Annotated in this window: 41 protein-coding genes and 1 tRNA gene (2 of these 42 running past the window's edge); 19 read left to right on the forward strand and 23 right to left on the reverse strand. The window is 67.3% G+C overall.

Going from position 1 to position 57,671, the window contains the following annotated elements:
- Positions 1 to 1,158, reverse strand: partial view of a TolC family protein gene (locus RH90_RS11845; protein WP_010185885.1) — the 5' portion only. The gene continues 99 nt to the left of window position 1, outside the view; only the first 1,158 of its 1,257 coding nucleotides appear in the window; its start codon is at positions 1,156 to 1,158; the stop codon falls past the left edge of the window.
- Between the two features lie 131 nt (positions 1,159 to 1,289).
- A complete protein-coding gene (locus RH90_RS11850) occupies positions 1,290 to 1,565 on the reverse strand; it encodes a hypothetical protein (RefSeq protein ID WP_029625265.1) in 276 nt (91 codons plus the stop codon).
- Between the two features lie 165 nt (positions 1,566 to 1,730).
- Between RH90_RS11850 and RH90_RS11855 the strand changes: the two genes are divergently transcribed.
- Together RH90_RS11855 and RH90_RS11860 are read left to right on the forward strand one after the other, a co-directional pair.
- Entirely contained in the window at positions 1,731 to 2,615 is an 885-nt protein-coding gene (locus RH90_RS11855) for an alpha/beta hydrolase (protein WP_029625266.1), read from the forward strand.
- 111 nt (positions 2,616 to 2,726) lie between these two features.
- Complete coding sequence (locus RH90_RS11860; RefSeq protein ID WP_010185887.1) at positions 2,727 to 4,262, forward strand: glycosyl hydrolase family 8; 1,536 nt, start codon at positions 2,727 to 2,729, stop codon at positions 4,260 to 4,262.
- Between the two features lie 13 nt (positions 4,263 to 4,275).
- On the opposite strand, the gene RH90_RS11865 is transcribed toward RH90_RS11860, so the two are convergent.
- Positions 4,276 to 6,168 (reverse strand): sialate O-acetylesterase, encoded by a 1,893-nt coding sequence (locus RH90_RS11865; protein ID WP_010185888.1) that lies wholly within the window; start codon positions 6,166 to 6,168, stop codon positions 4,276 to 4,278.
- Positions 6,169 to 6,580: 412 nt separating this feature from the next.
- Here RH90_RS11865 and RH90_RS11870 point away from each other — a divergent pair, with 412 nt between their 5' ends.
- Entirely contained in the window at positions 6,581 to 8,233 is a 1,653-nt protein-coding gene (locus RH90_RS11870) for a GH39 family glycosyl hydrolase (protein ID WP_029625268.1), read from the forward strand.
- A 42-nt stretch (positions 8,234 to 8,275) separates the two neighbouring features.
- On the opposite strand, the gene RH90_RS11875 is transcribed toward RH90_RS11870, so the two are convergent.
- Both RH90_RS11875 and RH90_RS11880 read right to left on the reverse strand, forming a co-directional pair.
- A complete protein-coding gene (locus tag RH90_RS11875) occupies positions 8,276 to 9,817 on the reverse strand; it encodes a tryptophan halogenase family protein (protein ID WP_010185890.1) in 1,542 nt (513 codons plus the stop codon).
- Positions 9,818 to 9,875: 58 nt separating this feature from the next.
- Entirely contained in the window at positions 9,876 to 12,935 is a 3,060-nt protein-coding gene (locus RH90_RS11880; protein ID WP_010185891.1) for a TonB-dependent receptor, read from the reverse strand.
- Between the two features lie 256 nt (positions 12,936 to 13,191).
- On the opposite strand from RH90_RS11880, the gene RH90_RS11885 reads away from it, so the two are divergent.
- The 4 genes from RH90_RS11885 (at position 13,192) to RH90_RS11900 (ending at position 17,991) form a co-directional block, all read left to right on the forward strand.
- Positions 13,192 to 13,875, forward strand: coding sequence for a SapC family protein (locus RH90_RS11885; RefSeq protein WP_010185892.1), 684 nt, complete (start codon positions 13,192 to 13,194; stop codon positions 13,873 to 13,875).
- Entirely contained in the window at positions 13,875 to 14,891 is a 1,017-nt protein-coding gene (locus RH90_RS11890) for a cupin-like domain-containing protein (protein ID WP_010185893.1), read from the forward strand. The genes RH90_RS11885 and RH90_RS11890 overlap by 1 nt, the downstream gene beginning before the upstream one ends.
- 98 nt (positions 14,892 to 14,989) lie before the next feature.
- Positions 14,990 to 16,093 (forward strand): alpha/beta hydrolase, encoded by a 1,104-nt coding sequence (locus RH90_RS11895; RefSeq protein WP_010185894.1) that lies wholly within the window; start codon positions 14,990 to 14,992, stop codon positions 16,091 to 16,093.
- Positions 16,093 to 17,991 carry an NPCBM/NEW2 domain-containing protein gene (locus RH90_RS11900; protein ID WP_010185895.1) on the forward strand — a complete coding sequence of 633 codons (1,899 nt, stop codon included), beginning with the start codon at positions 16,093 to 16,095 and terminating at the stop codon, positions 17,989 to 17,991. The genes RH90_RS11895 and RH90_RS11900 overlap by 1 nt, the downstream gene beginning before the upstream one ends.
- 24 nt (positions 17,992 to 18,015) lie before the next feature.
- Here RH90_RS11900 and RH90_RS11905 read toward each other — a convergent pair whose 3' ends face one another.
- From RH90_RS11905 to RH90_RS11925, 5 genes are all read right to left on the reverse strand, one after another.
- Positions 18,016 to 20,511: a glycoside hydrolase family 9 protein gene (locus RH90_RS11905; RefSeq protein WP_010185896.1), complete on the reverse strand. Its 2,496-nt coding sequence runs from the start codon at positions 20,509 to 20,511 to the stop codon at positions 18,016 to 18,018.
- Positions 20,512 to 20,576: 65 nt separating this feature from the next.
- Complete coding sequence (locus tag RH90_RS11910; protein WP_010185897.1) at positions 20,577 to 22,004, reverse strand: family 43 glycosylhydrolase; 1,428 nt, start codon at positions 22,002 to 22,004, stop codon at positions 20,577 to 20,579.
- On the reverse strand, positions 22,001 to 22,729 hold the full coding sequence (locus tag RH90_RS11915; protein ID WP_010185898.1) for a hypothetical protein: 729 nt from the start codon (positions 22,727 to 22,729) through the stop codon (positions 22,001 to 22,003). Before RH90_RS11915 ends, RH90_RS11910 begins: the two co-directional genes overlap by 4 nt.
- Positions 22,729 to 23,679 carry an alpha/beta hydrolase gene (locus tag RH90_RS11920; RefSeq protein ID WP_010185899.1) on the reverse strand — a complete coding sequence of 317 codons (951 nt, stop codon included), beginning with the start codon at positions 23,677 to 23,679 and terminating at the stop codon, positions 22,729 to 22,731. Before RH90_RS11920 ends, RH90_RS11915 begins: the two co-directional genes overlap by 1 nt.
- Before the next feature lie 47 nt (positions 23,680 to 23,726).
- Positions 23,727 to 25,382 (reverse strand): carboxylesterase/lipase family protein, encoded by a 1,656-nt coding sequence (locus RH90_RS11925; protein WP_010185900.1) that lies wholly within the window; start codon positions 25,380 to 25,382, stop codon positions 23,727 to 23,729.
- Positions 25,383 to 26,394: 1,012 nt separating this feature from the next.
- Between RH90_RS11925 and RH90_RS11935 the strand changes: the two genes are divergently transcribed.
- The gene (locus RH90_RS11935; protein ID WP_010185901.1) at positions 26,395 to 30,006 is read left to right on the forward strand and encodes a beta strand repeat-containing protein; all 3,612 of its coding nucleotides are present in this window, start codon (positions 26,395 to 26,397) and stop codon (positions 30,004 to 30,006) included.
- Positions 30,007 to 30,167: 161 nt separating this feature from the next.
- On the opposite strand, the gene RH90_RS11940 is transcribed toward RH90_RS11935, so the two are convergent.
- From RH90_RS11940 to RH90_RS11955, 4 genes are read right to left on the reverse strand one after another with little or no spacing between them, the layout of a single operon-like run.
- On the reverse strand, positions 30,168 to 30,704 hold the full coding sequence (locus RH90_RS11940) for a hemerythrin domain-containing protein (RefSeq protein WP_081476937.1): 537 nt from the start codon (positions 30,702 to 30,704) through the stop codon (positions 30,168 to 30,170).
- The gene (locus tag RH90_RS11945; RefSeq protein ID WP_010185903.1) at positions 30,679 to 31,083 is read right to left on the reverse strand and encodes a response regulator; all 405 of its coding nucleotides are present in this window, start codon (positions 31,081 to 31,083) and stop codon (positions 30,679 to 30,681) included. The genes RH90_RS11940 and RH90_RS11945 overlap by 26 nt, the downstream gene beginning before the upstream one ends.
- Positions 31,080 to 33,593 (reverse strand): ATP-binding protein, encoded by a 2,514-nt coding sequence (locus tag RH90_RS11950; RefSeq protein WP_010185905.1) that lies wholly within the window; start codon positions 33,591 to 33,593, stop codon positions 31,080 to 31,082. Before RH90_RS11950 ends, RH90_RS11945 begins: the two co-directional genes overlap by 4 nt.
- Positions 33,590 to 34,234: a LuxR C-terminal-related transcriptional regulator gene (locus RH90_RS11955; RefSeq protein ID WP_010185907.1), complete on the reverse strand. Its 645-nt coding sequence runs from the start codon at positions 34,232 to 34,234 to the stop codon at positions 33,590 to 33,592. The genes RH90_RS11950 and RH90_RS11955 overlap by 4 nt, the downstream gene beginning before the upstream one ends.
- Before the next feature lie 109 nt (positions 34,235 to 34,343).
- On the opposite strand from RH90_RS11955, the gene RH90_RS11960 reads away from it, so the two are divergent.
- The 6 genes from RH90_RS11960 to RH90_RS11985 all read left to right on the forward strand — a co-directional run bounded on the left by RH90_RS11960 (position 34,344) and on the right by RH90_RS11985 (position 43,334).
- Positions 34,344 to 35,006: a response regulator gene (locus tag RH90_RS11960; protein ID WP_157134580.1), complete on the forward strand. Its 663-nt coding sequence runs from the start codon at positions 34,344 to 34,346 to the stop codon at positions 35,004 to 35,006.
- A 225-nt stretch (positions 35,007 to 35,231) separates the two neighbouring features.
- Positions 35,232 to 36,131, forward strand: coding sequence for a hypothetical protein (locus RH90_RS11965; protein WP_010185909.1), 900 nt, complete (start codon positions 35,232 to 35,234; stop codon positions 36,129 to 36,131).
- An 11-nt stretch (positions 36,132 to 36,142) separates the two neighbouring features.
- Entirely contained in the window at positions 36,143 to 36,616 is a 474-nt protein-coding gene (locus RH90_RS11970; protein ID WP_010185910.1) for a DUF11 domain-containing protein, read from the forward strand.
- Between the two features lie 40 nt (positions 36,617 to 36,656).
- Positions 36,657 to 37,745 (forward strand): DUF11 domain-containing protein, encoded by a 1,089-nt coding sequence (locus RH90_RS11975; RefSeq protein ID WP_037493403.1) that lies wholly within the window; start codon positions 36,657 to 36,659, stop codon positions 37,743 to 37,745.
- A gap of 79 nt (positions 37,746 to 37,824) precedes the next feature.
- Positions 37,825 to 42,807, forward strand: a complete 4,983-nt coding sequence (locus RH90_RS11980) for a DUF11 domain-containing protein (protein WP_010185912.1) — start codon at positions 37,825 to 37,827, stop codon at positions 42,805 to 42,807.
- Complete coding sequence (locus RH90_RS11985; protein WP_010185913.1) at positions 42,807 to 43,334, forward strand: hypothetical protein; 528 nt, start codon at positions 42,807 to 42,809, stop codon at positions 43,332 to 43,334. The genes RH90_RS11980 and RH90_RS11985 overlap by 1 nt, the downstream gene beginning before the upstream one ends.
- Positions 43,335 to 43,385: 51 nt before the next feature.
- Here the strand turns inward: RH90_RS11985 and RH90_RS11990 are convergent, their stop codons facing one another.
- Positions 43,386 to 44,636 (reverse strand): c-type cytochrome, encoded by a 1,251-nt coding sequence (locus tag RH90_RS11990; RefSeq protein ID WP_198283406.1) that lies wholly within the window; start codon positions 44,634 to 44,636, stop codon positions 43,386 to 43,388.
- 396 nt (positions 44,637 to 45,032) lie between these two features.
- A tRNA-Ser gene (locus RH90_RS11995) sits at positions 45,033 to 45,123 on the reverse strand.
- 109 nt (positions 45,124 to 45,232) lie between these two features.
- On the opposite strand from RH90_RS11995, the gene RH90_RS12000 reads away from it, so the two are divergent.
- A complete protein-coding gene (locus tag RH90_RS12000; RefSeq protein ID WP_010185915.1) occupies positions 45,233 to 46,126 on the forward strand; it encodes a peptidylprolyl isomerase in 894 nt (297 codons plus the stop codon).
- 28 nt (positions 46,127 to 46,154) lie between these two features.
- Here the strand turns inward: RH90_RS12000 and RH90_RS12005 are convergent, their stop codons facing one another.
- The 4 genes from RH90_RS12005 to RH90_RS12020 are packed head-to-tail and all read right to left on the reverse strand — an operon-like array spanning position 46,155 to position 49,649.
- Complete coding sequence (locus tag RH90_RS12005) at positions 46,155 to 46,751, reverse strand: ABC-type transport auxiliary lipoprotein family protein (RefSeq protein ID WP_010185916.1); 597 nt, start codon at positions 46,749 to 46,751, stop codon at positions 46,155 to 46,157.
- A complete protein-coding gene (locus tag RH90_RS12010) occupies positions 46,748 to 47,719 on the reverse strand; it encodes an MlaD family protein (protein ID WP_010185917.1) in 972 nt (323 codons plus the stop codon). Before RH90_RS12010 ends, RH90_RS12005 begins: the two co-directional genes overlap by 4 nt.
- Positions 47,719 to 48,555, reverse strand: coding sequence for an ABC transporter ATP-binding protein (locus RH90_RS12015; RefSeq protein WP_010185918.1), 837 nt, complete (start codon positions 48,553 to 48,555; stop codon positions 47,719 to 47,721). Before RH90_RS12015 ends, RH90_RS12010 begins: the two co-directional genes overlap by 1 nt.
- Positions 48,552 to 49,649 (reverse strand): ABC transporter permease, encoded by a 1,098-nt coding sequence (locus RH90_RS12020; protein ID WP_010185919.1) that lies wholly within the window; start codon positions 49,647 to 49,649, stop codon positions 48,552 to 48,554. The genes RH90_RS12015 and RH90_RS12020 overlap by 4 nt, the downstream gene beginning before the upstream one ends.
- Positions 49,650 to 49,712: 63 nt before the next feature.
- Between RH90_RS12020 and RH90_RS12025 the strand changes: the two genes are divergently transcribed.
- Both RH90_RS12025 and RH90_RS23455 read left to right on the forward strand, forming a co-directional pair.
- Positions 49,713 to 50,384 (forward strand): HAD family hydrolase, encoded by a 672-nt coding sequence (locus RH90_RS12025; protein ID WP_010185920.1) that lies wholly within the window; start codon positions 49,713 to 49,715, stop codon positions 50,382 to 50,384.
- Between the two features lie 168 nt (positions 50,385 to 50,552).
- Complete coding sequence (locus tag RH90_RS23455) at positions 50,553 to 50,783, forward strand: hypothetical protein (RefSeq protein WP_010185922.1); 231 nt, start codon at positions 50,553 to 50,555, stop codon at positions 50,781 to 50,783.
- A gap of 95 nt (positions 50,784 to 50,878) precedes the next feature.
- Here the strand turns inward: RH90_RS23455 and RH90_RS12030 are convergent, their stop codons facing one another.
- Positions 50,879 to 52,144, reverse strand: a complete 1,266-nt coding sequence (locus tag RH90_RS12030; protein ID WP_010185923.1) for a DUF445 family protein — start codon at positions 52,142 to 52,144, stop codon at positions 50,879 to 50,881.
- Positions 52,145 to 52,270: 126 nt separating this feature from the next.
- Here RH90_RS12030 and RH90_RS23460 point away from each other — a divergent pair, with 126 nt between their 5' ends.
- On the forward strand, positions 52,271 to 52,423 hold the full coding sequence (locus RH90_RS23460) for a hypothetical protein (protein ID WP_157134581.1): 153 nt from the start codon (positions 52,271 to 52,273) through the stop codon (positions 52,421 to 52,423).
- A 56-nt stretch (positions 52,424 to 52,479) separates the two neighbouring features.
- Here the strand turns inward: RH90_RS23460 and RH90_RS12035 are convergent, their stop codons facing one another.
- Both RH90_RS12035 and RH90_RS12040 read right to left on the reverse strand, forming a co-directional pair.
- Positions 52,480 to 55,638 (reverse strand): efflux RND transporter permease subunit, encoded by a 3,159-nt coding sequence (locus tag RH90_RS12035; RefSeq protein WP_010185924.1) that lies wholly within the window; start codon positions 55,636 to 55,638, stop codon positions 52,480 to 52,482.
- A gap of 3 nt (positions 55,639 to 55,641) precedes the next feature.
- Positions 55,642 to 56,826, reverse strand: coding sequence for an efflux RND transporter periplasmic adaptor subunit (locus RH90_RS12040; protein ID WP_029625270.1), 1,185 nt, complete (start codon positions 56,824 to 56,826; stop codon positions 55,642 to 55,644).
- Positions 56,827 to 57,176: 350 nt separating this feature from the next.
- Here RH90_RS12040 and RH90_RS12045 point away from each other — a divergent pair, with 350 nt between their 5' ends.
- Positions 57,177 to 57,671: the 5' portion of an SIMPL domain-containing protein gene (locus RH90_RS12045; protein WP_010185926.1), read on the forward strand. 237 nt of this gene lie beyond the right edge of the window; the window shows 495 of its 732 coding nt (coding positions 1-495); the start codon lies at positions 57,177 to 57,179; its stop codon lies off the right edge, out of view.

The following is a 57,671-nucleotide window of genomic DNA, read 5'->3' on the forward strand; positions in this document are numbered from 1 at the left end:
ATAGGATTGCTGCATCTGCATGTAGATCGTCAGCGGGATCGCGCCGAGCCGGTAATTGCGATCGGCGTCGGCGGCGGCATCGGCAAAGCTCTGCGGCGTGCTGCCCGACCATTGACCGAGCGCCTTGCGCTTGGCCTCATATTGCGCCGCCTGGTCGAACACGTCGCGCTCGATCCGGCGTTCGGCGTTGATCAGCGTGGCGTTGGCCTGCGCCTGGCGGCCCTGCTCGGCGGCGACGTCGCCCGCCTGGCGGTTCCATACCGGCAGCGTGGTCGAAAGGCGCACGCCGTAATTGGTCTCGCGAATGTCCGAGCGCGCACGGTCGTAATAGGGACCGACGCCGACGACCGGAATCCGCGATTTGCGCGCGAGATCGACGCGCAGGCCCTGCTGCTCGAACTGCGCGCGCAGCGACTTCAGCTCGAAATTGTTCGCGGTCGCACTCGCCGCGAGCGATGCGCCCGAGGGCAGATCGGGCAGCCGCATGTCGGGGCGGATGACCCGGATCCGCGCCGCGAACGGCGCGCCGCGCAACTGGTTGAGCTCGTACAGCGCCGAATTCGCCTCGGCATCGGCCATCGCCGCAACGCGCTCGGCATTGATCGCGCCGGCCTGGAGCGACGCCGCTTCGAGCCGCGGGGCAGGGCCGGCGGGATCGCGCGCGACGAGGACGCGCGAAAGCTCGCGCATCCGCGTCGCGACGGTGCGCGCGACAGCGGCCTTCTCGTCGGCGGCGAACAGGCCGTAGCCGAGCGAGCGCGCCCGCGCGGCAAGCGTCGCGTCGAATTGCTGGAGGCCGATCCTGGCGAGGTCGATCTGCCGCTCGGCGATCGCGCGGCGCAGCGCGATGCGGCCGCCGAATTCGATCGGCTGGACGATCGACACGGCATAGGTCTGCCCGTCGCCGATCGGCGCGCCGGTAGTGCGATCGCTCGCGCTGCGCTGGCCGAATTCGACCACCGCCTCGGGATCGGCCCAGCGCCCCGCAGCGGTGCGCTCGACCCCGGCGGTCTCGATCTGGCGCTGATAGAATTGGCGTTCGGGGTTGTTCGCGATCACGTCCTGCGCGAGCCGGTCGAGCGACATCCCCGTCGCCTCCTGCGCCGCCGCCATCGTCGGCATGGCGGCGAGCACCATCGCCAAGGCAAGATTCCGCATGCTAGTTCCTTCAGTCCGAACCGCTCGCGTTAACGGCGCGCGCGCTCGCGTCGACTAAACACGAGTTCAGACAGAAGGGTCCGTATCGGTCGAACGCGTCAGGATCGCACATTGGGCTCCGCGCGCGATCCTCAAAGCGCCTGTAGACAGCCGCTGGATCGGACGTCCGATGCGATCGCCGAGCGCTTGCGGGGCATCTGCGTGTCGTCGGTTTGCCGTGCCAGCATGATCATCCGCACCAGCCGCATTGCCGAATTCCACGGCGGTCCGCGGGAAGAGACTCCCATGTCGACCAATCGCTCGCACAGCGCGACGGCATCGGCGCGCGTGTCCAGTTCGCGCGGGAAGAGAGGCGTCTCGAGATTGCGTGCCAGCCAGTCCTGACGCGCCGGTCCTGTGCGATCCACTGGCGACAGGCCGCGGTGAGCGGGAGAAGAATGCCTGCGCAGCGAATTTCGCCCGAGACGCGCGAAAGACGAGCAGTTTCCTCGGTTTATAGGGCGAAGTGTCTGGCGATGTCCCCGCGTTCGGCGTACCGCCGAGGATGTTCGATACCTCTGATGGGACCCAAAATGAAAGTTGCCGCGCTATTGACGCTCGTACTGCTCGCGCTGTCGGCGCCGAGCGTTGCACAGGATCCGCCCCCTGTGCAGGACACGCCGCCGGTCAGCGTTCCGCTCTGGCCGAACGGCGCGCCCGGGGTCGGCACGCGCGGGGCCGAGGGTGAAATCGGGCGCGACTATTGGGTGCGCAATATCCATCGCCCGTCGGTGAGCGTGTTTCCCGCCAAGCCGGCGCACAATAGCGGTACGGCCATCGTCATATTTCCGGGCGGCGGGCACAAGCTCCTCGTCTACACGAACGAGGGAACCAAGGTCGCGACCGCGCTCAATCGCATGGGTGTCTCGGCCTTCGTCGTGAAATACCGGCTCGCGAACGAACCCGGTTCGCGATATTCGGTCGAAGGCGACGCGGCGGACGACGCGCGTCGCGCGGTGCGGTGGGTCCGCTCCCATGCCGCGCAATACGGCGTCGATCCGCACCGTGTCGGGGTGATGGGCTTTTCGGCGGGTGGCGAGCTGGTCTCGCTGATCGCCGACAATCCCGCGCCGCCGGGGCGACCGTCGGTCGATACGATCGACCGCGAATCGGCACGCCCCGACTTCCAGGTCCAGGTGTTCCCGGGGCCGCGCGGCATTCCCGCAACCGACGTCGCGCACGCGCCGCCGGCCTTCATCGTGGCGGGGTCGATCGATCCGTGCTGCGCGACACCGTCGGTCGCGCTCTACGAGCAATTGCGCAAGGCGGGCGTTTCGGCCGAACTCCATATGTATGCCGAGAGCGGCCACGCCTTCAATCTCGACGAGTCCAACCGGATCTCGATCCTGCATTGGCCCGACCGGCTGCAGGATTGGCTCGCGGACGGCGGGTGGCTGGAGCCGCAGCGGGGCGGATGAATCGCATGGGGCGGTGATCCGACGGCGAAGCTGCTGGCTATTGCGATAGCGCTACCATATGACCCATAGTCGTTCGCCGGCGTGAGACCGGTAGGCACAAGGGAGAAGAAAATGCCGCTAGGTTCGCCGCTTCGCAGCCACCGTCGCGTTCGACGCGCGCTGGCGGGCACTGCGGGTTCGCTGGTGTTGCTGGCTTCGGGCCCGACCGGCGCCGCCGCCGCGCAAAGCGCCGCCTCGACACCGCCGCCGGGCACGATCGACACCGGCCACCGTGATGCCCCGCTCGGTCCGATCAAGCGCTTCCCGGGTGAGGGCAGCGGCGCGGTGCACACCGGGCACTATCGCAACCTGTTTGCCGAACAGCTCGGCGTCACCGACGCGCAGACCAAGGCGAAAGTCGCGGCGATCTTCCATCAGCTCTTCTACGGCGACGGGCAGGAGCAGCGCATCTATTTCGAAAGCGGCGCCAATGGCAACGGCCCGCTCGCCTATGTCACCGACTGGGCGAACAACGATGCCCGCACCGAAGGCATGAGCTACGGCATGATGATCGCCGTCCAGCTCGGCAAGAAGCGCGAGTTCGACGCGCTGTGGAACTGGTCGAAGACGCACATGCTGATCACCGATCCGCACAACCCTTCGGTCGGCTATTTCGCCTGGTCGATGGGCACCGACGGATCGCCGCGCTCGGTCGGCGCCGCGCCCGACGGCGAGGAATATTATGCCATGGCGCTGTACTTCGCGGCGCGGCGCTGGGGCAATGGCGCGGGCATTTACAATTATCAGGCCGAGGCCGACACGATCCTGCGCGGGATGCGGCATCATCCAGTGCTGAGCGGCACTTCGCCGTTCCGCATCCATCCGCAGGACCCGCCGTTCGTCGTGCCCGACGCGCCATGGCCGAGCATCAACAACCGCGCGATGGCGGCGCAGACAGCGAAGGACGGCACGCTCTGGCCGCCCTATCACCCCGACAATCGGCCGCGCGAGACGCGCGTCGGTCCGATGGTCGACGAGGCGCACCCGATGGTCCGCTTCGTCGCCGAAACCAATGTCGACGGCACCGATGCGTCCTACCATCTCCCGGCGTTTTACGAGCTATGGTCGCGCTGGGGGCCGGTCGAGGACCGTGCGTTCTGGGCGGCGGCGGCCGATGTCAGCCGTGACCTGTTCGTCCGGGTGACCGACCCGAAGACCGGTCTCGCGCCCGATCGCAGCCATTTCGACGGGTCGACGATGCTGACGCGCGCGGGTACGCCCGATCCGTTCGGCTATGACAGCTGGCGTACCGCGAGCAACTGGTCGGTCGACTATAGCTGGTGGGGCAAGGACCCGCGCCAGCGCGTGCTGAGCGACCGCATCCAGGCGTTCCTCGCGCGGCAGGGGATCGACCGCTTCGCCGATCGCTACACGCTCGACGGCACGGCGCTGTCGACGCGGCACTCGATGGGGATGGTCGCCGCCACCGCGGTCGGTGGCTTCGCCGCGACGCCGGGACCCAATTCGAAGGCGTTCCTGCGCGCCTTGTGGGACATGCCCGTTCCGACCGGCGAGCAGCGCTATTTCGACGGCATGCTGCAACTGCTAAGCGTGATGCATTGCAGCGGCCAGTTCCGCGTGATCGACCGACCCGACCCACCCCAGTGAGCCGGGTCGGCGGCTATCGGACCGCCAGCTCGAACGGTCCGGCGGGCAATTGCGCATCGTCGACCAGATTGACGACGGGGAAATCCGCCCAGGCATAGCGCACCCGTGCGACCGGGCGGCCGTCGCCGGCGAGCGTGACATGGTCGCCCGACGCGGTCGCAGCGGCGTAGCGACACGATCCCGCTTCCGCGCCGCACAGCTCGAAGCCGATCGCCTGCGCTGCGCTGCGGGGGTGGAGCGCTCCGGTCACGCCGGTGAAGCGCACCGTGACGCCGCCGCCGGTATCGCGCGCCGCAGCGACTCCTTGCGGGCCCGAGGCCGGCGCCGTCTGGCCGTAGACGAGCGCGCCCATCGCGCGCGCGAGCCGGCGTCCGATCTCATGCTTTTCGCCGGGATGGATATCGAGCGGGTCGCCGAGGTCGATCGCCAGCGCGAGCGCGCTATGCCCGTCGTCCTGCGCGACGCGGCGCTGGTCGTCGCGCACCCGCGCCCAGCCGCTTTCGCCCGGGCTGGTCGCCGGCGTGCCGAAGCCCGCGAGCGAAACCAGCGCGAAGGGCAAGTGCGGCACGGCGAACTGCCGCCGCCATTCGGCGATCAGCGCCTTCATGCGATCGGCATAGCCGGGGATGTCGGTGTCGGACTCGCCCTGATACCAGGCGACGCCGGCAAGACCGGTCTGGCCCAGCGGGGCGATCATCGCATTGTAGATCGTGCCCGCGCCCGTGATCTCGTCCCACGGCACGCGCGGCGCGGTGCCGCCCGTGCGCTTGGCGAGCGCATAGCGCCAGTCCGTGCCGAGCGGCACGACGCTGCCATCGGCGAAGGTCAGCTTCATCGCATCGGCCGGCCCCGGCATCCCGCCGGTCGAATAGGCATTCTCGACATTGACGGTGATGACATTGCGCCCGGCAACCAAGGTGCCGGCGGGGACGGTGTAGAGCCGCGCGTCCCAGCCGCCGCGCCCGCCGATGGGCTTGCCGTTGATCCAGGTGCGGTCGGCATCGTCGATCGCGCCGATCGCGATCGTCGCCATCTGCTGCGCCTGGGCGGCGCTGAGCGTCACGGTCTTCTGATACCAGAGCATGCCGAGATAGGTTTCGAGCTCGGGCACGCCCCAGTTTTCGTAGAAATCGATCTTCGGCACCGCGTGCCAGTCGAGCGCGGCATCGGGCTGCCACGGTTCGTGCCCCGGCGTGTCGCCGGTCTTGTCGCGCCACCAGCGCTCCCAGCCAAGGCTCGCGGCGCGCCCCGCGGCGGCCGGATCACGCGCGTAAAGCTTGAGCAGATCGACCTGCGCGCCGCGCCCGACCGCGCGCTGCGCATCCTCGCCCATCCACGCCGCGATTTGCGAGCCGCCCCAGCTCGAATGGATCGCCCCGATCGGGACGTGCGCGACCTTGCGCAACGCCTGCACCATATAGAAGCATGCCGCAGAGAAGCCGCCGACGGTCTTGGGGCCGGCCGCCGCCCAGGCCGGCGGCTGCGCGAAGCGGTCGAGCGGATTGGTCGCGGTCACTTTCGCGACGGTTACCAGACGCAGCTGGTCGTCGCCCGGCGCCATGATCGCACCCCCCGCATCCTGCGCCCGCTCGACCGGCAATTCCATGTTGCTTTGGCCCGAGCACAGGTAGACGTCGCCGATCAGCACATCGTGGATCGGCGTGGTGCCACTCGGCGCCATCACGATCAGGTCATAGGGGCCGCCGGCCGGCAGCGGCGGAAGCGTGACGCGAAATTTGCCGTCGCGCTGCGCGCGGGTCTGTGCGCCCTGGCCGGCAAGCACGACCGTCACCGGCTCGCCCGCGACCGCCTCGCCGCTCACCACGATCGGCTGGTTGCGCTGGACGACGGCATGGTCGGCGAGGAGCCCGTCGAGCTTCGGCGCGGCGAATGCGGGGCTGGCCATCGCCGGGATCAGCAGCGCCGCTGCGGCAAGCAGGGCAGGGCGGCGCGATCCCCGTGACGGCAGCGGAACTCGCTTTGCGACACAAGGCGTCGCCGTCGTTAAGCTGCGTCGCATTGAGATCTCTCCAGACCGATTACCCTGCCTTGCGCCGTCCATTGACGCCGCGGCTCGCGGATTATAGTCAGACAATAGAAAAGAAAGCGCAAGGCTTTCTGGTGTCCTGTGAAGACGCGGGGATACGCGCGATATGGTGGCGCCGAGCACAGCTCGCGGGTGCCCGGTATCGACCGCGCCGGCACATCCGTTGTCGGCCTTGTCGAGCGGTTGCGCGAGAATGACGACGGGCCACTGGGCGCTCCCTGCGGCCGAAGCGGCGTGCCGGGCGCCGCGCGCCGCGCCTGAGGAGGATTCGATGCGAGCATTGCTGTCGCTATTAGCTGGCGCGAGTCTGTTGGTCGGCGCGGCACCGCCGCCCGACACCGTGCCGTTGCCCGTGTCGGTGCGCGTCGCGGCAGATCGCCCCGTCGCGCCGCTGCCGCCGATCTGGCGCTTCTTTGGTGCCGACGAACCGAACTACGCGACCGCGCCCGATGGCGCCAAGCTGCTGCTCGAACTCGGTCAGTTGCGACCCGACTCGGTCTATTTCCGCGCGCACAATCTGCTGACGAGCGGCGATGGCACCGCCGATTTCAAATGGGGCAGCACCAACATCTATACCGAGCGGGACGGCAAACCGGTCTATGACTGGCACATCGTCGACCGAATCCTCGACACCTATCGCGCGCGCGGGCTGCATCCCTATCTCGAGCTCGGCTTCATGCCGCAGGCATTGTCCTCGGCGCCTGCCGACGTTCCGTATCGCCGGCCATGGGCCGCGGACGGGCCCAAGGGCAATGGCACGGGCGGCTGGAACTATCCGCCGCGCGACTACGCCAAATGGGGTGAACTGATCTATCAATTCACCCGCCACAGCGTCGCGCGCTACGGCCGCGCCGAGGTCGACCGCTGGTATTTCGAGGTATGGAACGAGCCCAATCTCGATTTCTACTGGTCGGGCGATCCGCAGCAATTCTACCGGCTGCACGACGTGGCGATCGCCGCCGTGCGCCGCGCCTTGCCGAGCGCGCGCGTCGGCGGCCCCGACGTCGCGGGATCGGGCGACGCGTTCATGGACGGCTTCCTGAAGCACGTCACCACGGGCACGAACTTCGCCACGGGCAAGACCGGTACGCCGACCGATTTCGTCTCGTTCCACGCCAAGGGCCAGCCGAGCGTGATCGACGGCCATGTCCGCATGGGAATCGCCAACCAGTTGCAGACCGCCGATGCGGGCTTCGCCAAGATCGCCGCGCTGCCCGCGCTCGCGCACACGCCGATCGTGATCGGCGAGAACGATCCGGAAGGGTGCGCGGCCTGTCCCGGGCCCGCCAATGCCTATCGCAACGGCCCGTTGTACGCGAGTTACACCGCGGCGAGCTATGCACGGCTGTGGACGCTCGCGCGGCGGCGCGACGTGTGGCTCGCGGGCGCACTGTCCTGGTCGTTCACCTTCGTCGGTCAGCCGTGGTTCGCCGGCTATCGTCAGCTTGCGAGCAACGGCGTCGATCTCGCGGTGCTCAACGTCTTCCGGCTGTTCGCGCGGCTCGGCGAGCAACAGATCGCCGCGACCAGCGATGGCGAGATCGCGCTCGACGCGATCGTGCGCGACGGCGTGCGCGGCCGCCCCGACATCGGCGTGCTCGCGACGCGCTCGGACGCGGGCAAAGTCGCGATGCTGTTGTGGAACTATCACGACGACGACGTGCCGGGTCCCGCCGCCGCGGTGCACCTGACGCTCGCCGGCAAGCACGGCGCGAGCGCCCGGCTGTGGCGGGTCGACGCAAGTCACGCCAATGCGTTCGGGGCGTGGCAGGCGATGGGCCGTCCGGCGCGTCCGAGCGTCGATCAGGTCGCCCACTTGCGCGCGGCCTCGCAGCTGGTGGCCGAACCGCTGGCGCTGACCGCCGGCGTGACCGACGTCACGATCCCGCGTCAGGGGGTCGCGCTGATCGAAGTGGAGCCGTAACCCCGCGACGGCTACGGTGACGGAAGCGATACCGGGGGCGGCTCAGATCGTCGGCAGGCCGTGTTCGACGATCTTGCGGATCAGGTCGCGGTGCCGCGGCAGGCCGCCGCGAAGCCGCTCGGTCTGGACCGCGGCCTCACGACGTGTTTGTTGCGCCAGGCGTGTTTCCCCCGATATCGCATCGCGCGCGATGTCGGTTTTGAAACCCATGCCGTACAGCACATATTGATAGCTCGCCGCGGGGAATACCTCCTCGACGCGGTCGAATTCGTCGTGGAACCAGGGCGGCTGGTATTTCCACAGCGTCAGCAGATCCTTCAGCCGATCGGGAATCGACGCTGCGCGGACATTGTCGCGCCAGAAGTCGCTGTCGGTGCGCTTGGTCAGCACATAATGCAGCTTGAGGAAATCGATGATGCGACCCCAGCGATAGTGCGTCGTCGCGTTGAAGCGCGCCGCCAATATGTCCATCACCGCGCGGTTGACCGGCATCTGTTCGGCGACCAGTTTCGCCGACATCTCGATCAGCACGATCGCGGAGGCTTCGAGCGGCTCGAGGAACCCCGCGGCGAGACCGATCGCGACGCAATTGTTCTTCCAGAAGGTCTCGCGGTGCCCGGCGCGGATCGCCAGCTTGCGCACCGGGAGGTCGCGGCCCGCCGGGCCGAGATAGGCGCGCAACTCGCGCTCGGCGGTCTCGTCGGAAATATGGCTGCTCGAATAGACATGGCCGACACCGCGGCGCGTTGGAAGGCCGATGTCCCACACCCAGCCGGCGGACTGCGCGGTCGAGATGGTGTGCGACGCGATCGGGTCTTCGGGATCGTCATAGGGGATCTGCACCGCAAGCGCGGTGTCGCAGAACAGCGTGTCGCTGCAACTCTTGAACGGCACGCCGAGCGTCTTGCCGATCAGCAATGCGGCAAAGCCGGTGCAATCGACGAACAGGTCGCCGGGGATCTCGCCCGCCTGTTCGGTCACGACGCTCAGGATATCGCCATTCTCGGCCTGCGTGGCATGCTGGACGTCGGCCAGCACATGGCGGACACCGAGCTTTTCACAGCAATGGCGTTGCAGGAATCCGGCGAATTTGCCTGCATCGAGATGATAGGCGTAATTGGCGACCGCCTCGAATTCGGGCGTCGTGATCGTCTTGGGCGCGAGCCCGTCGTCGCAGAGCAGACCCTGCGGGGTGACGGTGTCGCAAAAGGTCTGTCCGTTGCCCTCGGCGAGCCAATGCTCGGCAAGGTTGATGCGCGCGAAGCCCTGAGGCAGCATCAGCGGGTGGTAATAGCCGTCGTCGGGGGCCCCCGTCGTCCACCGCGCGAAGCGGGCGCCCTGCTTGAACGAGGCGTTGCACTCGCGGAAGAAGTCGCTTTCCGAGACGCCGATCTTGGACAAGGTCGATCGCAGCGTCGGCCAGGTGCCTTCGCCGACGCCGATGATCGGCGTGGTGGGGGATTCGACCAGCGTCACGGTGAAGCCGCCCGGCATCCGGCCTTTGTGCCGCGCGGCGATGATCCCGGCGGTGAGCCAGCCGGCGGTGCCACCGCCGACGATGACGATATTCTGTACGCTCTGCATCGCTCCGCACTACCAGAAAAAAGGGGGTGCCGGAACCGACACCCCCAGAGGGAGACCCTTAGAAGCGATAGTGCGCGCCGAACACGAAGCGCCGGCCATAGTCGTAGACGTCGAGCAGCTGATTGGCGAAGCGGCCGGTCGTGCTCTGCTGGTTGTCGTTGACGTTCTGGACTTCACCGAACACGCTGACGTGCTTGTTGATGTCGTAGCTGCTCGTCAGGTCGAGCTGGAGGCTCGAATTGACGAAGGTCGGCTCCGACCCGAACTGACCGGTATTCTGCGCCTGGCCGAACTGGAGCAGATACTTGTCGCGCCAGTTGACCGCGGCGCGGAACTGGAAGCCGTGCTTGTCGTAGAAGCCGACGAAGTTCGCCGAATTCGCCAGACCCGTCACGGCAAAGCCGGTCTGCGACAGGTTGGTCGGATCGTACGGCTTGTTGGTGTCGACGAAGGTGGCATTGGCCTGGAAGCCGAATCCGGTTTCGCCGAACACCTGCTGCCACGCGACCTCGACCCCGCGCACGGTGGCATCCGGTCCGTTGACCTGCTGCGTCACCGCGAAGCTGGCGAGCTGGCCGGTGGTCGGATCGACCACACCGTTGATGGCCTGACGCGTCACGCCGCCGACGATGAAGTTGCTGACGTTCTTGAGGAAGAAATCGACCGAGAGGTACGAGTTGCGCTTGTAATACCATTCGGCGGCGACATCGAAATTGTCGGCAAGATACGGCTTGAGGTTGGGGTTGCCGCCGGTTGCCGTCAGCGCCCCGATGCGCTGGCTGTTGCCGACATTGAGCACCGGTGTCAGCAGGCTGAGGCTCGGGCGGGTCAGCGTACGCGATGCATCGAAGCGCACCTGGAGCTTGTCGGTGACGCCAAGGCGCACGTCGAGCGATGGCAGCAGGTATGAATAGTTGCTCCGGTTCGTGACCGACTGCACCGCGGTGTAGCCCGTATCCGGGATCGAGAGCAGCGTCGGATCGGCGGCGCTGGTGTTGAGCACCAGCGGCAGGCGACCCTGGCCGGCCGATGTCAGATGCGTATTCTCGTTGCGGACGCCCGCCGCGAAATTGAGCGGCATCCCGGCGATCTCGGTCTTGAACGCGGCGCTGAAATACAGCGACCAGGTCTGTTCCTTGATGGTCTGGACGCTGCCCGGATCGACCGCCTGATCGAAGGCGCCCGTAAACGACGGGATGTTCGCGCCGGCGTTGAATCCCGGGATCGTCTTGGTCTGCGGGTTGCCGAGGCTGGTCAGGAAGTTCTGGAACGCAATCGGGCTGTAGACGAGCAGCGCCGGCGGAAGCGAACCCTTATAGCCCGGGATGAAGTTGCCGAGGCCGACCGTTCCCTGGAACAGGCTGGCCGGGAGCGGATTGATCCCGGTCGTGCTGCCCGACGGACCGCCATAGCCCGCATAGGCCTGCCAATAGTTGTTGGTGAAGGTGCTCTTGTTCGAAAGCTGGAACTGGTCCTCGATATATTGGCCGCCGACCTTGAGCGTGACGTCGTCCTGCTTCCACGTCGCGGTCAACCGCGCCTGCTTCAGTTCGTCGGTGTTGTTCTGGGTCTGATTGACCGCGACATGCGATCCGATCAGCGCGGTATTGGCGTAATTCGCCATGTTCCCGCTCGGACCGTAAGCGGTCAGCACCGGGAACGCCTTGGTGCTGTCGCCCAGGATCTGCAGCCCGGTCGTCAGGCCGAGCGCGCCGCCATAGCCGATGTCACCGCTCTGGCTGCCGATCGTATCCTTGTCCGGGTTGAGCCAGCTCTTCGAATAGGACAGATCGCCGTCGAGCGTGAAGTGTTCGCCCACGTCCCATTTGACGTTGCCGCCGATCTGGTTGGTCTGGAGCACCTGGGTGTTGATCTGCGCCCCGAAATCGGTCGGCGTTCCGGTCTGGGTGAAATTGGTCGGCTGGCCGTTCTTGTCGAGCACGACGTTGCGCAGCGCGCCCTGATTGAACCAGAAGCCGACGTTGTTGACGTCGGTGACGACGGTCTGGCGCGAGAAATTGTCGTCGATCGTGACCATCAGGTCTTCGGACGGGTGCCACTGCAGCGCGATGCGGCCGTCGTAGCGTTCGTCCTTGGTCGATTCCTTGTTGATCAGATATTGCTGCGGGAAGAAGCCGGCGATCGTCTGGCGGTTGCGCGAATCGGCATAGGCAGCGCTCGTCGCGTCGCTGGTCGGCGCGCAGTTCGTGCTGGTCGTGCCCTGCAACTGGCACGGCGCGTAAAAGCCACCCGGCCAGCCCTGCACCGAAACCCGGTTCGAATCGGTGTCGCGGCGCGTGTAGATGAAGTCGGCGAGCACACCCAGCGTGTTGTTCGCGAACGTGTCGCTCAACAGCAGACCGGCGGTGGGGACGACGTCGCCCGAGCGATCCTGGATCGAACCCGAGCCGCTGGCGGCCAGCCGGAAGCCGGGATGATCGAACGGCTTGGGAAATTCGATATTGACCGTCGCGCCGATCGAGCTCGCGGTGAGCGACACGTCGGGGGTCTTGAGCACGCTCAATTGTCCGATGAAATCGGATCCGACGGTCGAGAAGTCGATCTGGCGGCTGCCCGTGCCGGTCGAGATGCGGCGGCCGTCGTACAGCGTGGTGTTGAAATCGCCGCCGAAGCCACGGACGGTGATACCCGTCGCTTCGCCGCGCGTGCCGGCGCGCTGGATCGACACGCCCGGCAGGCGCTGGAGCGACGCCGCGACGTTCGAATCGGGGAACTTGCCGATATCCTCGGCCGAGATGGCATCGACGACGCCGGTCGCGTTGCGCTTGATGTCGAGGTTGCGCTGGAGCGAGCCGCGCAGACCGGTGACGATGATGTCCTGCGACGTGTCGTCGACGGTGTTGCTCTTGGCGGTGTCGGGCGCCGTCACGGCGTCCTGCGGCGTGCCGGCCTGGCTCGCGGAAATCGCGTTTGCGGTGGCAGGAACGGCGGGTTGCACCGGCCCGGCTTGGCCGGCTTGCGCATTCTGAGCGTCGGTCGATTGGGCGGACGCCGGGTCGGCCAAGACCAGCGCGAATAGGCTGGTGGCGCTTACCAGCACCCACTTGCGGCGCTGCGAGTTCGACGGTCGTCCAAGCCCTTGTACGGTTACGCGCATCGTAATCCCCTCCTGAAGTTTATCATTGTGTCGTCTCCTGCACATCGTTGATGCAGGAGGTCGTGCAGTGCCGCGCCAGATCAGTGAACTGGATCAAGCTTACGAATGTGGTATCGCTACCAAACGGCGGATGCAAGCAGATTTGTCCGTGTAAAGCATTTTGCATCCGCGCCCCTTGCGAGATCCCCTGTCGCCTCTATTCAGGGGGGCTCGCGGCCAAGCACCGCGGACAAAAGACGATGGGAGAGGTGGTAGGATGCCGGACCTGGAGCTACTCAGCTCGCAGCTTCACGCGGGGTTGCGCGTCGCCGCGCCGGCGGCGCGAGGTCGCCATTTCATTCCGATCGTGCTCGCCGAGTTCGAGCGGGTGGCGGCGCGATCCCCGATCTTCTTCTGCAAGAACGCCGAGACCGGCGAATTTTATGCCGGCACCGTGCTCGGCTTCAAGCCGGGCGAAACCGTGGCGCTGGACGCTTCCGATTCCGCCGACGCGGACCAGTTGTTCGACGTGGTGCGCGCCGGGTTCTATATCGTGCAGGACGATATCGCGATCGACCCGCAGCATGCGCGGTTCGGGTCGGGCGTCGGCGAGGCGCTGTTCGAGGACGGTGATCGACCGGCGACCGCGCTGCGTCGGGTCCAGCGCGCGCTCGGGCAGTTGCATGCCGGGCTCGGGCACACCGAGACCTTCCTCAAGCGGCTGCTCGCGCTCAAGCTGATCGAGCCGATCGACCTGTCGTTCCAGTTCGACGATGGCGACCGGCTGGTGCTCGACGGACTTTACACGATCAGCCGCGACGCGCTTGCCGATATCGACGATGCCGTCGCGGTGGAACTCTTCCGCGATGGGCATCTCGCGGCGATCTACGCGGTGATCGCCTCGCTGCACCACATGACGCGGCTCGCGCGGATTCGTAACGACAGCCTCTCCGCCGGATAATGGCGCAAGACTCGCCTCGGCTCGCCACGCTCGACGGCGCGTCGATCGACAGTGTGCGCTTCGATCGCCTGGCTGCGGCGTGCGAGCCCGTCGTCCTGCGCGGACTGTGCCGCGACTGGCCCGCCGTGGCGCAGGCGGCCGTGCCCGAAGCGCTCGGCGCCTATCTCGCGCGCTTCGACGCTGGGCGTTCGGCCGAGGCATTCGTCGCGGAGCCCGTTGTCGGGGGGCGCTACGCCTATTCCGACGATCTCGCCGGCTTTAACTTTTCGCGCGAAACGATGCGTTTCGCCGAGGCGCTCGAGCGCATCTTCGTCGCCGCGCGAACGCCGCAGAGCCCCTCCGTCTATGTCGGTTCGCTGCCGACCGACGCCTATCTGCCAGGGTTCGCCGAGGAAAATCGGTTGTCGGTGCTTGCCGGCAGCGTCGTCCCGCGGATCTGGATCGGCACGGCCTCCGCAGTGGCATGCCATTACGACACGTTCGACAATATCGCCTGCGTGGTGGCCGGGCAGCGGCGCTTCACGCTCTATCCGCCCGACGCGATCGCCAACCTCTATGTCGGGCCGATCGATCATACGATGGCCGGGCAGCCGATCAGCCTGGCCGCGAGCGCGGCGCCGGGGGATCCGCGCTACCCCGATTTCGCGGCGGCCCGGCCGCGCGCGCTGACCGTCGACTTGGCGCCGGGCGACGCGCTCTATCTGCCCAAACTGTGGTGGCATTCGGTCGAGGCGACGGCGCCGTTCAACGTGCTGGTCAATTATTGGTTCGACCGGTTCGCCAGCGGCCCCGACCAGCCCTATACCGCGATGCTGCTTGCGATGATCGCGATCGCCGAGCGTCCCGCGCCCGAGCGCGCGGCATGGCGCGCCTTCTTCGATCATTACGTCTTTCGTCCCGACGGGCATCCGCTCGCGCATCTTCCTGACGCACAGCACGGCATCCTCGGGCCGTTGCGCGAGGGCAATTACGGCCGGATCCGCGCGCTGGTGATGAAGTTGCTGCGCGGCGGGTGACACGCGCGGGCGAACGCCGGGGCCATTGACGCACTCCATCATTAGACGGACAAGACCCGAAAGCGCTGGGAGCGCGCGGTGGGCGAGGGGTGAGACGGATGCGGATCGGTAATAGCGGGCGGGCATCGGTGCGGGGCTGCGCGATGCTGGCATTGGCGAGCGCCGCCGCGCTGCTGCTCGGCGCGGCGCCGGGGATCGCGCAGGTGGCGACGCATGTCCCACCGCCCGTCGCCGGCGCAGCCGCGGTGACGGTCGCGCGGATCAAGGTCCATGCGCCGAGCATCGTCGGCAATCTCGAGGGCGAATCGGCCGAGCGCGACGTGCTCGTCGTGCTGCCGCCGAGCTACGCTGCCGATTCGCACCGTCGCTATCCCGTGCTCTACGCGCTGCACGGGTATTCGATCGGCGCCGAACAATGGATCGGCGAGATCCACGTGCCGCAAACGATCGAGGGCGCGTTCGCCAAGGGCGCGCCGGAGATGATCGTCGTGCTGCCCGATTCGAAGACGCTGCATAACGGCTCGATGTATTCGAGTTCGGTCACCACGGGCGATTTCGAGACCTTCATCGCGCGCGATCTCGTCGCCTATGTCGACGCGCATTATCGCACGATCCCCGACCGGCGCAGCCGCGGGCTCGCCGGCCATTCGATGGGCGGCTATGGCACCGCGCGGATCGGCATGCGTCATCCCGAGGTGTTCGGCGCGATCTATATGATGAGTCCGTGCTGCCTGTCGGCGCGCGACGCGACGCAATTCGATCCCAAGGCGGGCGCGACGCTGGAGGCGGTGCGCACGCGCGAGGCGGCGGCTGCGCTCCCGTTCCTGGCGCGTGCGCAGTTCGCCAGCGCCGCGGCCTGGTCGCCCGACCCGCAGAACCCGCCTTTCTATCTCGACCTGCCGACCCGGAACGGGGTCGTCCAGCCCGACGTCGTCGCCAAATGGGCCGCCAACGCGCCGCTCGCGTTCCTCGACCAATATGTCGGCAATCTGCGCCAGTATCGCGCGATCGCGATCGACGTCGGCGACCAGGACGGGCTCAAGGGCGATGCCACCAAGCTGCACGAAGCGCTCGATCGCTACGGCATCGCCAACAGCTTCACCGTCTATCCCGGCACGCACACCAGCGATGTCGCGGTGCGCTTCCAGGATTTCGTGCTGCCCTTTTTCGGCAAGGCGCTCATGACCAAGGCGACCCGCTGATGCGCCGTACGTCGTTGCGGCTCTGCGCCGGGGCCCTGCTGGCGGCCTCGGCGCCGGCACTCGCGCAGACCGATCCGCTCGTGCCGACCGGCCGCTGGAGCGCGTATCAGGACGGCGCGACCACGCTTCCGCCGATGGGCTGGAGCAGCTGGAACGCATTCTATGAAGACGTGAGCGAGGAGAAGGTGCTCGCCTCGGCGAAGATCATCGTCGATTCGGGGCTCGCGGCGAAGGGCTATCGCTATATCGATGTGGATGACGGCTGGTGGCTCAAGCGGCGCCAGCCCGACGGGCGCATGCTCATTCGCACCGCGACCTTCCCCTCGGCGGCGGGAACCGGGGGCGAGACGAGCTTCAAGCCGTTCACCGACCGGCTCCACGCCATGGGGCTCAAGGCCGGCATCTATTCCGACATCGGCCGCAACACCTGTGGCCAGGTGTTCACCTCGATTATGCCCAACATGCCGGAAGGCAGCGTGCTCGAGCGCGAGGTCGGCCTGTACGGCCATGTCGATCAGGACATCGCGCTGTATTTCCGCGATTGGGGCTTCGACCTGATCAAGGTCGACGGCTGCGGCGTGCGCGGCCTGCCGGCGAGCGAGCCGCGCGTCAGATCGGGTCAGTATCGCGCGTTTCCGCCGCTGGTCGATGTCGAGTCGGTCGGGCACAGCGATATCGCCGCGGTGCGCGGCCTGTACGAGGCGGTCGACACCGCGCTCAAACGCTACAATCCCGACAAGGATTTCGTCTATTCGATCTGCCTGTGGGGCGCCGCCGACGTGCGCGCCTGGGGCAAGGACGTCGGCAGCATCTCGCGCACCAGTGAGGATATCTCGCCGAGCTGGTCGCGGATGCTGCACAATTTCGACAGCGTCTCGCGCCGTGCGCTGTACGCGCATCCCGGATCGTGGAACGATCCCGACATGCTGTTCATCGGCACCGGCGATTTCGATCCGCAGCATCAGGCCGAGGCGCAGTCGCACTTCGCCTTATGGGCAATGGAGAACGCGCCGCTGTTCATCGGCTACGATCTGCGCAAGGCGCCGAAGGCGATGCTCGACCTGCTCGGCAATGCGCGGATCATCGCGCTCGACCAGGACCCGGCGGGCAATCAGGCGGTGCTGGCCTATGATTCCGACGACGTGCAGATCCTCGTCAAGACGCTGGCCAGCGGTGACAAAGCGGTGGCGATCTTCAACCGCACCGCTGCCGCTGCCGAGGCGGTGCTGACGGCGGATCATCTGAAATTCACCGGCGATGCCGACATCGCGCTCGACGATTTGTGGCAGGGCACGGGCATCCGCTTCCGTGGCGAGCGCAAGTTCGCGCTCGCGCCGCATCAGACGCTGCTCTTCACCGCGCACGGCACGCGCACGCTCGCGACCGGGATGTACCTTTCCGAGCAACCCGGCAGCGTCAATCCCGCAGTCGACGGCGTCACCGTGCCCGAGCACGAGCCGCTGATCCATCGCGGCATCCTGCCGTGGCGTGGTACGCGCGGCGACGGCGACCATCCCCGTTACGGCGGCTGGGGCGGGGCACAGCCCGATGGCACGCCCTATGGCGAGACGCTGCAAGTCGCCGGCCGGCGCTTCACCACGGGGATCGGCGCGCTTGCCAATTCGCGGATCGAGGTGCGCAACCACGGTTTTGCGACCTTCTCGGCGCTGGTCGGCGTCGATGATTCGGCGCGCGATCGCAGCCAGCCTGTCCGCTTCGCCGTCTATGCCGACGGCAGGCTGCGCGGCCAGTCGGCACCGATGCGTTTCGGCGATCCAGTCGTGCCGCTGCGCGTCGACGTGCGTGGCGCCAAGATCATCGAGCTGGTCGCGCGCACGCCGAGCGCGATGCGCTTCCCCGACCCGGTGAGCTGGTCGGAGGCGGCGCTGCTGCGCTGACCTTGCAGGGTGTGGCCCCGGCGATCAGCGCTTCGCCCGAGTCTGCTCACGCGTCAGGTCGATCGCGGCATTGGCGGCCAGGATGTACGCCGATGTCGTGCTCACCGTATATTCGTTCTCGAACCAGAGGAACGGCCAGTCGGTCTTCTGTTCGGGGAAATCGGGCTTGATGATGATCACCCCCGGCACCATCCCGCCCGGGATGAAGCTGTAATCGGCGCGATTGTGGCCGTATCCGATCAGCTTCGATTCGGTCCCGACCGTCGACACGAGCGAGAGGTTGGTCGCCGGGTGGCGCCCGAGGATATAGTCGAGCGCGTTGAGCGTATATTCGGGGCCGACGATTTCGGGGAAGGCCTTGTGCAGCAGATACATCGTGGTGCCGAAGGTGGCGACCTGGTTCGAGCCGGCCCATGATCCCTCGCTGACCGGCACGCCGAACGGATTGCTGGCGAGCCCGGCATCGACCTTGGTCTTCGCCTGGCGGACCAGCGGCGCGAGCTGTGCGCGATAGTCCGCATCCATATAGGGGATCGCGCGCACCGCCGCGCCGCCCGCCCAATCGAACCGCTCGCGGATCGTCGGCAGCAGCTGCTGCAGGCGCTTGGTGTAGCGCGGATTGCCCTTGGTGGTCAGGATCAGCTCGACCGTCGCCATGACGTTGGCGACATTGGGCGAGCGCGGCGCGAATGCGGTTTCGCGGCCCGTGCCGCTGTCGGTCTGGACGGTCTGCTGCTTCGCCCACATCGCCTTGGCGGTGGCCAGCGCCTCGGCGGCCATTGCCGGGTCGAGGTCGCGCAGCGCGCGGCTCGCCCCGGCGAGCGCGCCCGCGACATAGAGATCATTGGCGGGGAGATCGGTGGTGAACGCCCAGCGATCGTCGGGCACGCCCGAATATTGGCCATTGCTGTCGAGTGGCCCGAGCTTGGAATCGTAGATCATCCGGTCGGTCTGCGAGCCGGCGTCGCCGAGATGCGCATATTGGCGCAATTCGGGGTCGACGATCCCGACGATCGCATGGCCGAAGGTCTTGTACTGGGCGAGGAGCTGCAGCGTGCCGTGACGGATCTGTTGGAGCGAGTCCTGCACGCCGTCGGGCTTGCGGATCTCCACCGCGCGCGCGCGCTCGTCGATACTCGTCTCGTCCCAGTCGAGCCCGAACATCTCGCGGCCCCACACCAGATCGCGCACGACCCAGGCGTTGTCGGGCGTCTGGATGTCATAGTCGCCGGCATCCTGCCAGCCGCCCACGTTGAGCCCCGGAATGTGCTCGCCCGCCTTGAACGGCGAATCGAGGTTCGGGCCCATCTTGTAGCCGTCGAAATGGACGTGGTTGGCGGGCGCCTGGCGCGCATCGTCGAGATGCGACGGCGATTGCCACACGCGATACTGCTCGCGCACGCCGACATGGTCCATCTGTTCGGCGAGGAATGTGTCGAGCGAGGTCTGCCAGATATGGCCATAGGCGTCGTCGGCGATGCGGAACGGGTTGGTCGTCTGTCCGGCGAAGGCGATGGCGTAGATGCCGGGGGTGCGCACGCTCGAAAAGTCGAACGCGGCGTAGCGGTAGCGCATCCATTTGCCACGCGGCTCGAGCTTCGCGCGCAGCACCGACTGCCGGCTGCCGTCGGAGGCGAGCTTGACGAGCTCGGCATCGGCGGGCGCAGCGAAATTCGGATCGAGCTCGATCAGCGCGACCTTGTTACGCCCCGGCGTATACCCCGCCTGATTGAACGCCACGACAGGGGGACGCACCCAATCCTTGATGACGTTGGGGCGCACATGCCAGACGACCGCATTCTCCTTCGCGCCGGGTTGGATCAGCGAGCGCACGACGAACCAGCCGTTCTGCGCGCGGGCACGCGCGTCGTACAGCGCGAGCGGCGCGCCGTCCGAGGTGATCGTCACGCGCGTCGTCGGGTCTTCGGGCGACAGGGTGAGCGATTTGCCGCCCGATGCGAGCGGCAGCGGGTCGCCCGAGCCGTCCTTCGCCATCGGACCGACCGGGTGACGCGGGAAGAGGCCGGGGCCGCTGTCCATCAGATAGGTCTTGCCGAAATAGGCGGTCGGCAGGAAATCGAGGTTGAAGCCGGCCTTGCCCGCCATCGCCTGCGGCAGCGGCTGGTCGAGATCGACCGCGATGCGAAACCCCTGGCCCTCCGCGGTGACCTTCACCGTATAAGCGAGGTTCTGTTCCTTGAACGCGGAGCGCACCACTATCTGATTGGGCTCGGCGCCGAGCGTCCGGCTGACGAACAGCGGCACCGGGCTCCATTGCTCGGGGGTCGGGCTTAGGCGGACCGCGCCATCGGTCGCGATCCGGTTGCCGTGCAGGACGATCTGGATTCCCGCATTCTTCTCGTCGAAGAAGATCGGGCTGAATTCGTTCTGGTCGACGATCACGCTGAGACCCTGTGTCTCGAGCGTCTTGGCGGGGCTGACCGTAAGCGATTGCGCGTGGACGATAGAGGCGGAGGTGATGCTGGCGGTGGCGAGCAGTCCGATCAGGATCTTTTTCATCGTGTCTCTTTGCGATGCGAGGGGCGGGGCGGCGGGCGCTTGGCGCGTCACGGCGTCTTGAAGGTTCAGCGTCCGGACGGGCTGGCGGGATCGAAGCGTGCGAGGGCGGGGGTGCTGGCGCCGATCGCGACCAGCGCCAGGGGGGCCTTCGCGCCGATCATCGTGCGCGGCGTGATCCGGTAGCTTCCATCGGTGAGCTGGTCGATCCGCCACAATTGTTCGGGCGCGCCGGTAAAGACGGGTACGGTGACGACCTCGTCGCCCGAGACCGCGAGCGCACGCCCAGTGCCGTTGATCGTGATCCTGTAATAGGGCGCACCGAAATAGCCGCCGGCGCCGTCCGCGGGCGCGATGCTCCACTGCTGGTGGGGGCGGATCAGATAGTCGCCCATGTCGACCGCGATCGGGCCGGCCGGCCAGTGCGCCGCATCCTCTGCGAGCGTCTGGTTGGGGATCGGGCCGGTGGGCGCGCCGGGCACCGCGAAGAAGCTGCGGCGCGCATCGAATGCGATTCGCGTGTCGTCGACCGCCAGCTGCAGCGCGCCGCCGCTGCGTTCGGACTGGATCTCGTAGCTGCCGGGGCGAAGATTCTCGCCGCCGACCGGCCAGCCATCGCGCCATAGCAACGGCTGGATCGCGAGCACGCTGCGGCCGCCGCGGTCCATATCGGCTTCGTAATGCATCGAGAATTTCTGAAGCCCGTCACCCAGATCGATCAGCCCGAAATGGCCGGGGCCGTACGCGCGCCCGCGGCCTGCGACGACCAGTCTGCCGCCACCCTTGAGCAGCGGCACGCCGATATGGTCGACGAACGGCCCGGTCGGCGTGCGCGAGCGGCCGACGCGGATGTTGTACGAGGAGTTAGGGCCGTCGCAGCACGTGCCGTGCGTGCCGAGCAGATAATACCACCCATCGCGGTACAACAACGCGGTGGCTTCCATGTCGATCGCCACATCGACCGGCTGGTTGCCCGGCAGACGCGCGCCGGTCTCGGGATCGAGCTCGACCATGCGGATATAGCCGAAATAGGTGCCGTAGCTCAGCCAGAGCCGCCCCTCGGCGGAAAGGAAAGCAGGGTCGATCGCATCGGCGTCTTCGACCCCGTCGCTCGATGCCACGGTGCCGACGTCATGATAGCCGAAGGCGGGCGATTTGGGATCGAGCGAGTGGGTCCACATCACCTTGACGAGGCTCGCATGGCCGCCGTTCATCCCGCCGCCGCCGACCGCATAAGCGACGTAATAGCGATCGCCGAGCTTGATGATGTCGGGCGCGACGCCGCCGCCGGGGCGGATTCCGCCGCTGTGCCAGGTCCAGCCGTCGTCGGACACCAGCCCGCCGCGGCCGGTGCCGAAAGTATAGTATTTCCCGTCCGACAGCGCGATCGTCGATGGATCATGGATGAAGGGTTCGCCCGCGAGCTGCGCGCTCGCAGCGCCGGGCAGCGCGAGCAGGGCCAGGAGCGAGGCGGCGCGTAGCGCGGTCGAGGTCATGAACGGCTCCCGCGCGGATCAGCAAAGGTCGTGGTGAGGTCGCGGATCGGCTGTCCCTCGGCATCGAGCAAGCGGACGCAGAAATCGCTCAGCCCCGGGCCGTTGATCACCGCGCCGCGGATGACGTTGCGGCCCTTGTGCAGCGTCAGCGGCCTGGAGAGGACATCGTCCATCACCATCCGCCGATCGCCGAACAGGCCGGCGGCGGCGGTGCCGTTGACCCACCACATCGACGCCGAGTTCGAGCCCACCGCGAGGCGCACCCCGCGCATCTCGCGCGGCGCATCGACCACCGTCGTCGCCCAGAAGATCACGCCATAGACCGGCTTGCCGAGCCCCTGCGCGAAGTTGAACAGCTTGACGTCGAACAGGCTCGTGTCGAGCGCATGCCAGCGCAGCGGCGTACCCGCTTGCAGCGCGCCGTCGCGTGGAACGGCATCGACCTGTCCCGCGGGCAGCGATTGCGTCAGCGCGGTGCGGACATAGTCCGCGGTGAAGCCGGCGTTGCTGCGGTTGGGCTTGGCGATCGGCTCGAGCAGCAGCCAGCGTTGCACGAAGCCGTCCGCGTCGGTCGCCTTGGGCCGGGCGCCGGCCGGTGTGAAGAAGGGGGCCAGGCCGGTGGCGGCGGCCGGGGTATCGGGCGCGGCCCACGCCGGCTGCGACAGCGCGAGCGCCATTGCGACCAGCGGGAAATCGGCAACCAGCGCGGTCCGAAGCCTTGCCATCATCGCTGTCCTGCCGTGAGCGTTGATTGCGGGCGCGGTTCGGTGGAGATGCCGCTCATCTCGAGCCAGCGGAGAAAGGCGTCGAACCAGCCCAGACTGGTCGTGCCGGTCTTGCCCAGGCCGAAGCCGTGCCCGCCTTCCCCGTACAGATGGAACTCGACCGGCCGCCCCGCTTGCTGCCAGGAATCGATCAACCCGAGCCCTTTCCGCGCGAACAGCGGGTCGTCCGCGGCGAGCACCGCGAACAGCGGCGGCGCATCGGGGCGGACGGTGACCGCTTCCATCGATCCGTAGATCGGCGCGATGAACGCCGGCCGCAGTTCGGGCGCCGTCACCGCGACCGCCATTGTCGTCATCGCGCCCGCGGAGAACCCCATCATCCCGACACGCGCGGGGTCGATATGCCATTCGCGCGCATGGCCGCGCACCAGCGCGAAAGCCGCGCGCGCGTCGGCGATCGGATCGGCGAGACCCGCGGCCGCTTGATCGGGCCGCAACCGCGTATCGGAACGGCCCGCGCTGGCGAACATCGCGGTCACCGCTTGCTCGAACTGCGGCATCCCGGCGGGGGTCGGCTTGAGCCGGTATTTGAGGACGAAGGCGGCGATCCCATGGTCGGCGAGCGCGCGCGCGACGCGCCAGCCTTCATTCTCCATCGACAGCATCAGGAAGCCGCCGCCGGGCGCGACGATCACCGCCGCGCCGCTCGCCCGCGCGGGGTCGGGCAGGAACGGCGTCAGCGTCGCCGTGCTGACATTGCGCGTCATCGCGACACCGTATTGGCGGAACCACGCTTCGGGGGCGGCCGAGCCCTGCACGCCGCCGGTGTGCAGCGCGATCGCGCCCGGTTCAGGTGGCGCTGCCATCGGGAGCATCCGCGCGTCCTGCGCCTGCGCCGGCGGCGTCGCGAGCAGCGCCGCCACCAGCAGCGCGGTCAGTCGTATTTCCATGCCCATTCCCCTCAGCAGGTCTTTTCGGCGCCGTACGGACATCGCTCTCAGGCGAGCAGAATGCGGCGTGCTTCGCCTTCGGGATCGTCGACCATCCGGCAGTGATCGTCGAACACCATCGTCTGGCAGCGCACCGGATCGCTGGGTGTCCAGGCGAGGCCGGGCTGGCTAGGGTTGCCGGTTCGCGCGAACGTTGCCCAGGCCGTGCTCATCGTCCGGGCGAGCCGCTGCGCCGCGGGGGTGTTTCCCGTCGCCTGATCGCAGCGCGCGGCATTGTCGAAGCAGAAGGCGAGGTCGGCGGTGTGCCATGCCCCGGCCACGCCATCGAGCTGCGGCGACTGCCACTGGAACAGATATTGATAGACCGGCGCGCCGCCTTGGTCGTGCTTCAGCTTGACCATCTGCTGGACGCGGTTGCGCGCGGCGAGCCCCTGGACGCCATAGGATAAAGTGCGGATCGCCTTTTCCGGATGCGCACGCTTCATCGCCGCGATCAGAGCATCGGCCTTCGCACCGCCGAACTTCTTGGTCAGGTCAGCGCGCCATTCGGTCTCGCTCGGGTTCGAGCCGAAGCCCATGCCTTCCTCGCTGACATTGCCGATCATCACCGGCACGGCGCGGGATATTGGCGGCGCGACGTCGGAATAGGACCGCAGCTCGATCACCTTGCCGTCGAGTGTCGGCCCCCAGCCGACGCGTGGCGTGGCCGATGGTCCCGGCATCGCGCCCGCCGGGCCGTTGATCTGCGCCGCCACTTTCTGGCCGGCGGTGTACAGCGTGTTCCAGTCGGCCTTCTGCAACGCCGTGATGTCCTTCGCGCCAATGCCGAGCTCACGGATTAGCCGCCGCGCGAAGTCGCGTGACTGCTCGGCGGTCGGCAGTGCCCCGCCGCCGCCCGACTGGACCGCCGCACGGTGGATCATGCCCTTGCCGCCCGGCATGCCGAGCAGGGTCGTCACCTTCGAGCCGCCGCCGGACTGGCCGTAGATCATGACGCAATCGGGATCGCCCCCGAAGGCGGCGATATTGTCCCGCACCCAGCGCAACGCGGCCAGGCAGTCGGTCATGCTGACGTTGACCGACTCTTCATAGGCGGCGCCCCCGACCTCGGTGAGATCGAGGAAGCCGAGCACGTTGAGCCGGTGGTTGATCGAAACCTGCACCACGTCGTGATTGCGCGCCATCTGCGCGCCATCGTGCGAGGCGAGTTCGTAGGACGAGCCGAAACTGTACCCACCGCCGTGGAAATAGACCATGACCGGGTGCTTGCCGCTCAGCGCCGGTGTCCAGACGTTGAGCTTGAGCATGTCCTCGCCGAGGAACCCGTCGGTCCATTGCTGCAGGAAGGTGTGCTCGACCGCGCGGAACGGATGGAGCGTCTGCGGGCAATTGGCGCCGTATGCGAGCGTATTGAGCGGCTCGCTCCAGCGCGCCGGTGGCTTCGCGGCAAGCCAGCGGTTCTCGCCGCCGGTGTCGGCGCCATAAGGGATACCCTTGAAGGTGAACACCGCGTCGGCGACATAGCCGCGCACTGGCCCGTATTGCGTCCGCGCGACTGCGTCGGGCGGCGTCGTGCAGCTTCCAGCGCGCTGCGCCGTCATGGCGCCGGCGGCGGGTGCGAAGCCAAGGGGGATGCCGAGACCGGCCACGGCCGAGCCGAACAGCGCATCACGCCGGCGAACGAGGGGCCCGGTTTCAGACATCCAATCTCCTGTCGATCGTCGTTTCCGTGCCGACGTTTCTCTTATGTGCCGATGCGCCGATCGCGCTTTGTTAGCGTTACCGGTGATTCGAGACGCTAGGCTCGGGGCTGCTTACGCGTCAATAGTCGGACAACAAAAGACGTGTCGACGGGCGTCCCGGCCGTCATTTCATCAATACGTCGGCTCGTCGGATCGGGGCGCGCGATGCGGCGAGTCCGCTCTGCCGGGAATCGGTCATTGGCATCCCTCACGAGCGAACGGGTTCGTCGGAAGCTTTAATCGTCGCTTGCCCGACGCGTATTCGATCGAGCAATGTGGTGTCATCGCCGGCTGCGAGCGGGCAGGCGGAGCCAACCGCCCGTGCGGTCCGCAGATGGGACGATATGGGAACGGCAGAGCCGCCATACTTTCGTTGCAGATCCATTCGACTTTGGTCGAAGCGAACGCAGATAGAAATCGCTCGCTTCCCGTCACTATCGCATACTCGACCGGCAGATCGGCGCGGTGTTGGTCTGCGAAACGTCGGCCGAACGCGCGGACATAGCGACAGTCCGGCAAGAGCGTCGGGTTCAGGTGGAGAAGCATATGCACGTTAGTATTTGACAAAAAACGATATTAAGACGCGGCGAGCAGCGTCTCATCAGGAATCGAAAACTCCTTTTCCGGGATAACGGAAAACGGAGGCGGAGTTGTTTTATGTTCACGAGAAGTATTGGCGTCAAATCATGATTAAAATAGCCAATAAAACCTGTTAAGAATTTGGTATTGATGGCTTCTCATGCTGCCGACTCCCACGAGGAGAGTCAGTATGTTAGAACAGTACAGGAAAGTCACTGATCGGGCGGCCACCAGCTCTTGTCCTGCCAGTTGTGATGATGTCGTACGGTCGAAGCTTTTAGAGCGCCATGTATTTCCTTTCCAGAATAAGCCTTCCGCACCGGGCGAAGAGACGCGTGAAACCGCAAACCGGCCGCGCTTTGCGCGTCGCGCGCTCGTTTCGGCGGGCGCGATCGTGCTGGCGACGATGATCGGGCCGCGCGCGCATGCGCAGGAAGCGGTCGTCGGTGTCTGCTCGGGCGTCAGTCTGCCGCGATCGGTCGTCACCGGCATCGCCGGCAACGTCCTAGCCCCCGTGATCGCCCCACTCGAGCGGACGCTCGGCACGCTCACCTTGGGAACGGTCGATCTCGGCCTCAGCACGGCGTTGACCAATGCGGCGGCCGGCGCGCCGATCGCGCTCGGTGTGCTCGACATCAACGGGAATGCGGTCGACCTCGCGACGACGCCGCGATGCGTATCGCAAGCCGATGGCTATACGCTCAGAACCCCGGCAGGGCTGGCGATCGGTGGCAACCGGATCAGCGGCCTCGGCAGCACCGGGCTCGTCGCCAGCGCGGCGGAAGCGAACGCGATCGCTTTCGGGGATGCCGCCAACACCGCCGCCGGGGCGTTCGGCGCGGTGGCGCTGGGCGCAGGCGCGCGGGTGACCGCGCCGGGCGCGCTCGGCAGCGTCGCGCTCGGGCAGAATTCGCTGGCGAGCGGCGCCACGCTCGCCGACCCGGCCTATCTCGTCGGCGGCGCCGCCGCGGCCGAGGTCAATATCGGCAACCGCCGTCTGACCGGGCTTGCCGGCGGGTCGGCGGATAGCGACGGCGTGAACGTGGCCCAGTTGCGCGCCGCCACGGCGGGCCTGACGCCGGTCGATGCAGTGACCTTCGATGCCGGCCTTGGCGCGTATAGTGCGCTGCGGGGCGGGGCGGTGTCGCGCATCACCAACGTCGCCCCGGCCGCGCTCAGCCCGACCTCGAGCGATGCAGTGACCGGCGCGCAATTGTTCGCGACCAACGGTGCGGTCACGACCAACGCCACCACGATCACCAATCTCGGCACCACGGTAACGGGTCTGCAGGCCAATGCGCTGCTGTTCGATCCCGCGCTCAACGCCTTCGACGCGACGCGCGGGGGTGCCCCCGCGACGATCACCAACGTTGCGCCCGCCGCACTGACCGCGACGTCGACCGACGCGGTCAATGGCGGGCAGCTGTTCGCGACCAATGCGCAAGTCGGGACCAACACCACGGCGATCACCAACCTCACCACCAACATCGCCAACGGCACCGCCGATCCGCTCGCGGTGCGCTATACCGATGCCGCCAGGGGCACGCTCGCGCTCGGTGGCGCGACCGGCACCGTGGTGACCAACGTCGCGCCGGGCGCGCTCGCCGCGGGTTCGACCGACGCGGTCAACGGCGCGCAACTGTTCGCCACCAATAGTGCGGTGACGACCAATGCGACCGATATCACCAACCTCGGCACCACCGTCACCGCTTTGTCGGCCAATGCGCTGCTGTTCAACGCCGGGATCAACGCCTTCGATGCCACGCGCGGCGGGGCGCCCACGACGATCACCAACGTCGCGCCGGCGACGCTCAGCGCGACGTCGAGCGATGCGGTGACGGGCGCGCAGCTCTTCACCACCAACGGCGCGGTGACGACCAACGCCACCAATATCACCAATCTCGGCACGACGGTGACGGGCCTGCAGGCCAACGCGCTGCTGTTCGATCCCACGCTCAACGCCTTCAACGCGGCGCGGGGCGGCATTCCGACGGCGATTACCAACGTCGCGCCGGCGGCGCTGACCGCGACCTCGACCGATGCGGTCAACGGCGCGCAACTGTTCGCGACCAATACCCAGGTCGGCGTCAACACCAGCGCGATCGCCAATCTGACGACCAATATCGGCAACGGCACCGCCGATCCGCTCGCAGTGCGCTATACCGATGCCACCCGGGCGAACCTCGCGCTCGGCGGCGTCGCCGGCACGACCGTGACCAATGTCGCGGCGGGCGCATTGACCGCCACGTCGAGCGAGGCCGTCAACGGGGCGCAGCTGTTCGCCACCAACGGCGCGGTGACGACCAATGCGACCAACATCACCAACCTCGGAACGACGGTCACCGGGCTTTCGGGCAATGCCTTGCTCTTCAACGCCGGGCTGAACGCCTATGATGCGACGCGCGGCGGGGTTCCCACGACGATCACCAATGTCGCGCCGGCAGCGCTCGGCGCCACGTCAAGCGATGCGGTGACGGGCGCACAGCTCTTCACCACCAACGGCGCGGTCACCACAAACACGACCAACATCACCAATCTGAGTACGACGGTCTCGACCTTGCAGGGCAATGCCTTGCTGTTCGACGCCAATCTCAACGCGTTCACTGCAGCGCGCGGGGGGGCACCGACGGTGATCACCAACGTCGGCGCGGGCGCCCTCAGCGCGACCTCGAGCGACGCGGTCAACGGCGCGCAATTGTTCGCGACCAACCAGCAGGTCGGTGCCAACACCACGGCCATCACCAACCTGACGAGCAATATCGCCAACGGGACCGCTGATCCGCTCGCGGTGCGCTATACCGATGCCACCAAGGGCACGCTCGCGCTTGGCGGCGCGACCGGTACGGTGGTGACCAATGTCGCGGCGGGCAACGTCACCGCGATTTCGACCGACGCCGTCAACGGCGCACAGCTCAACGCGACCAACCAGGCGGTCGCGGCGGTCGACACGCGCGTGACCAACCTCGGCACGAGCGTGGCGAGCGGTCTCGGCGGGGGATCGACCGTCAACGCCGATGGCAGCGTCACCGCGCCGACCTATCAGGTCGCCACGGTCGGTACCGGCGGCGCGACGACGACCAGCACCTACACCAACGTCGGCAGCGCGATCTCGGGCCTCGGCGCGAGCATCAGCACCGTCAACAGCCGCGTCGATGCGATCAACACCCTGACCGACCGGGTCGTCACCTATGACGGTGCCGCCGGAAGCCCGCGCGATACGATCACGCTCGCCGGCGCGGCGGGAACGCGGCTCGCCAATGTCGCAGCAGGCGCGGTGAGCGCAACCTCGACCGAGGCGGTCAACGGCGCGCAGCTCAATGCGGTCGGGCAGCAGGTCGCCGTCAATACCACCAACATCGCCACCAACACGACCAACATCACCCGCCTGCAGAACGGCACTGCGGGCTTCTTCCAGGTCAACAACACCGCGGGCAACGCGCCCCCGGTCGCCAGCGGCGCCAATGCGATCGCGGCGGGCGGCGGGGCGGTGTCGTCTGGCGCCAATGCCGTCGCGCTCGGCACGGCAGCGACTGCGAACGGCGCCAACAGCGTGGCGCTGGGCAGCGGGTCGCTGGCGGATCGGGACAACAGCGTCTCGGTCGGCAACGCCACGACCGCGCGGCAGATCACCAATGTCGCCGCGGGCACGATGCCGAGCGACGCGGTCAATCTCGCGCAGTTGACGAGCGGGATGAACCAGACGCTCGGCGCCGCCAACGCCTATACCGATGCGCGGCTCAACCAGGTCGGCTTCGACCTGCGGAACCTGCGCCGCGACGCCAATGGCGGCACGGCGGCGGCGATGGCGCTGGCGACGATCCCGCAGGCCTATGGCCCCGGCATGGGCATCATCGGCGGCGGCGTCAGCACCTGGGGCGGCGAACAGGGCTTCGCGATCGGCGTCTCCAAGGCGAGCCCGAGTAGTCAAGTCGTGTTCAAGGCCGGGGCGGTGATCAACTCGCGTGGCAAAGGCGGCGGCGCCGCGGGCGTCGGCTTCGGCTTCTGAAACCAACGTCACCGGGGGCTCCGGCCCCCGGCGATCCGTTACCGTCCCGCACCGCCATTGCTGGCAGGCGCGGGGACACCGAACCCTCCCGTGCTGCGGCACGTCGGAGGGTTTGGGCGTTTAGGGGGGTAGCGCTGCTCAGTCCGGCGATCTGGCCGCCATCATGGACGCGATTTAGGGCTTCCGATCGATGTCGCCGGGCGACCCGCACGGGGAAAGACCGTGCGTTCCTCGAAGCGCATGCGTTGTTCCAGGACGTCGAGAATTTCGCGGAGATCCCGACAATAGTCCTTCCAGTTCGCATCGATCTCCATCGCGCTCCAGCGTGCGAGATGGTCGCGAAAGCGACGTTCGAGATTGTCCGCATTGTGTGGCGAACGCGTCGATACGTCGGCGCATGCGTGCTGCTGCTCGCGCAGGAACTGCTTCTCCATCGCCATGTGGCGCAACAATTCGCGCGTGAAGGCCCATCGCGCGGCAGCGAAGCACAAGCCGATGCGTGCGCCGTCCTGGTTGAGCAAGGTGCGAAGCTGCGCCGCGATCGCGCGGAGGCGGTCATGGTCGTGCCGCAACTGATCGATCATGAGACAGGCCTTTCCTGTCTGTGGTCGAATATTGCGCTTAACAGGATGTTGCGGGTGTCCGTCGGATGCGGCCGCGTCCGACCAAAGTCTAACGGTCGAGCAGCGATCGCGCATCTTCGAGACAGGCGCGAAGCTGCGCCGCAAGACGCAACGGGTCGAACGGCTTGAGGATCACGCCGGCTGCGCCCATTGCCAGATAGCCCTTGATGTCGGTATCGCGCCCGCGTGCGGTCATGAACAATACGGGCGTCCGCGCGAGCCGCGGGTTGCGCCGCAAGGCTGCGAGGGTTTCGGGCCCGGTCATGTCGGGCATCATGACGTCGAGGACGATCACGTCGGGTATCCAGTCCGCGACGGCGAGCGACGCGACCGCCGCCCTTCCCGAGGCGGTGGTGCGCACCGTGATCGCCGGATCGAGCCCGAGCGCCATTTCGACGACCGTCCGGATGTCGGCATCGTCATCGACGTAGAGTAGGCTGAGGTGCTGGGTCATGATGCTTGCTCCGTGGCCGCGAGGCTGCGCCGGATCGCCGCCTTGAGATCGCCGATCGAACTGCGCGATTTGACGAGCGCCGCATCGACCCGATCGACCACACCGGCATCGACATCGCGCGCCGAGAAAAGGATCGCGGGGATAGCGCGGCGTCGGTCCCCGCGCCGCGCGGTTGCCAGCGCGGGCAGCAGATCGAGGCCCGAAGTGCCGCCAAGGTCATAATCGAGGATCGCGATATCGATCGCGTGCGATTCGAGCATCGCGCGCGCTGTCTCGAGATCGGTCGCCTTGAGCACGTGCGCCTCGCCCTGCAGCGCCGCCGCCGTGACGAGCAGCACGTCCAGATCGTCGTCGAGTAGCAGGATCGTCGGGCGCGGTGTGGAGGCCCGGCTGAGCGTCGCGCGGATCGTCGCGGCGAGCCGCGCCGGATCGGGCGGCGTGTCGATCCATTCCACGCCATCGAGCGATGCCAGCGCTGCGAGGCGCATGCGGTGCTCGGGAGTGGCGAGCAGGATCGGCGGCGTCAGCGCTTCGAGGCTCGCTCCGAGCACCGCCGCGGCGTCCGTGTCCGTGTCCCCGGAAATGCTAGGCTCGAGCAGGAAGGCGGCATGGCCCTCGCGTGCGAGCGCGGACGTCGCCGCGGCAACGCTGTCGACCAAAACCGTTTGGAACGGCGTATCAAGCCCCAACGACTGGACCAGTGCCACGAGATCGCCATCCGACGTGCACAGCAAGACCTTCGGCATCGTCCCGGCCACCGTATCGCGCGGCTCCTCGTCCAGCGCGTCGATCGCGAAGGCGAAGCGCGTTCCGCCCTCCGGGCGATCCTCGAACCAGAGACGTCCATCGTGACGGAGAATGATCTCGCGCGAGATGGCGAGGCCGAGCCCGGCCCCGACGCCGCGCTCCATCGCGGCGCGTTCGAAGCGGCCGAAGATGCGGTCGCGAAACGCCAGCGGTATGCCCGGGCCGTCGTCATCGACCGCGACCAGCGCCTTGCCGTCGTCGGTTTGCGTAACCCGGATCGCGACCACGCCGCCCGTCGCCGTGACGCGCAACGCGTTCGATACCAGATTGGAGATCACCTGCAGCAAGCGCTCGGCATCGCCCAGGATCACGACCGGATGGTCGGGAAGTCTGCACGCGATGCGCGCGCGCGACGCAGCGGCGGCGCCCTCGCTGCCTTCGCACGCTTGCGCTGCGATTTCGCGCAGGTCGGTGCGCTCGCGCTGGAGCGTGAGTTGCCCGGACTGGATCCGGTCGATATCGAGCATGTCGTTGATCAGTCGGATCAACCGTCGTGAATTGTTCTCGGCGATCTCGATCAGGCGGCCGGGCGCCTCGGCGATCGCCCCGGCCGCGCCCGACCGCAACAGGCCGAGCGCGCCCACCACCGAGGTAAGCGGCGTGCGCAACTCATGGCTCACCGTCGAAATGAGCTCGTCCTTCAGGCGTTCGGTGCGCTTGCGCTCGGCGATGTTGCGCGCCGACGCGACGATATAGTCGCCCGCGGGCAGGCGCATCACGCCCAGCGCGATATCGACCGGAACGTCGTGCCCGTCGCGATGGATCACCTTGCTGTCGGGCCAATGCGGCTGGGTGAGGTGACCCTCGACCAGCCCGATCCGTTGGTGGAACGGCAAGGCGGGCTTGCGCATCCGGACCAGCAGCGACACGTCCTGGCGGATCAAGTCCGCGGCGCGGTATCCGAGCATCGCCGTGGCGGCAGCATTGACGGTTTCGATCCGCCCGGTCGGATCGAAGATGACGATCGCATCGACCGTGCTCTGCAGGATCGCGCGATTGCGTTCGGCGACCTCATAGGTCTGCAACCGCGAGCGATATTTCGCCAGGCCTTGTCGCCAGATCAGCCATGTCACGGCAAACATCGCGAGGCCGATACAGCCGATGCCGATGCGGATCGTCGTCGCGTCGGCATAGACACGCGCGCGATACCGCGCGACCTCGGCGTCGCGGTTGCGTGTGGCGACGGCGACCATGGCGTCCGATTCGGACCGGATCTGCTCCATCATCCGCTGGCCGGCATTCGAGCTGACCTGCCGTGCGGCGGCGTCGAGCCCGCTGTTGCGACGCTTGGCGATGACGTCGTCCATCTCATTGAACTTGGTCCGCGCGAGCCGTTGCAGCGTGGCGAAGCGCCGCCACTCGATAGACCCGGCACGCAATCCGGGCGCCAGCCGCGAGAAGGTCGATTCCGTCGTCGATCTCGCCTGCACATAGGCGTCGAGGAAGCGGTGTTCGCCGGTGATGACGAAGCCGCGTTGCGCGGACTCCGCCGCGGTCAGACGCTCGATCAGCGTCGCCACGCGGACACTATTGGCAAAGCCCTCATACGCTTGCTGCCGCAGCCTGTCGGTGCTCGCATACTCCGCCTCGAGCCAGACCGAGAAGGCCGCCAGCAACATCGGCGCGAGCAAGGTTATCAGGACGAACTGGGCGGCATTGGGGGCCTTTGGCCGAACGATTTCCTGTTCGGTCGCGAAGGTCATGGCGCCCCCGAATCCGCGAGCAGCGGTTGCACCGCAAGCAACGCCTGGGCGCGGTTATCGACCGCGAGCTTTCGGAAGATGACGGTCAGATGCGCCTTTACGGTGGCCTCGGTGATATCGAGACTGTCGGCGATCTGCTTATTGAGCCGCCCATCGGCAAGCGCGAGCAGCACGCGCAACTGCGCGCTCGACAGCGTCGCGATGCGGTCGCGCACCGATCGCGCGGCCGTACTGCCGGTGGCTTGCGGCGGAAACACCGCCTGTCCGGCGAGCACGCGCCGCAGAGTGGCGGCGAGTGTGTCGAGCGGGGCGGATTTCGATACGAAGGCCGCGGCGCCGAGCGCGCGTGCGGCTTCGACGATGACCGGATCTTCGCGCGCGGACACCACGACGATGGGAGTCGCGGCGAGCAGATGCTGCAATTTGAGGAAACCCGAAAAGCCGCGCGCATCGGGGAGGATGAAATCGAGGAGCACAAGCCGGTAGCCGCTCTTGCGTGCCGCGACCGCACGCTCCGCTTCTTCAATCGACCCCGCATTGTCGAGCGCGATACCCGGTGCTGCGGCGCGGATCGCAAGCGCCAACCCCTCGCGCGTGAGGGGATGGTCATCAGCGACCAGCGCATGGCCACCAAGCTGCACAATAACTCTCCTACACGGTGTCCGATTTTGCGTTCGGTACCGCGATTAACCTCGCCAAAAAAAAGCAGCCTGTCTAGGTATATTACTACCAAGCATTGATGGAGGTTAAGTGAATCTCTCGACAATCCTTGTGGGGGGCGCTGCGGAAGGCGATCGTCGCTTCGTTCGAGATGTTCTGTCTGGTGCGGACTGGCATGTGATCGAAACGCATGAGGAGGCATCTTTGCTGGTCCAGGCGCAGCGCCATAGGCCGGATCTGATCCTGCTCGACGAACGGCTGGGCGCGGGCATCGCGAACGCGGTCGGTGCGGTGCGCGCCGCCGGAAGACCGGCGCGTAGCACGCCGATCCTGATTTTCACGCAGGCCGCATCGGCCGGCGAAGATTTCTTCTTGATAGGATTTGACGGACGTATCGCAAAGCCTGCCACGGCCGAAGCGTTGGTCGCTGCGCTCGCGCTTTGGCGGCCCGTGGGCGAACTGACGGACGCGCACCGCCTGATCGAGACATTCGGAGAGGCCGCGATCGTGCCCCTCATCGCGCGGTTTCGCAGGCAACTGACCGATGCGCTCAACGGCTTGGGCACCACTTTGTCGCCGGACGAACTGCACCGGATCGCCGGGGTCGCGGGGACGTTGGGCTTCGGTCGGATCAGCGCGAGTTGGGACCGGCTGTCGCAGGGGGACGCTGTATCCGCGCCCGATGCACGCCGCGAGGCGCGTCTCACGCTCGCGCAGATCGACCGCGATCCCCGTTTTGCGGTGTCGCAATAGACCACCGCTGGCTTTCCCTCGCTTGGGGCCGCCCGAACGCCCGATTGTCGTTCGGGAATTAGACATTGGTCGAAGCGGCGGGAACCAATCCGACCTCGGTAGGACCTGCTTAACCTGAATGCTGCGCAACCGCTGCACGTCCTTTTGTGCAGGTGAGAAGTGCCGCATTGCCCCCCGTCCGTCGCTGTCGCGCAAAGCAAGCCGAGGCTGCCCAGCCTTTGGTTGATGCTCCTGCTCGGCCTTGTTGCGGCGACGCCGGCAACCGCCGCGGTCCCCGCCGGGACGCCGATCGTCAACACCGCCGCGCTGACCTTCGATGCCAATGGCAGCGCGCAACGGGTCGCGTCCAATACCGTCACACTGCTTGCGGCCGAACGGCTCGACGTCACGATCCAGGCCGAGCGGCCGAGCGTCGCGGTCCAATCGGCGCAGCTCGCCGTGCCGTTTCTCGTCACCAATAGCGGCAACGGTGCGCAGACCTTCGCGCTCGCAATTACGAGCACTCAGCAGGGGGTCGCCGTCGATCGCGTCGCGCTCGACCGCGATCGTGACGCGGCGTTCGACGCCAATGTCGATCCGATCGTGTCGCCGCTGACGCTGCAGCTCGCCGCGGGCGAGCAGGCGCGGATCTTCGTCCTGATCGACGGCGCGCTGGTCGCCGCCGCAGCAACGATCACCGCGACCGTTACCGCGCAGGCGGGGACCGGCGCGGCCGGCACCGTCTTCGCCGGCGTCGGCGCGAACGGGAGCGACGCGGTCGTCGGGGCGACGGGCGGCCGCGCGAGCGCGATCAGCACGCTGTCGCGTGCGGCTGTGCAACCGGCGCTCGCCAAATCGCAGATGATCAAGGCGCCCGACGGCAGCAGCCGCGCGATGCGCGGCGCGATTATCACCTACACGCTCGTCGCCACGCTTCCCGGCCCGATGCGCGGAGTGACGATCGACGATCCGATCCCCGCGGGCACCGCCTATCTCGCCGACAGCCTCGCGCTCGACACGGTCGCGCTGAGCGATCGCGCCGATGCCGACCCCGGCACGGCGGATGCGGCCGCGATCCACGTCCGGCTCGGCGATCTCGCCACAGCGGGCAGCCATACCGTCCAGTTCAGTGTGAAAATCTTGTGAGGAGACCTACCATGTACCTGCGTTCCAAAGCGTTCCTGATGTTAGCCGGCCTGCTGGCGACCCCTGCTCTCGCGGCGGGGCCGCTCCAGGTCACCGCCAAGGTGCTGACCGAGCAGAAGACTCGCGCCGCCGATGGCAGCGTGCGTGTCGCGCTCGTGCCCGCGCGGAAGGTCGTGCCGGGGGACCGCGTGATCTTCGTGCTCGGCTATCGCAATACCGGCAGCCAGCCGATCGGCAACATCGTGCTCGACAATCCGGTGCCCGCGGCGATCGCCTATCGCGGCCCGTCGCAGAGCTCGGCCGCGCCCGACGTGTCGGTCGATGGCAAGATCTATGGCCCGCTCGCGACGCTGCGCGTCCGTCTCGCCGACGGCGCAACGCGCGCCGCCGCGCCCGACGACGTCACCAGCGTGCGGTGGCGCCTCGCCAACACCGTGCCGGCCGGAGCGCAAGGGCAGCTCTCCTTCCAGGCCGTTCTCAAATAACCTTTTTTCTGAAGCGTAGATCTAACAGGGAGTGAAGATTGTGAAGCGTACCACCTACGGATTCCTCTTGGCCGGCACCGCGACGGTATTCGCCTCCGGTGCAGCGCATGCGCAGACCGCGGCGCAAAGCACCACGGCTGGGACGACGGTCAGCAACACCGCCTCGGTCACCTACAGCGTCAACGGCACGACGCAGACGACCAATTCGACCACGGCGAGTTTCGTCGTCGATCGCAAGGTCAATTTCACCGTGATCCGCGATCAGACCGGGGCGACGCAGGTCAATCTCAGCCAGACCGGCGCCTATACCAGCTTCAAGGTCACCAACACGACCAACGGCACGCAGGATTTCCTGCTCACCGCCTATCAGACGGGGATCGTCGGCGGTCTGCTCACCGGGACCGACGATTTCGACCTGACCAACCTCAAAATCTATGTCGATTCGAACAAGAACGGCACCTACGACCCCGGCGTCGACACCGCGACGTTCATCGACGAGCTCGCCCCCGATGCCTCGATCGAAGTGTTCATCGTCGGCGATATTCCTTCGACGGCGACGATCAATCAGGCCGACGTCGCGCTGCAGGTCATCGCCGCCGGAGGCGGGGCCACGGGTACGCAGGGAACCGCGCTGGTTCCGACCGACCTCAACCTCGGCAATGCCGACAATACCGTCGATGTAGTCTTCGCCGATGGCGACAGCGACGGGCTCGGCGTCGACATCGCGCGCAACGGGCAGGGCTGGGCCTATGCGTCCTATGCGATCGGCACCCGCAACGTCGCGCTAAGCGTCAACAAAACCGCGCTGATCCTGTCCGACGGCGTCAACGCCGCCAACCCCAAAGCACTGCCCGGCGCGGTGGTGCAATATTGCATGCTCGCCAACAATGCGACGCTCACCGCGGCGGCGAACGGGGTCGTCATCACCGATCCGATCCCCACCAACACCACCTATGTGCCGGGCTCGCTCGCGATCGGCCTGCCGGGCGGGACCTGCACGCTGTTGCCGACGATCACCGCGCCCTTCACCGGCAGCTATGACACGCCGACCAATGCGATCATCGCCAATATCGGCACGGTGATCGGGGGCGGGACCGTCGCGGTCTCGTTCCGCGTGACGATCAACTAGGTCCGCCTCCACACCCGTTTGACCAAGGAGATCGTGCTTCGGCGCGCAGGGAATCCTGCGCGCCGGGGACACCCGGCCTATGCCCCATCCGCGCGTCCTTTCCGCCTTCGCCGCTTTGCTCGGGCTGGCGTCCGTCGCCCCCGCGACGGCGCAGGACGTCGCGCGCATCTCGAATATCGCGACGCTCGGCTTCGATGCGCCGAACGGCCGACAAAGCGTGGCGTCAAACGCCGTCGCCATCGATGTCGATCGTGCGAAGCGTCCCACGTCGCTCAGTTTCCGTCTGCTTCCGGTCGGTTATCAGCTCACCGGCCTGTCGTGCCAGACGACGCCGACGCTCCAATTCACCCCCGCGCCGATCGACGTCGCGACGCTCGCCGCGGCGCCGCCGCTCAAGGCGCTCGACACCGACATCCCGTTGATCCTGGTGCTCGACAATCCCGGCGGCAATCGCGATCCGCTCAAGCGCGAGCAGGCGAGCATCACCGTCTCGACCGAAAGCTATGCCGGTCGCCTGACGCTGCTCGAGACCGGCCCCGATACCGGCGTCTTCGCCGGCGGGGTACCCGAGGCGGGAAGCGATCCCGCCACCGCAGCCTGCGATCCGACCCGCGTGCGCGGCGAGCATCTGACGCTGAGCTTCGCCGAGGACGACTATAGCTATGGCTCGACCAAGTCGGTGCTGGTCGATCCGGCGGGCTATGTCTTCGATTCGGCGAGCGGGGCGCTGGTCGATGGCGTTCGCATCACCTTGATCGACGCGAACGACCAGCCCGCCACCGTGTTCGGCGACGACGGCATCAGCCGCTATCCGTCGAGCGTCGTCAGCGGCGCCTCGGCGACCGATGCGAGCGGGCGGACCTACGCCTTCCCGCAGGGCAATTACCGCTTCCCCTATGTCGCGCTCGGGACCTATCACCTCAAGATCGAGCCGCCGACGCCCTATGTCGCGCCCTCGACCAAGACTCCGAGCGAGCTCGCCGCAATCAAGGACCCGCAAGGCGCGAGTTTCCTGATCAACGACGGGTCGTTCGGCCGGACCTTCGCGCTGACGACGCCCGATCCTTTCTATGTCGACGTGCCCGTCGACCGCGTCGGCGACACCAGTCTCTTGCTGACCAAGGTCGCCTCGGTGCGCGAGGCGTCGCCTGGGGACTTCGTGCAATATCGCGTCACGCTCGCCAATCGGGGGCGCGATGCGGCGCTGCGGGTGCATCTGACCGACATCCTGCCGCCCGGGTTGCGCTATGAACGCGGCTCGGCGCGTGGGTCTGACGAACCGGCCGTGTCGAGCGACGGGCGGCGGCTCGATTTCACCGTTCCCGCGGTTGCTGGCGGGGCGACGCTCGACGTGCGCTATGTCGTCACGATCGCGCCTGGCGCGCCGGCGGGTGAGGCGGTCAATCGCGTGCTCGCCTCGGGCAATGCCGGCGCGACGAGCAACGAGGCGGCGGCGGCGGTGCGGATCACGCCATTGCTCTTCACCGACGGCTTCACGCTGATCGGCCGCGTCACCGAGGGCGGCTGCGGCGATCCCGATCGCGGGCTCAAGGGCATCCCCGGGATCCGTCTGCTGCTCGAGGACGGCACCTATGTCGCGACCGATCGCGACGGCTATTATCACGTCGAGGGCATCCGCCCCGGCCGCCACGTCGTCCAGCTCGACACCAACAGCATCCCGGGGTCCTATCAACCGGTCGCGTGTGACAGCGACACCCGTACCGCGGGCAGCGCGATCTCGCGCTTCGTCGAGGCCGAGGGCGGTCTCCTCAAGCGCGTCGATTTCCAGCTGCGCCCGACCGGCGTGAAGGCCGCCGCGGCCGAAGCGCTCCCGATCAGCGTTGCAAGCAGCGCCTATGCGGCGGGCGACCGTGATTGGTTCGCAGGCCAGCAGCCGGGCGTGGCCTTGCTGTTCCCGACCCCCGACTACAACCCGCGTGCGCCGGTGACGCGCGTCGTCGTCAAGCATCTGCCTGGACAGCGCGTCGCGCTCTCGGTCAATGGCGCGCTGGTCGATCCGCTGCTGTTCGACACGACCGACGTCAATCCGGAGAAGACGATCGCACTCGCACGCTGGTCGGGGATCGCGCTGAAGGACGGCGACAATAGCATCGAGGCGCGCGTTCTCGCGGCGGATGGCGGCGTCGTCGCGACGTTGACGCGGTCGGTGCGGTCCGCGAGCCTCGCCGATCGCGCGGTGGTCGTTCCGGCCGCCAGCCGGCTCGTGGCCGATGGCATGACGCGCCCGCTGATCGCGGTGCGTGTCACCGACCGGACCGGGCATCCGGTGCGCGACGGCACGCTCGTTCCGTTCAAGGTCGACCAGCCCTATACCGCCGCGATCGAGGTCGAGCTCGACCAGGCGCGGCAGCTCGCCGGCAAGGGGCGCGCGCAGACCACTGCGCGTGTCACTGGCGACGACGGTCTCGCCTTCATCGCGCTCCAGCCGACCACCCACGCCGGCGCGGTCCACGCCGTGATCAGCCTGACGCAGGAAAAGACGGTGCGGACGAGCGACGTGCGCGCCTGGCTCGCCGCCTCGACGCGCGACTGGGTGGTGGTCGGCTTCGGCGCGGGGACGATCGGCTATGACACGCTCGCGACGCGGACCCGGTCGCTGCCGCCGGGGATGCGCGGCGGCATGGTCAGCGACGGGCAGCTCGCTTTCTACGCCAAGGGGCGGATCAAGGGTTCGTGGCTGATGACGCTCGCCTATGACAGCGACCGCAAGATCGACCGTAGCCGCGGGCTGCTCGGCCAGATCGACCCCGATCGCTATTACACCGTCTATGGCGACGGTAGCGCGCAGGGCTATGACGCGGCGACGCAGCGCAAGCTCTATCTGCGGCTCGAGCGGCGCAACCTCTACGCGCTGCTCGGCGATTTCGAGACCGGGCTGACCGACACGCAGCTGACGCGCTACAGCCGCACGCTCAACGGCGTGAAGGCCGAATATCAGGGCAATCGGCTGATGTTCAGCGCCTTTGCCGCCAATACCGACCAGCTCCATGGCCGCGACGAGATTCAGGGCAATGGCCTGTCGGGGCCGTATCGCCTGTCGGGGCGCAACATCGTGCCCAATAGCGACCAGTTGCGGCTCGAAGTGCGTGACCGCATTCGCCCCGACCGCGTCCTGACCAGCACGCAGATGACGCGGCACATCGATTACGATATCGATCCCGCCGCCGGCACGATCCGCTTCCGCGAGCCGATCCTCGGGCGCGATGCGGCGCTCAACCCGGTCTTCATCGTCGTCGATTACGAGACCGAAAGCACGCTGCGCAAGCTCGCCGCGGGCGGGCGGGCGACGACGCGGCTGGCGGGGGGCAGGGTCCAGCTCGGCGCGAGCGTGCTGCGCGATGCGACGGTCGGGAACGGCACTGTCGTCGGGATCGACCTCAAAGCGAAACCCACCGTCGACAGCGAAATTCGCGCCGAATATGCCGCTGGCGGGGCAAGCGGGATCGGAGCGGGCCGCGCCTGGCTGGGCGAAGCCGAGCTGCATCGCGGCGGGGTCGACGTGCTGGTCTATGGCCGCAGCCAGGACCAGGCGTTCGGGCTTGGCCAGCAGAACGTCGTGGAGGCGGGAACGCGCAAGTTCGGGATCGATGGACGCGTCGCGCTCGGCAGCAAGCTTTCGATGACGCTGACAGCGTGGAACGCCGTCCAGCTCGATGGCCCCGGCGCGCGCAATGCCGCCGAGGCGCGGCTCGAATATCGCCGCGCGACCGGCACGCTGTTCGTCGGCGGCACCTTTGCCGACGATACCGGCATCGACGGGCAGGCGCGGCATTCGCGGCTGCTGACGCTGGGGGGCACGCAGGCGTTGTTCGGCGGCAAGCTCGAGCTCGGCGCGCAGGCGCAGGTCGCGCCCGGCGGCGAGCGCGCGAGCGTCGATTTCCCACTCCGCCAACAACTCACCGCGGCGTGGCGCGTGCGCGACGGCATCCGCCTGCTCGGCGGCTATGAATATGCGCAGGGCAAGGATTTCACGGTGGGCACCGCGCGCGTCGGGTTCGACGTCGCGCCGTGGACCGGGGCGAAGCTGATGTCGACGCTCAACCAGCAGGCGATCGGCGAGAACGGGCAGCGCACCTACGCGCAATACGGCCTCGCCCAGTCGCTGCCGATCGGCAAGCGCTGGACGATCGATTTCACGCTCGATGCGAGCAGCACGGTGCGCGGCAAGGTGCCGACCGGCGCGTTCATCGACGCTTTCGCCAGCACCGCCAACGGCGCGACCGCGGGCACCTATCAGAACGACGGCGACTATGTCGCGGCGACGGTCGGCGCCGGGTATCGCGCCGAATTGTGGTCGCTCCACGGTCGGCTCGAACATCGCCGCTCGGACCGCGACGTGCGCTGGACGATCACGAGCGATTTCCTGCGGACCCTCGGGCAGGGGCAGACGCTCGCGGCGGGAATCCACTATGCCGCGCTGACCGACCGGCTGGGCGCGTCGGCCGCCTCGCTCACCGCCGACCTCGCACTCGCGCTGCGACCGCAGGACAGCCGCTGGTCGGTGCTCGAGCGGCTCCAGTTTCGCCAGGAACATGCCGATGCGGGGATCGACAGCAGCAATGTGCTCGCCGTCTCGTCCTATGGCGGCGGCTTTCAGGCGACGCTCCGCGTGATCAACAACCTCGCGCTGAATTATCGCACGGGCAATGAGGGGCGCGGGCATGGGCTCGAGGCAACGGTCTATTACGGGTCGAAATGGGTCCGCGGCAGTTTCGGCGCCGACGATTACACCGGCTATGTCGATGCGATCGGCGTCGATGTGCGCAAGGATGTCGGGCGTCGCTTCGATATCGGGGTGCAGGCATCGGCGCAGCATGCCTGGGAGCGGGGGGTGGTGTCGTACAGTTATGGCCCGACGATCGGCGTTTCTCCGGCCGCCAACGTGTGGATCACCGCGGGCTATAACGTCGCGGGCTATCGCGACCGCGATTTCGAGGATGATCGCTATTCGCGCGCGGGGGGCTATGTGACGGCGCGGCTCAAGTTCGACCAGGGCTCGCTCGGGCGCGCGGGTCGTGCGTTGTTCGGGGTGGGCCGGTGATGCGCGCGTCGCTTGCCCGCATCGTCCTGATCGCCGTGTGTGCGCTGCCGTGGCCGGGCAGCGCGTCCGGCGCGGACCTTACCGCCACAAAGACCGCCACCGTGCTGTCCGATCCGCTCGGCAACGCGGCGCCCAAATCGCTTCCCGGCGCGGTGGTCGAATATAAGGTGCTGTTCACCAACCCGGTCGGCAATACCACCAATACGGTCAACGCGCTCCAGATCGACGACGTGCTGCCGACGAGCGTCGTGCTCCGCGTCGCCGATCTCACCGGCGGCGCTGGGCCGATCGAGTTCGCCGATGGCGGGCTGGTCGGCTTGCTCGGCAGCGGATTGACCTGCCCGTACGTCTCGCTCGCCAGCACGACCGATTGTTTCGATTTCTACGACGGCAGCAGCTGGGCCTATGTCCCGACGCCCGACGCCAACGGCTACGACGCGCGGGTCCGCGCGATCCGGATCAAGCCGCGCTCGAGCTTCAAAGTGCTCGGCAGCTTCCAGATCCGCTATCGCGTGAGGATCCGCTGAGCATTTGCAAGATCCGCCGGGCGAGGTAGCGGATCTGTGCTTTTGGACTAATCATTTGCCAGCGATCGGACTGGGCGCTCCGGGGGTACGGGCGGCATAGAAGGCGGCGACTGCGTCGATGTCGCCGTCCTTCAGCCGATGCGCGATCGCGATCATCGGATTGCCGCCGGCCTTCTCGGGAACCGTGCGGAACTGGCGCAGCCGGTCGGCGAGATACAGCCGGTGCTGCCCGTCGATCGCCGGAAAGGCCTTCGCCGCCGCCTTGGTGATGTCGTGACAGTCGGCACAGCCGCCGAGCCCGCGCGCCGGGATGCCGACAGTCGCGATCCGCCGGCCGCGCGCGAGCACATCCGCGCTCGCCGCCGCGCTGTCCGAGCGGTGCTGCGGCTGCGCGCCGTAATAGCCGGCGAGTTGCGCGATCTGGCGGTCGTCGAGCTGCGTCGCGACCGGCTGCATGAAGCCGCTGTGGCGCTTGCCGCTGGCATAGTCGGTCAAAGCCTTGCGGATATAGTCGGGCTTGAGGATCGCGATATTGGGGATCGCGCCGCCGTCGCGCCCGCTGCCCGCATCGGTATGGCAGCGGGAACAGGTCTTCGTCACCGCGCCGTCGATCGAGAAGGTGTCGAACCCGATCGCGGGATGGGTATAGCTGCTCTCGAGCGGCCATTCGTCGGAATGCGCGAAGCTGTAGGGCCGTCTGGCGAAGCCGTCGCCGAGCGGAACGACCGCGGTCGAGTCGGGCGTCTTGAGCGCGTCGCCATAGGCAAGTGCGCGATATTGCGCGGTGGTCAGCTTGGGCAGCGCTTGCAGGAACGCCACGATCGACCAGATTTCGTCATCGCGGTCCTGCGCCGGATAGGCGGGCATGCCGCTATATTTGACGCCGTGCTTGACGATGTAGAACAGTTCCGACGCCCGGAACGTCCCGGCCTCGCGCACCAGATATTGCGGTCGCGGGCGCATCGACAGCACGATCGGGTTCTGCCCGAGCCCCGGTCCGCCATGGCAATGCGCGCAGGCGGTGCCGTAATAGCCGGCGCCCTTGGCGATCAGCGCGATGTTGGCCAGATCGGACGGCGAAGTGATGTCGGCCGCGTGGTGCGCGGTCGAGCGCTGAAAGGCGTAGTGGAGGAGGCGTGCCCAGCCTTCCGGATGCGGGGTGGAGGCGGCGAGATTCGCGACGCCGCTCACCAGGATACCCATCGCAAACAGGCCGGCAGCAGCGCCGGCAAGAAGGAAGGGTCCCACCCATTGCGTCCAGCGCGCCGGAAACAGCGTTCTGATCCAACGCAACGAAAGCACCGATCTCGCCATTCACACCTCTGAATGCCGCCCGCGAGAGCTACAGACTCGTGGTCGGGGGAAAAAGTTCCGGCGAGCATCGGGTTGGCGGCAGTCGATCATCGTCGCGCCGACGCGAGCCCGGGCTGTTACGACAGGTTTCGATGTGCCGTCGCATCGGCCATCTCGCCGATGTACGCCTCGCGGTACGATCTCGATCGTTGGCGGTGCCCGGGGGGCATGTGCGCGCAGCGCCTAAGGTTTCCCCTTCTTGGCCGGCATGACCTTTCCTACCCAGTGCTTCGCTAGCCGTGCTCGAAGAGGTGATCATTCCCTCGCCATATGGGAACGAACGAGGGGGGCGTAATCATCTCGTCGCCAACAAATCGTTCTGAACAATCGGTTGGTCGAGGTAAGTGGCGGAGCGGGAGGGATTCGAACCCTCGATACGCTTTTGACGTATACTCACTTTCCAGGCGAGCGCCTTCGACCACTCGGCCACCGCTCCGCATGTCCTGGACAGGAGGGTGGCCCTAGAGCCTCGCGGTGAGCGGCGCAAGGCTTGTGCGGCATGACCGGGGATTGCGTGGCGATGCGCGAGCGGGCACGCTGCGGCCATGCCGATGCTCTTCCCGCTCTTCGCCCTGCTCGCCGCCGCCCAAGCCGCGCCGGCACCCGCTGCCAAGCCGACCGCCGCGCAACTGGCCGCCGGAGCGCCGGCGAGCGCGTGGGCGACGATCGATCCGCAGGATCTGCTCCAGATCGACTTTGCCGACGGGCAGCGCAGCGTGATCTGGCTTGCCTCGGCCTTCGCCCCTGCGCATGTCGCCAACATCCGTACGATCGCGCGCGCGGGCTGGTGGAACGACGCGACCGTCTATCGCGTGCAGGACGATTACGTCACGCAATGGGGCGACGCGACTGAGAAGAAGCCCCCCGCCGCGGGAATCGATCGCACGCCGCCGGCGGAATATGAATGGGCCTGGGGCGCGCATGGCACGGCGGTGGCCAATCCGTATCGCGATGCCTATGCCAGCCGGACCGGCTTCACCGCAAGCGGCTGGGCGGTCGCCGGCGACGGGACGCGGCAATGGCTGCCGCATTGCTACGGCATGGTCGGCGTCGCGCGCGATCTCGCGCCCGATACCGGGACCGGCGGTGACCTCTACACCGTGATCGGCCATGCGCCGCGCCATCTCGACCGCAATATCGCCTTGGTCGGGCGCGTGATCGACGGAATGGCGGCGCTGTCGGCACTGCCGCGCGGGACGGGCGGGGGGCTCGGCCTCTATACCGATCCCAAGCAGCGCGTGCCGATCAAGCGGATCGCGATCGTCGCCGATCTGCCCGCAGCGGAGCGTCCGGCGTTCCAATATCTGCGACCCGATGCGGCCGTGTTCGGGGCGACGCTCGAGGCGCGCGCGAATCGCGGCGGCCCGTTCTTCACCGTGCCCGCCGGCGCGGCGGACCTGTGCAATCTGATCGTGCCGGTACGCCCGGTGGCGCGCTAGCGCTTGCTGCCCCGCCGGTGGGACGGGGTCAGCGTCCCACCCAGTCGGCGATCTCGGCCGCGACCTGATTGGCGGCGGTGTTGAGCGCCTGGCCGACGGGGGCCGCGGCGATCGCCGTCACCGGCACGCGGGCTTCGAAGCGGCGCTTCTCGACGACCTTGCCGGTGGTGCGGATCAGCGAGCCGTCGAAGGTGACGACGGCTTCCTTGGTCGCCGCGTCGACGCCGAAAGCGCGCAGCTCGCCCGACAGGATCGCGCCGGGGTCGGAGAAGGACTGCGCGCTGCTCAGCACGATCCGGCCGGTCCGCGCGGGGACGGTGTCGATCAGCAGACGGACGAACATCCGGTTGGGTGGCTCGACCCACTGCGCCTTTTCGACATAAGCGATTGAGGTCTGGCTCGCCTGCACCGGCACGCGCACGCCCGCTATCGCTTGTGCCGCGCCGGGGACGAGGATCGTGATCGTCGGCGATGTCGCCGAGGATTGCGTCTGCCCGGCCGGCACGCTCGCCGCCGACGTCAGCGACAGGAGCGAGGGCGGGGGCTTCGCGCCGAAGCTGATGCAGCCGGCGAGCGGGGCGGCGACAAAGAGCGCCAGCAGCGTCTTGGAGCGGATCATGGTCACTGTCCCTTTCCGGGCTTGTAATCAGGCAATTTCGGCTGGCCGATCAGCGAGGTCGCGCCGCCGCGGTCGAGCTTCTCAGCGACCGACGTCAAAGCCTGCGACATCTCGCGCAGATCGTGGACGAGCTGGCCGACTTCGGGGATCGTCTGCTTCGAGAAGGACTGCAGGCCGGGCCGCGCATCGCCGATCGCCGCATCAAGCGATTCCATGCTGTGCTGCGCAGAGGCGATCGTCTTGTTGAGATTGCCCATCAGCGGGTGGATGTCGGTCTGCAGCATGCCGTTGGTGGTCTTCGCCAAGGCCGAGAACTGATCGGCGGCAAGCCCGGCTTTCTGGATCGTCACGCGCGATTCGGCGAGCGTCGCCGCGATCTCGGGCCCGCGATCGGCGAGCGCGGCGGTCAGCTTGTTGGTGTTGGCAAGGATGCCGGCGATCGACTGCTGGTTCTTGTCCGACAGCATGTCCGACAGGCGCTCGGTCAGCGTCGAGATGCGCTCGAGCAACTGCGGCGCCGAGCTCAGCAGCGCGCCGAGGCCGCCGGGCTTGGTCGGGATCGTCGGCACGCCGTTGGGGCAGTCGCTGAGGGGATTCTCGACCGGGCAGGCGATCGGCGGGGCGCCCTTGATCGCGCCGTCGAGCTGCACCGTGCTGGTGCCGGTGAAGCTGCCCTGCAGCGTCGCGGTGGTGCCGACGAGGATCGGCGTGTCGGGATTGACGCTGATGCGGACGCGGACGAGCTGGGGGTCGGGCTTCCACAGCTTGATGTCCTTGACCTGGCCCGAGGGCACGCCCGAAAAGGCGACCGCCGACCCCTTCGCCAAGCCGTCGACCGACTGCTTGAAGAAGATGTCATATTCCTTGTTGGTCGCGGTGCCCCAGCGCGCGATCCAGACGAGGAACAGCAGCATCACCGCCAGCAGGATCAGCACGACGCTGCCGACGAGCACATGGTTCGAGCGGGTTTCCATCAGCTATTGCCCTCAGCTTTCGCCACGTCTTTGTTATGCTGGATCGTCGCGGTCGCGGCGCGGCCGCGCGGTCCCTTGAAATATTCCTGGATCCACGGATGGTCCAGCGCGAGCAGTTCGTCGATCGTCCCGACCGCGATCACCTTCTTGTCGGCGAGCACCGCGACGCGGTCGCAGATCGCGTAGAGCGTATCGAGGTCGTGCGTGATCAGGAAGACGGTCAGCCCGAGCGTCTTCTGCAGCGATGCGGTGAGTTCGTCGAATGCCGCAGCCCCGATCGGATCGAGCCCCGCGGTCGGCTCGTCGAGGAAGAGCAGTTCGGGGTCGAGCGCGAGCGCGCGGGCAAGGCCTGCGCGCTTGCGCATGCCGCCCGAAAGCTCGGCGGGGAATTTCGGCCCGGCATCGGCGGGGAGGCCGGTCATCACGACCTTATAGGCCGCGATCTCGTCGAGCAGCGCGGCATCGAGCCCGGGGTAGAATTCGCGCAGCGGCACCTGGACGTTTTCCGCGACCGTGAGCGTCGAGAACAAGGCACCGCCCTGGAACAGCACGCCCCAGCGCTTGGTCAGATCGGTGAGCTCGGTCTCCTCGCGCTCGATCGTCGGTTCGCCGAACACTTCGATCTCGCCCGCCAGCGGGGTCTGCAACCCGATGATCGAGCGCATCAGCACCGACTTTCCCGTCCCCGAGCCGCCGACCACGCCGAAGATCTCGCCGCGCCGCACGGTCAGGTCGAGCCCGTCATGGACGATCTGCTCGCCGAAGCCGTTCTTGAGTCCACGCACGACGATCACGTCGTCGCCCTGCTTTTTGTCGTCGCGTTCGGTCTGCGTCATATCCAGCCGATCGATGTGAAGAAGACCGCGAAGAAGGCGTCGATCACGATCACCAGGAAGATCGCCTGGACGACCGCGGCGGTGGTGCGCGTGCCGACCTGTTCGGCGTCGCTTTCGACCAGCATGCCCTGGAAACAGCCGGCGACCGCGATGATCAGCCCGAACACCGGCGCCTTGACCAGCCCGACATAGAGATCGGTGATCGGCACGACTTCGCGCAGGCGCTGGATGAAGGTCACCGGCGGGATGCCGAGCGTGATCCAGCACAATAGCCCGCCGCCGATGATCGTCACGATCGAAGCGTACATGCCGAGCAGCGGCATCATGATGACGGTCGCAAGCACGCGCGGCAGCACCAGCGCCTCCATCGGCGAGACGCCGATCGTGCGCATCGCATCGACCTCCTCAGTTAGCTTCATCGTGCCGATCTGCGCGGCGAAGGCCGAGCCCGAGCGCCCCGCGACCATGATCGCGGTCATCAGCACGCCGAGTTCGCGCAGCGTGATTCGCCCGACCAGATTGATCGTGAGGAATTCGGCGCCGAACTGCTGCAACTGCACCGCGCCCTGCTGCGCGATGACGATCCCGATCAGAAAGCTCATCAGCCCGACGATCGCGAGCGCGTTGACGCCGACGACCTCGAAGCGCTGGACGACGGCGTTGAAGCGGAAGCGCTTGGGATGCGTTGCGACGTGCCAGAAGGCGATCAGCGTCGCGCCGAGAAAGCCGAGCAAGCCGTACAGCGTGTTACCGGTCGCGACGACCGCATCCCCGATCTCGCCGATCGTGCGAATCAGCGTGCCGCGCGCGACGGGGCGCATCGCCACGGGCTGATCGGCCGCCGAGACCTGTTCGAGCAAATGTGCGCCATCGGCGTCGAGCCCGGTGATCTCGGCATCGTGTTCTGCGGCGAAGCGATGGACCAGCCATGCCCCGACGGTGTCGATTCGTTCGATCCCGCTCAGGTCGATTCGCGATATCTTCCCGTCGAAGGCACGCAAACGCTCTGGTAAATCGCCGATCTTCGCCAGAGATAGGCTGCCGGTGAAGCGTACGACGTCGGTATCGTGGGAGAAGGCGGCCGGTTCGGTCATCTGTCGCCTTCTGTGCTGCAAACGGGCTGGATCGGCAAGGCTCGTCCGGCGTAAGGCGCGTAAATGCATCACATTGCCGTCTATGATATGGACAAGACAATCACTTACGCGCCGACCTGGACTTCGTTCCTCGTGCAGACCGCCAAGCGCGAGGCGCCCTGGCGGTTGGCATTGCTGCCGGTCGCGGCGCTGGCGACGCTCGGCTATGCCGCGCGGCTGATCGGGCGCGCGCGGCTGAAGGAAATCACGCAGCGTCTGCTGCTCGGGCCGACCCTGCCCGAGCCGGTCGCGGCGCGCGCCGCCGCGCGCTTCGCCGAGCGCGTGGTCGCCACAGGCGTCTATGCCGGTGCGCTCGCGCAGATCGCGGAAGACCGCGCTGCGGGCAACCGGCTGGTGCTGGCGACGGCATCGTACGGTTTCTACGCCGCGGCGATCGCGGCGCGACTCGGCTTCGACACGGTGATCGCGACCGATGTCGAGCGCGATCACGGCGTGATCCATGCGCGGATCCGCGGCGAGAATTGCTACGGACCGGCGAAACGCGCGATGCTCGAGGCGTGGCTGGCGGGGGAGCGGATCGCGCGTTCGGATGCGACGATCCGCTTCTATTCCGATCACGTTTCGGACATGCCGTCGCTCGAATGGGCGGATGTTGCGATCGCAGCCAACCCGCATACCCAATTGCGCGCCCGCGCCTGGGAGCGCGGCTGGTGGGTGGTGGATTGGACGCGCTAGGGCGCAGTCGATCGGCTTTCACCGCATTATGTATAACAGAACAGCAATAAAGGTGTGTCGAATTTGCTGTTGAGCTATGTATTGCAGAAAATGCGATTAGTGATTTTACGTAAACTCCGCATTATGTCACAGTTGGAGCCCTAAACGCCAAGAATAGGGAGAGATAGTATGCGATCGGCGATCAAGACGTCTTCCGGTGTCGTTGTAACGAACATTCCGCGTCTCAAAGTGGCGGGGGCAGCTGTCGGAGCGGCGTTGTCGGGCATTCTGGTCTTCGTTCTCAACACCTATGCGAACGCCGGGATCGATCAGCAGGTTGCGGCATCGATAACGGTGGTGGTGACCTTCGCCCTCGGGTGGCTCACCCCGCCGGGAGGTCAGGAAGCGGCAGTAGGCTGACCGACCCGCGATCGTTCGATGCTACGGCGCCGATCGTTTGCGCGGGGCCGGGGCGGGGACCGGCCGACGCACGCGCTTCGGGCCGGTCCGCGGCGCTACAGCGCCACATCGATCGCGTGGATCGCGAGCCCGACGAGTCCGCCGACCAACGTACCGTTGATCCGGATATATTGCAGGTCGCGACCGACCGCATTCTCCAGCCGACGCGTGATCGTGCCGGCGTCCCAGCCCTGGATCGTCTCCGACACCAGCCGGACGATCGCATCGCCATAATCCGCCGCCATGCCGACCACGGTACGCCGCACGAAGCGGTTGATCGTGCGCCGCAGCTTGGGGTCGGTCTGCAGCGTGCCGCCCAATTGTCGCAGCGCATCGCCGACCGGGCCGGCGAGCAGCGCATCGGGGTTGCGCGCAATCTTGAGCATCCCGCCGCGCGCCTGCTCCCACAGCCCGTCGAGCCAGCGCTGCATCGCGGGATTGTCGATGATCTCGCCCTTCACCGCGGCGACGCGCAGGCGCATCGCGGGATCGTGGATCAGATCGTGCGCGAGCGTGGCGAGCGCTTCCTCGGCCTTGGCACGCAACGGGTGCCCGGGGTCCTCGGCGATCCCTGTCAGCAAGCCATTCAGTCCGTCGATGATCTTGCTCGCGAGCGTCTCGTCGAGCCCGGTCCACCGCATGAGATTGCCGGACCGGTCCGACACCATCTGGCGAATGAGCTGTTCGTTCGCGGTGAGCAGCCGCGCGCCCCATTTGACGATCCCGTCGAGCAGTGGTAGGTGGCGATCCTCGGCAATCGCCGCGGTTAGCGCCTGGCCGAGCAAAGGCGAGACGTCGAGCGCGCGCAGTCGCGCGCCGATCCCGGCCTTGACCATCCCGCCGAGCCGCTGCTGGTCGAACGCCTCGAGCATGTGGATCGCGAGCCCCGCGGCGCCGCGGCGGATCCGCCCGTCGCCGCCCGGCGGGTTGGCGAGCCAGCGCCCCGCCGCGCCGGCCACGTCGACCCCACGCATCCGCCGCGCGACGACGCCGGGAATCAGGAAATTGTCGCGCAGGAAGGCCGCGAGCGTCGTGCCGATGCGATCCTTGTTGCGCGGGATGATCGCGGTGTGCGGAATCGGCAGCCCAAGCGGGTGGCGGAACAAAGCGGTGACCGCGAACCAGTCGGCTAGGCCGCCGACCATCGCGGCTTCCGCGAAGGCGCGAACGAAGCCGAGCGCGGGATAGGCCGACGCATAGGCGCGGGTGACGAGCAAGGTCGCCGCCATGACGATCAACAGGCCGCCGGCGATCCAGCGCATCCGCACCAGCCCGGCGGGCGGGGCCTCGAACGGGCGCGCGGCGGGGAAGGGGCGTCTCATGAAAGCGTGAGCGCTGTGCAGGCGGGATGGTTCCAGACCGCGCGTAGCGCGGGTTGCAACCCGGATTGGCGATGATACAAAAATACGTCCCATGATTCAGTGGGATAATAGGGATGGAGATTGATTATGAAGATCTCGAAGAAGATTGCCGCGGTCGGCCTGGTGCTGACTCTTGCCGCGTCCGCACCGCCCGCCTTCGCCGCGGGCGGCGACGATGCGGGCTGTTCGGCCTATCCCAGCACCTTCAATCTCTGGTTCTATCAGAAAATCTTTTGCTGACCCGAAGGCGAGGGTGGCCGCGTGCCACCCTCGGTCGCCGCCGGGTGCGCGGCGTGTCATTCCGCCGGCTGCGGCCCCTTGGGGGTGTCGCGATAGCCGAGCGCCGAGGCGGGCGGAGTGAGTGCCGGATGCGGATTGTAATCGATCACGCGACTGCCGTCGTCGCCCGGCGTATAGGTCAGCAGGCGACGTCGCAGGAATGGCCCGACCCGGCCTTCGATCCCCACCGCGAGGCTGAACAGCGCCGGCGTGATCAGCAGCGTCAGCACCGTCGACATGGTCAGCCCGCCGATCACGGTGATGCCCATCGGCACGCGGGAGGACCCGTCGCCGGTCAGCGCGAGCGCGGTCGGCATCATGCCCGCAACCATCGCGACCGTCGTCATGACGATTGGCTGCGCGCGCTTGTGACCGGCATCGATGATCGCATCGACCTTGTCGACGCCCTTGTTCATCTCTTCGAGCGCGAAATCGATCAGCAGGATCGAGTTCTTGGCGACGATGCCGAGCAGCATGATAATGCCGATATAGACCGGCATTGAAATCGGCATGCCTGTCACCAGCAGCCCGATCAGCCCGCCGAGCGGCGCGACCATCAGCGAGACGACGTTGACGAACGGCGGCAGCAGGCGGCGGTAGAGCAGCACCAACACCGCGAACAGCAGGAAGATGCCCGCCACCAGTGCGATGATGAAGTTCTGGATCAGCTCGATCTGCCACTTCGATTCGCCGAGCACGAGCTCCTTCACGCCGATCGGCAGGTTCTTCATGATCGGGAGCTTGTGGATCTCGGCCTGCGCGGTGCCGCTGACGATGCCGGGCGCGAGATCGGCGCCGACGGTCAGCTGACGCTGCTGCGCGACGCGCTCGATCTTGGTCGGCCCCGCGCCGAAGCCGATATCGGCGACGACGTTGAGCGGCACCGATCCGCCGCTCGCGGTCTGCACCGGCAGGTTCTGGATCGTCGACAGCCGCTGGCGCGAATCCTGGTCGAGCGCGACGCGGATCGGGATCTGGCGATCCGACAGCGAGAATTTCGCGCTGTTCTGGTCGATGTCGCCGAGCGTCGCCAGTCGGATCGCATTCGACAGCGCCGAGGTCGTCACCCCCATGCTCGCGGCGAGATCCATCCGCGGGGTGATGACGAGCTCGGGCCGCTTGAGATCGCCCGAGATGCGCGGCGCGACGACGTTGCCGAGCGTCGACATCTGCTGGACGAGGATCGCGCCGGTCTCGGCGAGTTGCTTGGGATCGTCGCCGCCGAGCGTCACGGTGAGCGCGCGCCCGCCGCCGCCCCAGCCGCTCGACGACTGGAACGACACGCGCGCATCGGGGATCGCCTGGAGCTCGGGCGCGAGCGACCGCTCGAATTCGTAGCTCTTCATCGTGCGTTCGCGTTTGGGTTTGAAGATCGCGGTGACGCGCCCGTTGCCGACGAACGAGCGCGAATAGACCGATTCGACGCTCGGCTGCTTCTGCAGGAACGCAGCGACGCGATCGACCACCGCCTTGGTTTCGGCGAGCGTGGTGCCCGGCACCATCTCGATCTGCGCGACGCTCGAATCGGTGTCGCGCAGCGGCTGGAAGGTCGCCGGGATCGCGGTGAACAGATAGATCGTCAGAGCGAACGCGCTCGCCGCGCCGACCACCGCCGACCAGCGGTGCAGCAGCGTCCATTTGAGGATCGCCATGTAGCGGTCCATCAGCCAGCCTTCGCCATGCGACGCCTGGCCGTGCGCCTTGAGGAAATAGGCGGCGAGCATCGGCGTGATGAGACGTGCGACGGCAAGGCTCATCAGCACCGACGCGACGACGGTCAGTCCGAAATTCTTGAAGAATTGGCCCGAAATGCCGGGCATCAGGCCTACCGGCAGGAACACCGCGACGATCGCCATCGTGGTGGCGAGCACCGCGAGGCCGATCTCGTCGGCGGCGTCGATCGACGCCTGATAGGCCGATTTGCCCATCCGCATGTGGCGCACGATATTCTCGATCTCGACGATCGCATCGTCGACCAGCACGCCCGCGACCAGACTCAGCGCCATCAGCGTCATGTTGTTGAGCGTGAAGCCGAGCAGCTCCATCACCCAGAAGGTCGGGATCGCCGACAGCGGGATGGCGAGCGCCGAGATGATCGTCGAACGCCAGTCGCGCAGGAAGACGAAGACGATCAGCACCGCGAGCACGGCCCCCTCGACCATCGCCTCCATCGCGGTGTCGTATTGCGCCTTGGTGTATTTGACGCTGTCCGAGATGCGCTTGAAGCGGACCTTGGGATTGCGCTTCTCGAGCGCGTCGAGCTTCTTCTGGGCTTCCTGGAAGACCGTCACGTCCGACGCGCCCTTGGCGCGCTGATAATCGAAGCTCAGCACCTGCCGGCCGTTGAGCCCCGAGGCCGAGCGCTGTTCGGCGTAGAGATCCTCGACGCGGCCGAGATCGGTCAGCTTGATCGTATGCCCGTTGCCGGTCGAGATCTGGACCTGGCTCAGCGCATACGCCGTCTGCGCATTGCCGAGCACGCGCACCGACTGTTCGGAGCCGGCGAGCTGCGCGCGGCCGCCGGCGGCATTGAGATTGACCTGGCGCAGCTGGTTGTTGACCGCGCTCGCGGTGAGGCCCTGCGCCGACAGTTTGAGCGGATCGAGGATCACGCGGATCTCGCGATCGACCCCGCCGTTGCGCTGGACGCCGGCGAGGCCGGGGACCGAAAGCAGCTCCTTGGCGACATTGTTGTCGATGTACCAGCTAAGCTGCTCGACCGTCATGTCGGAAGTGATCGCGGCATAGCTCGCCAGATCGTTGCCGGTGGTATCGGCGCGCAGGATCTGCGGTTCGAGGATGCCGTCGGGTAGGTTGCTGCGGATCTGCGCGATCGCCGAGCGGACGTCCTCGACCGACCGGTCGATCGGCGTGCCGATCGCGAGCTGGATCTCGGTCTCGGACTGGCCTTCGGTGACGGTCGAGCGGATCTCGTCGATCCCCTGCAGCGAGCGCACCGCCGCCTCGACGCGCTGGGTGACCTGCGTCTCGAGCTCGGTCGGCGCGGCCCCCGGCTGGTTGATCACGACGATCACCACCGGAAAATCGATATCGGGCTGGTTGTTGACGTCGAGCGAGAGGAAGCTGACGATCCCCGCCGCGGTCAGCATGAAGAACAGGACGATCGACGGGACCGGGTTGCGGATCGACCAGGCCGAGATGTTCCGGAAGTTCATGACCTACCTCATGCTCGCTGCGTTCGCCGTCACCAGCGTCGGCTTGACCTTCTGCCCGGCGTTCAGGAACGCGCCGGCCGACTGGACGACCTTTTCGGTACCATTCAGCCCGTCGATGATCGCCACGCCGCTGTCGGACACTTCGCCCACCTTGATCGCGCGGCGCGTCACGGTGTCGCCACGGCCCAGCACATACACATAATTGCCCTTGTCGTCGCTTTGGATCGCGGCGTTGGGCAATTGCGGCACGTCGGTCTCCCCGGCGACGATCGCCGCCGAGGCGAAGCCGCCCGGCCGCAGCGCGGGATTGTAGGCGAGCGCGATCCGCGCGACGCCCTGGCGCGTCGTCGGGTCGATCACCGGGGCGACCTGCCACACTTCGCCGGTGAAGATCTCACTGCCGCCGATCGGGGTGACCTTGGCCTGCGACCCGACGTGCAGGCCGCGCAGATCGGCCTCGCTGACCTGCGCGCGCAGCTCGAGCTGGCCGCCCTCGGCCATGCGGAACAGCACGCCCGAGCCGGCGCTGACGACCTGGCCCGCCTCGACGCTGCGCGTCAGGACGAGCCCGCGCGCGGGCGCGCGCACGTCGAGTCGGCCGTTGCTCGCCTGCTGCTGCGCGAGTTGCGCCTGCGCCACTTTGACGCGCGCGGCGGCGGCATCGCGCGTCGCGGTCTTGGTCTCGATGTCGGCGCGCGAGATGAAGCCGCGCGAGACGAGTTGCTTGGCGCGATCGAGCTCGGACTGGGCGAGCGTCGCATCGGCCTGCGACACCTTGATCTGCGCGGCGAGCGAGGCGGCGGTCTGCGTCTGGACCGAGCGGTCGACCTGCGCCAGCACCTGGCCCTTCTCGACCCATTGGCCCGGTTCGACCAGCACGCGCGTGACGATGCCGCCTTCACCCGAGACGCCGACCGGCATCTCGCGCCGCGCCGCGAGCGAGCCCGTCGCGGTGATCGTCCGCGCCACCGCCGAACGGCCAGGCACGACGACCGAGACGAGCGGCAGCTGCTCGGTCGGCTTCGACGGTGCCGCGTGGTGCCCGAAGACCGAGAAAGCGAGCACCGCGAGCGCGACGACGGCGGCGGCGATGCCCGCGATCAGACCCCAGCGCGGCCCGCGCGGGGCGCTGTGGTCGGGCAGCGCGATGACATCATCCGTACCGATCGTCCGCGTTTCATATTGCATCTGCGTCACTTCCCCGACCTTCTGGTCCGACCCGGTGGGCTTCGCCCTGACGCCGCCGACCCCAGCCGGCGACCCGCTTCTGCCACTGTGTTATCGAAATATATCACCGACCTCAAGAGGGCGGCCGCACATGCGCTGCAATGCCGTGTTTCCTGATGCTTCGCAACAGAATCGCACAAGCGTGACGCACGATCGTTTCGCGGTGCAGCAGAGGCGCGACAGGAAGATTCGGCCGAGCGGAAGCCCGCGGGCATCGTGGCTGTCGGGTGTCTCGTTCATCGCGCGTTTCCCCGAAAGCTGTCACTGCGTCCGGTACGGGCCGACCGGCCCCGAACACCGGGAGACATAAGATGCGTTCGACCTTCCTCCTCCTCGCGCCCGCCTTGATCGCGGCCGCCGGAGTCGCCAGCCAGGTTTCGGCACAATCGCTACCGACCGCGCCGACCGTGCTGGCCGACGGCACGCTGCTCGAGATTTCGGCCGAGGGCCGCACCAGTCGGGTTCCGGACGTTGCGACGATTCGCGCAGGCGTGGTGACGCAGGCGCCGACCGCCGCGGCGGCGCTCTCGGACAATGCCGGCCGCATGGCGCGCGTGCTCGCCGCGCTCAAAAAGGCGGGGGTGGCGCCGCGCGACATCCGCACCGCCAACGTCGCGCTCGCGCCGCAATATCGCTATGCCGACGGCCAGCCCCCCGCGGTGACCGGCTATCAGGCCTCGAACAGCGTTTCGATCCGCTTCCGCGACGTCGCCAAATCGGGCGCTATTCTCGACGCGCTCGTCGCGCAGGGCGCGAACCAGATCGACGGCCCGAGCCTGTCGCTCGACCAGCCCGACGCGGCGCTC

The organism is Sphingomonas sp. PAMC 26605 (assembly GCF_000241485.1).
Lineage (GTDB): Bacteria > Pseudomonadota > Alphaproteobacteria > Sphingomonadales > Sphingomonadaceae > Sphingomonas.

Coding starts and splice junctions, on each gene's coding strand:
- RH90_RS11855 (WP_029625266.1), top strand. CDS start 1,731: ATGAAAGTTGCCGCGCTATTGACGCTCGTACTGCTCGCGCTGTCGGCG.
- RH90_RS11860 (WP_010185887.1), top strand. CDS start 2,727: ATGCCGCTAGGTTCGCCGCTTCGCAGCCACCGTCGCGTTCGACGCGCG.
- RH90_RS11865 (WP_010185888.1), bottom strand. CDS start 6,168: ATGGCCAGCCCCGCATTCGCCGCGCCGAAGCTCGACGGGCTCCTCGCC.
- RH90_RS11870 (WP_029625268.1), top strand. CDS start 6,581: ATGCGAGCATTGCTGTCGCTATTAGCTGGCGCGAGTCTGTTGGTCGGC.
- RH90_RS11875 (WP_010185890.1), bottom strand. CDS start 9,817: ATGCAGAGCGTACAGAATATCGTCATCGTCGGCGGTGGCACCGCCGGC.
- RH90_RS11880 (WP_010185891.1), bottom strand. CDS start 12,935: ATGCGCGTAACCGTACAAGGGCTTGGACGACCGTCGAACTCGCAGCGC.
- RH90_RS11885 (WP_010185892.1), top strand. CDS start 13,192: ATGCCGGACCTGGAGCTACTCAGCTCGCAGCTTCACGCGGGGTTGCGC.
- RH90_RS11890 (WP_010185893.1), top strand. CDS start 13,875: ATGGCGCAAGACTCGCCTCGGCTCGCCACGCTCGACGGCGCGTCGATC.
- RH90_RS11895 (WP_010185894.1), top strand. CDS start 14,990: ATGCGGATCGGTAATAGCGGGCGGGCATCGGTGCGGGGCTGCGCGATG.
- RH90_RS11900 (WP_010185895.1), top strand. CDS start 16,093: ATGCGCCGTACGTCGTTGCGGCTCTGCGCCGGGGCCCTGCTGGCGGCC.
- RH90_RS11905 (WP_010185896.1), bottom strand. CDS start 20,511: ATGAAAAAGATCCTGATCGGACTGCTCGCCACCGCCAGCATCACCTCC.
- RH90_RS11910 (WP_010185897.1), bottom strand. CDS start 22,004: ATGACCTCGACCGCGCTACGCGCCGCCTCGCTCCTGGCCCTGCTCGCG.
- RH90_RS11915 (WP_010185898.1), bottom strand. CDS start 22,729: ATGGCAAGGCTTCGGACCGCGCTGGTTGCCGATTTCCCGCTGGTCGCA.
- RH90_RS11920 (WP_010185899.1), bottom strand. CDS start 23,679: ATGGAAATACGACTGACCGCGCTGCTGGTGGCGGCGCTGCTCGCGACG.
- RH90_RS11925 (WP_010185900.1), bottom strand. CDS start 25,382: ATGTCTGAAACCGGGCCCCTCGTTCGCCGGCGTGATGCGCTGTTCGGC.
- RH90_RS11940 (WP_081476937.1), bottom strand. CDS start 30,704: ATGCGCGATCGCTGCTCGACCGTTAGACTTTGGTCGGACGCGGCCGCA.
- RH90_RS11945 (WP_010185903.1), bottom strand. CDS start 31,083: ATGACCCAGCACCTCAGCCTACTCTACGTCGATGACGATGCCGACATC.
- RH90_RS11950 (WP_010185905.1), bottom strand. CDS start 33,593: ATGACCTTCGCGACCGAACAGGAAATCGTTCGGCCAAAGGCCCCCAAT.
- RH90_RS11965 (WP_010185909.1), top strand. CDS start 35,232: ATGCTCCTGCTCGGCCTTGTTGCGGCGACGCCGGCAACCGCCGCGGTC.
- RH90_RS11970 (WP_010185910.1), top strand. CDS start 36,143: ATGTACCTGCGTTCCAAAGCGTTCCTGATGTTAGCCGGCCTGCTGGCG.
- RH90_RS11980 (WP_010185912.1), top strand. CDS start 37,825: ATGCCCCATCCGCGCGTCCTTTCCGCCTTCGCCGCTTTGCTCGGGCTG.
- RH90_RS11985 (WP_010185913.1), top strand. CDS start 42,807: ATGCGCGCGTCGCTTGCCCGCATCGTCCTGATCGCCGTGTGTGCGCTG.
- RH90_RS12000 (WP_010185915.1), top strand. CDS start 45,233: ATGCCGATGCTCTTCCCGCTCTTCGCCCTGCTCGCCGCCGCCCAAGCC.
- RH90_RS12010 (WP_010185917.1), bottom strand. CDS start 47,719: ATGGAAACCCGCTCGAACCATGTGCTCGTCGGCAGCGTCGTGCTGATC.
- RH90_RS12015 (WP_010185918.1), bottom strand. CDS start 48,555: ATGACGCAGACCGAACGCGACGACAAAAAGCAGGGCGACGACGTGATC.
- RH90_RS12020 (WP_010185919.1), bottom strand. CDS start 49,649: ATGACCGAACCGGCCGCCTTCTCCCACGATACCGACGTCGTACGCTTC.
- RH90_RS12025 (WP_010185920.1), top strand. CDS start 49,713: ATGCATCACATTGCCGTCTATGATATGGACAAGACAATCACTTACGCG.
- RH90_RS23455 (WP_010185922.1), top strand. CDS start 50,553: ATGCGATCGGCGATCAAGACGTCTTCCGGTGTCGTTGTAACGAACATT.
- RH90_RS12030 (WP_010185923.1), bottom strand. CDS start 52,144: ATGAGACGCCCCTTCCCCGCCGCGCGCCCGTTCGAGGCCCCGCCCGCC.
- RH90_RS23460 (WP_157134581.1), top strand. CDS start 52,271: ATGAAGATCTCGAAGAAGATTGCCGCGGTCGGCCTGGTGCTGACTCTT.
- RH90_RS12035 (WP_010185924.1), bottom strand. CDS start 55,638: ATGAACTTCCGGAACATCTCGGCCTGGTCGATCCGCAACCCGGTCCCG.
- RH90_RS12040 (WP_029625270.1), bottom strand. CDS start 56,826: ATGCAATATGAAACGCGGACGATCGGTACGGATGATGTCATCGCGCTG.